This window comes from Acidovorax sp. sif1233 (assembly GCF_019218755.1).
Classification (GTDB): Bacteria; Pseudomonadota; Gammaproteobacteria; order Burkholderiales; family Burkholderiaceae_C; genus Acidovorax.
This window is the reverse complement of the sequence record NZ_JAHUWZ010000007.1, coordinates 1-55,822: the sequence shown is the minus strand read 5'-3', so window position 1 is coordinate 55,822 and position 55,822 is coordinate 1. Positions and strand designations below refer to the sequence as shown.

Annotated in this window: 50 protein-coding genes, 1 pseudogene and 1 riboswitch (1 of these 52 cut by a window edge); of the genes and pseudogenes, 16 read left to right on the top strand and 35 right to left on the bottom strand. The window is 69.8% G+C overall.

The genetic code is table 11. The features are described 5' to 3' along the window. Both KW843_RS20775 and KW843_RS20770 read right to left on the bottom strand, forming a co-directional pair. Positions 1-494 carry the start of a peptidylprolyl isomerase gene (locus KW843_RS20775; RefSeq protein ID WP_218297056.1) on the bottom strand. Its footprint begins 925 nt before the window's first position, so only the first 494 of its 1,419 coding nucleotides appear in the window; it begins with the start codon at positions 492-494; its stop codon lies beyond the left edge, outside the window. A gap of 11 nt (positions 495-505) precedes the next feature. Next, entirely contained in the window at positions 506-2,941 is a 2,436-nt protein-coding gene (locus KW843_RS20770) for an LPS-assembly protein LptD (RefSeq protein ID WP_370627751.1), read from the bottom strand. Positions 2,942-3,047: 106 nt separating this feature from the next. On the opposite strand from KW843_RS20770, the gene KW843_RS20765 reads away from it, so the two are divergent. From KW843_RS20765 to KW843_RS20755, 3 genes are all read left to right on the top strand, one after another. Further along, positions 3,048-4,190, top strand: coding sequence for an aminoglycoside phosphotransferase family protein (locus tag KW843_RS20765; protein ID WP_370628522.1), 1,143 nt, complete (start codon positions 3,048-3,050; stop codon positions 4,188-4,190). Between the two features lie 92 nt (positions 4,191-4,282). After that, positions 4,283-5,044, top strand: coding sequence for a 16S rRNA (uracil(1498)-N(3))-methyltransferase (locus KW843_RS20760; RefSeq protein ID WP_218297055.1), 762 nt, complete (start codon positions 4,283-4,285; stop codon positions 5,042-5,044). A 131-nt stretch (positions 5,045-5,175) separates the two neighbouring features. Beyond that, positions 5,176-6,330 (top strand): diguanylate cyclase, encoded by a 1,155-nt coding sequence (locus KW843_RS20755; protein WP_255590965.1) that lies wholly within the window; start codon positions 5,176-5,178, stop codon positions 6,328-6,330. A gap of 83 nt (positions 6,331-6,413) precedes the next feature. Here the strand turns inward: KW843_RS20755 and KW843_RS20750 are convergent, their stop codons facing one another. Continuing rightward, entirely contained in the window at positions 6,414-7,715 is a 1,302-nt protein-coding gene (locus tag KW843_RS20750; protein WP_218297054.1) for an acyl-CoA dehydrogenase family protein, read from the bottom strand. A gap of 196 nt (positions 7,716-7,911) precedes the next feature. Between KW843_RS20750 and KW843_RS20745 the strand changes: the two genes are divergently transcribed. Then, positions 7,912-8,652 carry an SOS response-associated peptidase gene (locus KW843_RS20745; protein WP_218297053.1) on the top strand — a complete coding sequence of 247 codons (741 nt, stop codon included), beginning with the start codon at positions 7,912-7,914 and terminating at the stop codon, positions 8,650-8,652. 206 nt (positions 8,653-8,858) lie between these two features. Here the strand turns inward: KW843_RS20745 and KW843_RS20740 are convergent, their stop codons facing one another. The 8 genes from KW843_RS20740 to KW843_RS20705 form a co-directional block, all read right to left on the bottom strand. Further along, the gene (locus tag KW843_RS20740) at positions 8,859-9,632 is read right to left on the bottom strand and encodes a hypothetical protein (protein ID WP_218297052.1); all 774 of its coding nucleotides are present in this window, start codon (positions 9,630-9,632) and stop codon (positions 8,859-8,861) included. A 300-nt stretch (positions 9,633-9,932) separates the two neighbouring features. Further along, positions 9,933-10,544, bottom strand: coding sequence for an alkylhydroperoxidase domain protein (locus KW843_RS20735; protein WP_218297051.1), 612 nt, complete (start codon positions 10,542-10,544; stop codon positions 9,933-9,935). Further along, positions 10,541-11,239, bottom strand: a complete 699-nt coding sequence (locus KW843_RS20730; protein ID WP_218297050.1) for a CMD domain protein — start codon at positions 11,237-11,239, stop codon at positions 10,541-10,543. The genes KW843_RS20735 and KW843_RS20730 overlap by 4 nt, the downstream gene beginning before the upstream one ends. Continuing rightward, entirely contained in the window at positions 11,236-12,369 is a 1,134-nt protein-coding gene (locus tag KW843_RS20725) for a putative FMN-dependent luciferase-like monooxygenase (protein WP_255594847.1), read from the bottom strand. Before KW843_RS20725 ends, KW843_RS20730 begins: the two co-directional genes overlap by 4 nt. After that, positions 12,311-14,020 carry an ABC transporter ATP-binding protein gene (locus KW843_RS20720; RefSeq protein ID WP_218297049.1) on the bottom strand — a complete coding sequence of 570 codons (1,710 nt, stop codon included), beginning with the start codon at positions 14,018-14,020 and terminating at the stop codon, positions 12,311-12,313. Before KW843_RS20720 ends, KW843_RS20725 begins: the two co-directional genes overlap by 59 nt. Further along, positions 14,017-14,997 (bottom strand): ABC transporter permease, encoded by a 981-nt coding sequence (locus KW843_RS20715; RefSeq protein ID WP_218297048.1) that lies wholly within the window; start codon positions 14,995-14,997, stop codon positions 14,017-14,019. Before KW843_RS20715 ends, KW843_RS20720 begins: the two co-directional genes overlap by 4 nt. Before the next feature lie 11 nt (positions 14,998-15,008). Next, entirely contained in the window at positions 15,009-15,947 is a 939-nt protein-coding gene (locus tag KW843_RS20710) for an ABC transporter permease (protein WP_218297047.1), read from the bottom strand. 164 nt (positions 15,948-16,111) lie between these two features. Continuing rightward, entirely contained in the window at positions 16,112-17,821 is a 1,710-nt protein-coding gene (locus tag KW843_RS20705) for a TIGR04028 family ABC transporter substrate-binding protein (protein WP_255594846.1), read from the bottom strand. A 300-nt stretch (positions 17,822-18,121) separates the two neighbouring features. Here KW843_RS20705 and KW843_RS20700 point away from each other — a divergent pair, with 300 nt between their 5' ends. Further along, on the top strand, positions 18,122-18,721 hold the full coding sequence (locus tag KW843_RS20700) for an OsmC family protein (RefSeq protein WP_218297045.1): 600 nt from the start codon (positions 18,122-18,124) through the stop codon (positions 18,719-18,721). Positions 18,722-18,755: 34 nt separating this feature from the next. Next, complete coding sequence (locus tag KW843_RS20695; protein WP_218297044.1) at positions 18,756-19,562, top strand: VOC family protein; 807 nt, start codon at positions 18,756-18,758, stop codon at positions 19,560-19,562. Positions 19,563-19,595: 33 nt separating this feature from the next. Here KW843_RS20695 and ubiD read toward each other — a convergent pair whose 3' ends face one another. The 7 genes from ubiD to KW843_RS20660 form a co-directional block, all read right to left on the bottom strand. Further along, a complete protein-coding gene (gene ubiD / locus KW843_RS20690) occupies positions 19,596-21,083 on the bottom strand; it encodes a 4-hydroxy-3-polyprenylbenzoate decarboxylase (RefSeq protein WP_218297043.1) in 1,488 nt (495 codons plus the stop codon). 54 nt (positions 21,084-21,137) lie between these two features. Further along, a complete protein-coding gene (locus KW843_RS20685; RefSeq protein WP_218297042.1) occupies positions 21,138-21,734 on the bottom strand; it encodes a UbiX family flavin prenyltransferase in 597 nt (198 codons plus the stop codon). Next, complete coding sequence (locus tag KW843_RS20680; protein ID WP_218297041.1) at positions 21,727-22,137, bottom strand: putative zinc-binding protein; 411 nt, start codon at positions 22,135-22,137, stop codon at positions 21,727-21,729. The genes KW843_RS20685 and KW843_RS20680 overlap by 8 nt, the downstream gene beginning before the upstream one ends. A 3-nt stretch (positions 22,138-22,140) precedes the next feature. After that, on the bottom strand, positions 22,141-22,668 hold the full coding sequence (locus tag KW843_RS20675) for an SCP2 domain-containing protein (protein WP_218297040.1): 528 nt from the start codon (positions 22,666-22,668) through the stop codon (positions 22,141-22,143). Positions 22,669-22,686: 18 nt separating this feature from the next. Beyond that, on the bottom strand, positions 22,687-23,307 hold the full coding sequence (locus tag KW843_RS20670; protein WP_218297039.1) for a hemolysin III family protein: 621 nt from the start codon (positions 23,305-23,307) through the stop codon (positions 22,687-22,689). A gap of 18 nt (positions 23,308-23,325) precedes the next feature. Next, positions 23,326-24,255: a U32 family peptidase gene (locus KW843_RS20665; RefSeq protein ID WP_218297038.1), complete on the bottom strand. Its 930-nt coding sequence runs from the start codon at positions 24,253-24,255 to the stop codon at positions 23,326-23,328. 193 nt (positions 24,256-24,448) lie between these two features. Further along, positions 24,449-25,483, bottom strand: coding sequence for a peptidase U32 family protein (locus KW843_RS20660; protein ID WP_218297037.1), 1,035 nt, complete (start codon positions 25,481-25,483; stop codon positions 24,449-24,451). Positions 25,484-25,679: 196 nt separating this feature from the next. On the opposite strand from KW843_RS20660, the gene KW843_RS20655 reads away from it, so the two are divergent. Beyond that, positions 25,680-26,855: an MFS transporter gene (locus KW843_RS20655; protein WP_218297036.1), complete on the top strand. Its 1,176-nt coding sequence runs from the start codon at positions 25,680-25,682 to the stop codon at positions 26,853-26,855. Here KW843_RS20655 and KW843_RS20650 read toward each other — a convergent pair. Continuing rightward, on the bottom strand, positions 26,852-27,775 hold the full coding sequence (locus KW843_RS20650) for a LysR family transcriptional regulator (RefSeq protein WP_218297035.1): 924 nt from the start codon (positions 27,773-27,775) through the stop codon (positions 26,852-26,854). The genes KW843_RS20655 and KW843_RS20650 overlap by 4 nt on opposite strands. A gap of 168 nt (positions 27,776-27,943) precedes the next feature. On the opposite strand from KW843_RS20650, the gene KW843_RS20645 reads away from it, so the two are divergent. After that, positions 27,944-29,302 (top strand): M20/M25/M40 family metallo-hydrolase, encoded by a 1,359-nt coding sequence (locus KW843_RS20645; RefSeq protein WP_218297034.1) that lies wholly within the window; start codon positions 27,944-27,946, stop codon positions 29,300-29,302. Positions 29,303-29,526: 224 nt separating this feature from the next. Continuing rightward, positions 29,527-30,012 (top strand): YidB family protein, encoded by a 486-nt coding sequence (locus KW843_RS20640; RefSeq protein WP_218297033.1) that lies wholly within the window; start codon positions 29,527-29,529, stop codon positions 30,010-30,012. Positions 30,013-30,077: 65 nt separating this feature from the next. On the opposite strand, the gene KW843_RS20635 is transcribed toward KW843_RS20640, so the two are convergent. The 5 genes from KW843_RS20635 to otnI all read right to left on the bottom strand — a co-directional run bounded on the left by KW843_RS20635 (position 30,078) and on the right by otnI (position 37,187). Beyond that, positions 30,078-30,959 (bottom strand): alpha/beta hydrolase, encoded by an 882-nt coding sequence (locus KW843_RS20635; protein ID WP_218297032.1) that lies wholly within the window; start codon positions 30,957-30,959, stop codon positions 30,078-30,080. Positions 30,960-31,112: 153 nt separating this feature from the next. After that, a complete protein-coding gene (locus KW843_RS20630; protein ID WP_218297031.1) occupies positions 31,113-32,600 on the bottom strand; it encodes a M20 family metallopeptidase in 1,488 nt (495 codons plus the stop codon). 174 nt (positions 32,601-32,774) lie between these two features. Next, on the bottom strand, positions 32,775-34,019 hold the full coding sequence (locus tag KW843_RS20625) for a diguanylate cyclase (RefSeq protein ID WP_218297205.1): 1,245 nt from the start codon (positions 34,017-34,019) through the stop codon (positions 32,775-32,777). A gap of 118 nt (positions 34,020-34,137) precedes the next feature. Next, positions 34,138-36,156 (bottom strand): methyl-accepting chemotaxis protein, encoded by a 2,019-nt coding sequence (locus tag KW843_RS20620; protein WP_218297030.1) that lies wholly within the window; start codon positions 36,154-36,156, stop codon positions 34,138-34,140. 218 nt (positions 36,157-36,374) lie between these two features. After that, complete coding sequence (gene otnI, locus KW843_RS20615; protein ID WP_218297029.1) at positions 36,375-37,187, bottom strand: 2-oxo-tetronate isomerase; 813 nt, start codon at positions 37,185-37,187, stop codon at positions 36,375-36,377. Between the two features lie 165 nt (positions 37,188-37,352). On the opposite strand from otnI, the gene KW843_RS20610 reads away from it, so the two are divergent. Next, a complete protein-coding gene (locus KW843_RS20610) occupies positions 37,353-37,817 on the top strand; it encodes a MerR family transcriptional regulator (protein WP_218297028.1) in 465 nt (154 codons plus the stop codon). 76 nt (positions 37,818-37,893) lie between these two features. Then, positions 37,894-38,529 carry an NAD(P)H-dependent oxidoreductase gene (locus KW843_RS20605; RefSeq protein ID WP_218297027.1) on the top strand — a complete coding sequence of 212 codons (636 nt, stop codon included), beginning with the start codon at positions 37,894-37,896 and terminating at the stop codon, positions 38,527-38,529. Positions 38,530-38,544: 15 nt separating this feature from the next. On the opposite strand, the gene KW843_RS20600 is transcribed toward KW843_RS20605, so the two are convergent. Beyond that, positions 38,545-39,150, bottom strand: coding sequence for a DJ-1/PfpI family protein (locus KW843_RS20600; RefSeq protein WP_218297026.1), 606 nt, complete (start codon positions 39,148-39,150; stop codon positions 38,545-38,547). 117 nt (positions 39,151-39,267) lie between these two features. Here KW843_RS20600 and KW843_RS20595 point away from each other — a divergent pair, with 117 nt between their 5' ends. Beyond that, positions 39,268-40,602, top strand: coding sequence for a PLP-dependent aminotransferase family protein (locus tag KW843_RS20595; RefSeq protein WP_218297025.1), 1,335 nt, complete (start codon positions 39,268-39,270; stop codon positions 40,600-40,602). Positions 40,603-40,654: 52 nt separating this feature from the next. Here the strand turns inward: KW843_RS20595 and KW843_RS20590 are convergent, their stop codons facing one another. The 4 genes from KW843_RS20590 to KW843_RS20575 form a co-directional block, all read right to left on the bottom strand. Beyond that, on the bottom strand, positions 40,655-41,785 hold the full coding sequence (locus tag KW843_RS20590) for a glycerophosphodiester phosphodiesterase (RefSeq protein WP_218297024.1): 1,131 nt from the start codon (positions 41,783-41,785) through the stop codon (positions 40,655-40,657). Positions 41,786-41,868: 83 nt separating this feature from the next. Further along, positions 41,869-42,453 carry a methionine biosynthesis protein MetW gene (metW, locus tag KW843_RS20585; RefSeq protein ID WP_010464865.1) on the bottom strand — a complete coding sequence of 195 codons (585 nt, stop codon included), beginning with the start codon at positions 42,451-42,453 and terminating at the stop codon, positions 41,869-41,871. After that, positions 42,450-43,580, bottom strand: a complete 1,131-nt coding sequence (locus tag KW843_RS20580; RefSeq protein ID WP_218297023.1) for a homoserine O-acetyltransferase — start codon at positions 43,578-43,580, stop codon at positions 42,450-42,452. Before KW843_RS20580 ends, metW begins: the two co-directional genes overlap by 4 nt. A 250-nt stretch (positions 43,581-43,830) precedes the next feature. Continuing rightward, positions 43,831-44,397, bottom strand: a complete 567-nt coding sequence (locus KW843_RS20575; RefSeq protein ID WP_218297022.1) for a TMEM165/GDT1 family protein — start codon at positions 44,395-44,397, stop codon at positions 43,831-43,833. A gap of 20 nt (positions 44,398-44,417) precedes the next feature. Then, positions 44,418-44,594: riboswitch (yybP-ykoY riboswitch) on the bottom strand. Positions 44,595-44,890: 296 nt separating this feature from the next. Between KW843_RS20575 and KW843_RS20570 the strand changes: the two genes are divergently transcribed. Then, positions 44,891-45,283 (top strand): RNA-binding protein, encoded by a 393-nt coding sequence (locus KW843_RS20570; protein ID WP_218297021.1) that lies wholly within the window; start codon positions 44,891-44,893, stop codon positions 45,281-45,283. A gap of 271 nt (positions 45,284-45,554) precedes the next feature. Further along, on the top strand, positions 45,555-46,085 hold the full coding sequence (locus tag KW843_RS20565; protein WP_218297020.1) for an RNA-binding protein: 531 nt from the start codon (positions 45,555-45,557) through the stop codon (positions 46,083-46,085). Positions 46,086-46,186: 101 nt separating this feature from the next. On the opposite strand, the gene KW843_RS20560 is transcribed toward KW843_RS20565, so the two are convergent. From KW843_RS20560 to KW843_RS20545, 4 genes are all read right to left on the bottom strand, one after another. Further along, positions 46,187-46,969: an SDR family oxidoreductase gene (locus KW843_RS20560; RefSeq protein ID WP_218297019.1), complete on the bottom strand. Its 783-nt coding sequence runs from the start codon at positions 46,967-46,969 to the stop codon at positions 46,187-46,189. A gap of 37 nt (positions 46,970-47,006) precedes the next feature. Further along, positions 47,007-47,633, bottom strand: a complete 627-nt coding sequence (gene lptC / locus KW843_RS20555; RefSeq protein WP_218297018.1) for an LPS export ABC transporter periplasmic protein LptC — start codon at positions 47,631-47,633, stop codon at positions 47,007-47,009. Positions 47,634-47,697: 64 nt separating this feature from the next. Next, positions 47,698-48,285, bottom strand: a complete 588-nt coding sequence (locus KW843_RS20550) for an HAD family hydrolase (protein ID WP_255590959.1) — start codon at positions 48,283-48,285, stop codon at positions 47,698-47,700. Further along, entirely contained in the window at positions 48,285-49,286 is a 1,002-nt protein-coding gene (locus tag KW843_RS20545) for an SIS domain-containing protein (RefSeq protein WP_218297017.1), read from the bottom strand. The genes KW843_RS20550 and KW843_RS20545 overlap by 1 nt, the downstream gene beginning before the upstream one ends. Before the next feature lie 124 nt (positions 49,287-49,410). On the opposite strand from KW843_RS20545, the gene KW843_RS20540 reads away from it, so the two are divergent. Further along, complete coding sequence (locus tag KW843_RS20540) at positions 49,411-51,396, top strand: monovalent cation:proton antiporter family protein (protein ID WP_218297016.1); 1,986 nt, start codon at positions 49,411-49,413, stop codon at positions 51,394-51,396. A gap of 252 nt (positions 51,397-51,648) precedes the next feature. Here the strand turns inward: KW843_RS20540 and KW843_RS20535 are convergent, their stop codons facing one another. Beyond that, positions 51,649-54,702 carry an EAL domain-containing protein gene (locus KW843_RS20535; RefSeq protein WP_218297015.1) on the bottom strand — a complete coding sequence of 1,018 codons (3,054 nt, stop codon included), beginning with the start codon at positions 54,700-54,702 and terminating at the stop codon, positions 51,649-51,651. A 177-nt stretch (positions 54,703-54,879) separates the two neighbouring features. On the opposite strand from KW843_RS20535, the gene KW843_RS20530 reads away from it, so the two are divergent. Continuing rightward, complete coding sequence (locus KW843_RS20530; protein WP_218297014.1) at positions 54,880-55,434, top strand: adenine phosphoribosyltransferase; 555 nt, start codon at positions 54,880-54,882, stop codon at positions 55,432-55,434. 97 nt (positions 55,435-55,531) lie between these two features. On the opposite strand, the pseudogene KW843_RS20525 reads toward KW843_RS20530, so the two are convergent. Beyond that, positions 55,532-55,822 (bottom strand): annotated as a pseudogene (locus KW843_RS20525) (hypothetical protein); the annotation flags it as partial.

The window sequence follows — 55,822 nt, the reverse complement described above, 5'->3', positions numbered from 1 at the left end:
CCCATGCCGTCCCGCGCGAGGCGGCGGTAGAGGTCGTCCACCGTCATGTTGTTCTGCCGGGCCACGCCCTGCTCGGCCTGCGACACGGCGAAGTCATCCACCTTGACGCCGGACTCCTTCGCCTGCTGCAGCTGCACGCGCTCCAGGATGATCCGTTCGAGCACTTCACGGGCGAGCAGGTCCCGCGGCGGCATGGCGCCCCCCTGCTGCGCCAGCTGTGCCTCGGCGCGCGCGAGCCGCGAGCGCACCTCGTTGTTGGTCACGGGTTCGGAATTGACCACGGCCACGATGAAATCCGCCTGACGGGGCGCCGAACTGCTGCCGCTGCCCGCCGCCGTCTCCGCGGGCAGCGTGATCGAAGGTGCGGCCGCCGGGCGCGCCGTCAGCCCCTTGCCTGCAGGCGCGCCGGAAGGGCGCAGGCCCTGGGCCAGGGTGCCCTGGGACATCAGGGAAGCCAAGGTGGCAATGGCCAGTGCGATGACACGGTGATTCATGGCGTTAAGCGTTAGTCATAGTTGCTGAAACGGCTGGGCGTTGTCACCTGCTCGCGCAGGTTCTGGTAGCGCGGCACATTTTGCTTGAAGGTATCCAGGGGGCTGGAGCCCAGGCTCAGGCGGGAGAAGCCCACGAATTCGATCTGGAACAGCAGGCGGGTGTTGGACGTGGTGACACTGCTTTGCAGGCGCTCGAGGACCACGCGGCCGATCCAGCAGCAGCTGTCGTACTCAAAGCCCACCACGGTGTCCACGAGTTTGCGGTCCTGCAGGCTGTAGTTCAGTCGCCCGACGCTGTACCAGCGCCCGCCGCCCTGGCCACGGCCGGCGGCGCCGGATGGCTTGTTGTTGTGGGTCTCGCTGCTGCCCCACAGCGCGTCCAGCGGCCATTGCCAGCCAATGTCGATCTGCTCGCTGGTGCCGCGCTGCAGGCGGTAGGCGGCGCTCACGGTGCGGTAGTTGCCCGGGCTGTAGCGCGCACCGATGGTCGAGCGGATGGAACGGCCGGTCTTGGGGTTGTACTGCACGGTGGAGTCAAAGCCCCACTGCGGCGTCCAGGTGATGCCCGCGCCCAGCAGCAGGTCCGACAGGCGCTCGCTCACGGGCGCGCCGCCCGGCAGCGTCACCTGCTGGTCGGAGAAACGAACGCGTTGCGCAACGCCGAAGCGCGCGGCCTCGGCGCCCGTGTTCGGGTCCAGCAGCCGTGTGCTGAGGCCCAGGGTAAGCAGGTTGTTGTCGGCCAGCCGGTCGTTGCCCCCGAAGGCGTTCTCGGTGTAGATGGTGGCGAAATTGAAGTCGTTGGCCGCCGTGTCGTACACGGGCAGGCGGCTCTGGTCACGGTACGGCGTGTACGTGTAGAAAGCACGCGGTTCCAGCGTCTGCAGGAAGGCGCGGCCGAAGTATGCGGCGTCGCGCTCGAAGACCAGGCCGCTGTCCAGGCTGAAGGTGGGCAGCGCGCGGCTGGCCGAACGCTCGCCATTGGACAGCGGGGTATCGAACTGGTACTGCGTGGCGTGCAGCTGCAGGCGCGGCGTGACGAAGCCCCCGGGCGACAGGAACGGCCGGCTGATCTGCGCCATCGCATAGCTGCGGTGGGCATTGGGCTGGCCCGTCAGCTCGCGGGCCGCCTGGAAGCGCGTGGTGTCCAGCTCCACGCTGGCATCCACCCCGCCACCGAGCTGCGAGGGGGCATAGCGCCATTGCAGCTGGGGCATGCGGTCGTAAGGCGGCACGATGGGAGAAGTCACGTCCTGCAGCGTCTGCCACTTGAGGGTGCGCACGCTCGCGGACATGTCATTGCGCGCCCAGGACAGCGTGGCATCGCCGGGCAGCAGGCGCTGGCGCAGAAGCTCGGAGGCACGGCCGAAGTCGCGCCAGTAGTTGTCATCGCTGACGCGATTGAGGTTGAGGTTGAGCCCCACCCCGCCGATGCCGGTGTTGAAAGCACCCTGGTGCTGTCCCGAAAAGCTCCACCGCATGCGGTCGCGCAGGCGGTCGGTGGGCATGACGTCGGCGCTGACCTGGCCGGAATAGCTCGGCTCCAGGTAGCGGAACTCGCCCCCCAGGTTGGCGCCGCGCTTGGTCATGAGGGCGGCGCGCAGCGTGGCATCGCGGTTGGGCGCGATGTTCCAGTAGTACGGCTGCATGTAGGCCACCCCGTCGCGGCTGTCCAGGCCGATGGTCGGGGGCAGCAGGCCGGACTTGCGCTTGTCCGACAGCGGGAAGGTGATGTACGGAATCGGCAGCAGCGACACGCCCTTGAACTCCAGCACCGCGTCTTCCGCCGTACCCACCTCTTCCTCGTTGTCGATGCGGATGGTGGCGGCGCGCAGCACCCAGTCGGGCCGCCAGCTTTCTTCATTGCCGCGCTCGCACGTGGTGTACGTGGCGTTGTGCACCACGGCCCGGTCGCGGTCGATGAAATCCACGCGCGTGGCATCGCCGTGCGCCTGGGTGGCCAGAAACTTGTACCGCGCGTCGCTGAAGAAGCCCTCGAACGCATCCACCCGCAGCTCCAGCGCCGTGCCTTCGTACACATTGCCCGCGCGGTTGATGCGCACCTGCCCGCTGGCCTTGGCCAGGTCTTCGGGCACGTTGTAGTCCAGGCGGTCGGCGCGGATCACGGTGTCGCCCCGGCGCAATTCGGCATTGCCTTCGATGACGGCGTTCAGGTCGGTCTGGCCGCTGATGTGGTCACCCTTCACGAACACCGGCAGCTGGGGGCGCACGGCGTCCGGAATCTTTTCCTGCAGCAGCGGCGAGGTGCGCAGCGCGGGCGGTGCATCCCAGGCGCTGGGCGGGGGGGCCTCCGCCGCCTGCGCCAGCGCGGAGAGCGGCAGCCCGCACCAGGCCAGCGCCACGCCATAGGCCAGGGCCCGGGGCACGGGCGCGCGCAGCCGCACGGCCTTCGCCGTGGCGGGCCGGGTCCGGGGGGAAGGGGTCTGCACGGTAGGGGGCTTGCGGCGTGGCACGTGGGGCGATGGGCAGGGGCGGATGAAAGAAGGACCCGCTCACCACGGAGGCGGGGAGCGGGTTTGTAAAATCGGATTATCCATGAGCCACCCATCCTCCCCTTCTCCCGCCTGCCCGCCCCCGGGCATGGCCGTGGCAACCCCCGCAACTTGCACCGTGGCCTGGCCCGACGCGGCCCGCCAGACAGCCTTCGAAGCCTGGCTCGCCCCCCTGGTGGGCCCGCACCAGCTGCTGCCCGCCACGCTGCGCCCGGCGTCGGCCGATGCGAGCTTCCGCCGCTACCTGCGCATCGACAGCGCCACGGGCAGCAGCCGCATCGTGATGGATGCCCCGCCCCACCAGGAGAACTGTCGCCCCTTCGTGCAGGTGCAGGGCCTGATGGCGTCCGCGGGCCTGAACGTGCCGCAGATCCTGGCCTGGGACGAGCCCGGCGGATTCATGCTGCTGTCCGACCTGGGGCACCGGACGGTGATCGAGCTGCTGGACCCCGGGCAGCCCCAGGCCGCCTACGCCTGGTACCAGCAGGCCACCGATGTGCTGCTGGACTGGCAGAAGGCCTCCCAGCCCGGCGTGCTGCCGGCCTACGACGAGGCGCTGCTGCGCCGCGAGCTGGCGCTGTACCCCGACTGGTACCTGGGCCGACACCGCGGCGTCACGCTGGACGACCAGCAGCAGGCCACCCTGGGCAGCGCCTTCGATGCCATCGTGGCGCACAACCTCGCCGCGCCCCAGGTCTACGTGCACCGCGACTTCATGACGCGCAACCTGATGGCCCCCGTCGAAGAAGGCGCGCCCCTGGGCGTGCTGGACTTCCAAGACGCCGTCTACGGTCCCATCACCTATGACATCGCCAGCCTGCTGCGCGACGCGTTCATCAGCTGGGAAGAGGAGTTTGTCATCGACATTACCGTGCGTTACTGGGAAAAGGCGCGCAAGGCCGGGCTGCTGGGCGCCCGCAGCGCCAGCGGCTGGGGCGATGACTTCGGCGAGTTCTACCGCTCGGTGGAATGGATGGGCCTGCAGCGCCACCTCAAGGTCGCGGGCATCTTCGCGCGCCTGACCCTGCGCGACGGCAAGCCCAGGTACCTGGCCGACGCGCCGCGCTTCATGGCCTACATCCGCGCCACGGCCAACCGCTACCGCCAGCTGGGGCCCCTGCTCAAGATGCTCGACCAGATCGAGGGCACCGAGCCGGTCACGGGATTTGCCTACGGCCGGATGTAGGGGCGCCACCGGGCGCATGCCAGGAAAAATCGAGTCCAATCAGGCTGTAGCGCTTGTCCTTCAAGCGCAAACAGCTATAAATTAGGTAGCAAATGCCCCGTTTCCACTGCCCGGCCCTTCTGTCCACCGGCGCCGAGCTGGACCTGCCCCCGGGCGCCGCGCGCCATGTGCAGGTGCTGCGCCTGCAGCCGGGTGACGCCATCACGCTGTTCCACGGCGGCCAGGACGGGGGCGACCCGGGCGGCGAGTTCGACGCCACCGTGCTGCGCATGGGCCGCAGCGACGTGCGCGTGCTGGTGGGCGCGCACCATGCCACCGAACGCGAAGCCGCGCGCACGGTGCACCTGCTGGCGGGCATCACCGCCAACGAGCGCATGGACTGGCTCGTCGAGAAAGCCACCGAGCTGGGCGTGGCCAGCATCACGCCCCTGGTGGCCGAGCGCAGCGTGCTCAAGCTCAAGGGCGAGCGGGCCGAGAAAAAAATTGCCCACTGGCAGGCCGTGGCCGTGGCCGCCTGCGAGCAGTGCGGCCGCAACCGCGTGCCCGTGGTGCACGGCGCCGTGGACCTGGCCAGCTGGGTGCGTGCGCGGCAGGCGGGTGGCGCCGGGGCCGAAGCGGCGGCACAGCGCCTGCTGCTGTCGCTGCGCGCGGGCACCGCGCCACTGCATGCGGCGGCGGCCCCCGCCGGGCCCGTGGTGTTTCTTTCCGGCCCGGAAGGCGGCCTCTCCGGCGTCGAGGAAGATCTGGCGCTGCTCCACGGCTTCGCCCCGGTCACGCTGGGGCCGCGCGTGCTGCGCGCCGAGACGGCGCCGCTCGCGGCCCTGGCGGCGCTCACGCTTCTCGCGGGCCCGTGAGGGGTTCACCCAGGCTGTACGCAGGGCGGCCCCCGCCCTAGAATGAACCGCAGAGCACCGGCAGCCGCCCGCCCGCGCGCCGCTGGCCCCGCGTTCCGCGCGATCCCACCACACTGGCAGGAGTTTCCATCTTGCGCACATCTTCCCGCCGGCGCCGCCTCAGGGATGTGGTTCTGTCGACCGATCCCCGGCGGCGCACGCTGGTGAGCATGGCGCTGCTCGCGCTGGCGCTCATGTCCAGCAGCGCGGGCGTGATGCTGCTGGTGTCGATGGCGAGCAGCGCGGTGAACGCCGCCGCCGTGCAGTGGTGGGCCGCCATTTCGGTGGGCGGGCTCGTGGTGATGACGGCGTTCATCCGCTCGGGCGAGACCGCCCGGCTCAACGACCCCTCGCTCACCGTGCCCCAGATGGTCTGGACCATCACCAGCGGCGCCGTGGCCTACGTGCTGGCGGGCGATGCGCGCGGCGTGGTGCCCAGCGTGCTGGCCATGATCCTGTTCTTCGGCACCTTCGGGCTGACCGTGGCCGAGGTCATCGGCATCGGCGTATATGCGCTGCTGGCCTTTGCCTGCGCCGTGGCCGCCACCACCCGTTTCAGCGCCAGCCCATTCGGCTACCTGGACACCGCCTATGCGCTCATGGTGCTCATCGTGCTGGGCGGCAGCATCGCGCTGAACCTGCGCATCCAGCGCATCCGCGCGCGGCTGCGCGAGCAGCGCGAGGCCTTGGCCCACGCCCTCGCCGTCAACCGCGAGCTGGCCACGCGCGACGAGCTCACGGGCCTGCCCAACCGCCGCGCGATGCTCGACCTGATGGACCTGGAGCATCGGCGCAGCCTGCGCAGCGGCCGCCCCATGCTGCTGGCGGAACTTGACATCGATCACTTCAAGCGTGTCAACGACAGCCACGGCCATGCCACCGGCGACCGCGCGCTGCAGGCCTTTGCCGGCGTGGTGCGCGCGAGCGTGCGCGACACCGACGTGCTGGCCCGCTGGGGCGGCGAAGAGTTCGTGCTGATGCTGTCGGACACCCATCTGGACGATGCGCGCGACCTGCTCGAGCGCGTGCGCCTGGCCGTGGCCGCGATGGAGATCCCGCACTCCACCGGCGTGCTGCGCCTGTCCGTGTCGGCCGGCCTGGCGCTGCACCTGCCGGGCGACACGGTGGAGCTCACGCTGGAGCGCGCGGACCAGGCGCTCTACACCGCCAAGTCGCTGGGCCGCAACCGCGTCGTGGTGGCGCCGTCCGGCCCACGGGGCGCGGTCTCGCTCGGCGCCCGGGCTTGACATGGGGCGGCACGCCGCGCGTGCCCACGACCGCGACCTGCGCCGCGAAGGACGCCGGCAAAGCCACCACCCGGCGGGCGCTTTCAGGCCTGCAGGCGGGGCGGGGCGCGCATCTGCTCCGGCGTGGTGAAGTAGGCGGTCGACGCGCCCAGCTGGCCGCGCACCTGGGCCAGCTCGTGGCGCGCCACGCTGCGCAGGTGCACCTCGTCGGGCCCGTCCATCAGGCGCAGCGCGCGGCCCCAGGTCCAGAACGCTGCCAGCGGCGTGTCGGGCGACAGGCCCATGGCGCCAAAGATCTGCATGGCGCGGTCCACCACGCGCTGCTGCAGGCGCGCGGCCACCACCTTGATGGCCGCGACCTGGGCACGCACCTGGCGGACATCGGCGGCATCGCCCTGGTCCAGCAACCAGGCCGCATGCAGCACCAGCAGCCGCGCCTGGTCGATCTCGATGCGCGACTCGGCAATCCACTCCTGCACGTTGGCCTGCTCGGCCAGCGCCTTGCCGAAGGCCGTGCGTTCGAGCGCGCGCTCGGTGGCCAGGCGCAGCGCCAGCTCGCACTGCCCGATGGTGCGCATGCAATGGTGCACACGCCCCGGCCCCAGGCGCGCCTGTGCCATCGCAAACCCCGCGCCCCAGTCGCCCAGGAGGTGGTCGGCCGGCACCCGGACATCCTGCAGCAGGACCTCGCAATGCCCCTCGGGGGCGTGGTGGTGCAGCACGCTGATGTTGCGCACCACCCGCAGGCCCGGCGTGGCGGCGGGCACCAGCACCATGCTGTGGCGCGCGTGGCTCGGGGCCTCGCCGCCGCCACCGTCTGCGCCGGCATTGCGGCACAGCACGATGAACAGCCGGCACTGAGGATGCGCCGCCCCCGTGATGAACCACTTGCGGCCGCTGAGCACCAGCACATCCCCTTCGCGCCGTACCGTGGTCTGCAGGTTGGTGGGGTCGGACGAGGCCACATCCGGCTCGCTCATGGCGAAGGCCGAGCGCATCTGGCCACGCAGCAGCGGCTGCAGCCAGCATGCACGCTGCGCGGGCGTGGCAAAGCGGTGCAGCAGCTCGATGTTGCCGGTGTCCGGCGCCTGGCAGTTGAACACCTCGGCGGCCCAGGGCAGGCGGCCCATCGCCTCGGCCAGCGGCGCGTAGTCGAGGTTGGACAGGCGGGTGCCGGGCTCGTCGGGCCCCAGCGTGGGCAGGAACAGGTTCCACAACCCCTCCTCGCGGGCCAGGGCCTTGAGGTCTTCCACGAAGGGCGGCGGGTAGTCGCCCGCCAGCGCGGCCGCATGCCAGGCGGCGTTGTAGGGCAGCAGATAGCGGTCCATGAACGCCACGAGGCGGTCATGCAGTTCACGGGCCAGGGGCGAAGGTGCGAAGTCCATGCGGCCATTGTGAAAACCGCACGGGCACGCGTCATAACGCAGGCGACACCGGGCTTGACACAGGTCACGCACACCGCGGCCCCAGCCCGCTGCCTGCTCTGGAACGCTCTTCATTTCATAGCTGCCAGCGCTTGCCAATCCGGCGATAGCGGACATTTTTTCCATGGGTCGCGCGGCAGGCCGGTACCATCGCACGATGAGCACGCACTACGAAACCCTGCACCCCGCCGACGTCTACCGCGAGGCATTCGCGGTGGAGCCTCCGCCGGCACCCGGCGAGCGCCACCTGTGGCCGCGCAAGCCGGGCGGCTTCATCGTGCATGCAGCCGCCGCGGCGGCCATGGCCACCCCGCCGGGCGAACAGGCCCCAGCACCGGCTGTGGACGACAAGGCAGCCGCCGCCCGCGTGCTGGTGCCCGCGCAGTGGGGGCTGGTGCCGCACTGGGTCAAGTCGGCGTCCGACGCGAAGCTGCGCGCTCCCAAGCTGGTCAACGCCAAGTCCGACCTGGCCTCCACCGGCACGGCATTCCGCGATGCCTGGCTGAACGGCCAGCGCTGCATCGTGCCGATGATGGCGTTCTATGAAGACGACTTCCGCTCCGGCAAGGCCGTGCCCACGCGCATCTCCCGCGTGGACGGCAAGCCCATGGGCGTGGCCGGGCTGTGGGCACGCTGGCAAGGAGCCGGTGGCGAGGTGATCGTGAGCTACTGCCTGCTCACAGTGAACGCCAACAACCATGCGCTGCTGCACCGCTACCAGCAACCGGGCAGCGAAAAGAGCATGCCCGCCATCCTGAACGAAGGCGCCTACGACGCCTGGCTCACGGCCCGCCCCGACAAGGCCAAGGAGTTCATGCGCCAGTACGCGGCCACCGCGCTCACGGCCAACCCGGCGGAGAAGAAAGCCGACAAGGTGCCCAGGGGCTGGCTGGACTGACGGCCATCTTGCCCGCGACCATTGCAAGGCCGCCGGCTCCGCTGACTCACTTACCTGTGAGCAAAGCTGCACAACGAAGGGCTGCTGACCTCGTTATGCACTTTCGTGCTGGCCGAATGGAACTCCATGGATCGGGACAAGAAAATTCAACCATCCGGGATGAAAATGAAAATTAATGCCTCGAATAATATTCGACCAATGCGCTCTTAAAAATGCGGAATGGTTCCCGAGGGCGCACCGTCAAATACATTACCATTTACCATATTGTCACCAAAAGACGAAAGGCTGCCACCCAAGTTGTTATAACCTGTGTCGTTGGCCACGATCGTGGATCCTCGAAGGTAAGTCATGCCGCCACGGGTGGTGATGCCGTATGTGTATCCTCGGACGGATACATTGCTGATGGTTGATATGGAATTGGCTGCACCAATGTGGATGCCGTAGGTGCTGGTAGCGGTCGTCGCATTCGTCATTTGGACGTTGCGAATATCCATGCGCCCATTGACAACGCTGACGGCCATATTGATGCCGTAGGCATAGCCTTCGATGGTACTGTCTTCCACGACAACATACCTGGCCGCAAGGTACCTTACAGCACTCGCCGCCCCAGACACGCCAGTAAATGTAAGCCCACGCAATACCACGACGTCGGTCGGCGCCGCATTAATCACAACACCATTCACCCCAGAACCCGCCGTCAAAATCCCTGCAATATGTCCCTTTCCATTAATGGTAATGGATTTTGTAATGGTGACGCCCCCGAAACCTCCATCATCCAATGCATTGATCTCGCCGCCAGCTGCTGTTTTGCTGATCGCCCCAGCAAATGTCTTGCAGGGGGCTGTCCGGCTGCAGGGGTTTACGTCATCTCCGACTCCTGATACCCAGGTTCGTGTCGCTTGCGCGTACACCGAGGAACTGAGTCCCAGCATGAGCGTGGCCCAGAACAATACGCCCCATTTTGAGAAAGACTTTTTCATGTTGATCTCTTTCGTTAGTCTGACCATGAGCCAACCGCTGGTAGATCGTGTTGACTACTGGCACCACGTTCCCGCGCGGGAGGTTGGCAAACCCGCACACAAACAAGTGTATTGATTTGTATCACTTCATACAACGAAATACCAACAGCCTCGCAGACGCATGCTGAGCATGCAATTCATGCAGCGTCGGTACAGGAAAAGAGTCGACAAGATGGCCAAGTGCTTTCTGGAGCGAACCGGCACCTCAGCTGCCGGGCCCTCAACCGAGTCTCCCAGCACAAACGTTCGCGCGATGAATCCCTATCCGCCCAACGGAAGCTGAGGCTCCCCCAGCGACAGCATCAGCCGGTTCGCCCAGTTGAAGAACGCCGCGCCATGCAGCGCGTCGGAGATCGCGAAGTCGTCGAGCCCTGCAGCGCGCAGGCTTTCGATGTGGGTGCCGTCCAGCGCCGTCGGCGTGGCGGTGAGGGCCACCGAGGCCCCGACGATGGCGTTCCAGCGCGGGCCGAGATCGGCCCCGACACCCTTGTCCAGCAGGCGCTGCACTTCGGCCCCGCGGTGCGAGAAGTGCGCGGCGAAGCGCGCATGCACCGACGCGCAGTAGATGCAGCCGTTGGCGCGCGAGGTGGCCGTGGCCGACAGCTCGCGCTCCGCCCGGGGCAGGCCGGCATCCGGGTTGTAGAAGATGTCCTTGTCGGTGCGGGTGCGTGCGCCCAGCGTGTCCGGGTCGCGCGCCAGCAGGCGAAAGTAGGGCGACTTGGCGCGTGCCGCGTCCACCAGGCCGGCGTAGTGGCGCTCGGTCAACTCGTCCTCGGGCAGCGGCGGCAGCCAGGGCAGCCATTCGAGCTGCGCCTGCGTGAAGGCCGTGGGCTCATGGTTGCCGGGGTGGGTGATGACGGCGGTATCGCTCATGGCTGGACCTCCGCGGTGTGGGGGGTGGACGACGACGTGGCAGGTGCCGGATGCGCTGCGAGCAGGCGCAGGCCCACGACCACGCGGATCTGGAACGACAGGAAAGCCACCAGCTGCGACAGGATCACGATGTCGGTGGCCGACCAGCCTGCGTCCACCAGCGCCTGCAAGGCCTCGGGGCTCGCGTCGCGCGGGTGCAAGGTCAGCAGGTGCGCATGCGCCAGGCCCGCCGACAGCCGCAGGCCCAGCACGGCGCGCTGCGCATCGCCCACGGTGTAGGCCGGGCCGGTGGTGTTTTCGCGGCTCAGCGGACCGGCGGGGTAGTGGCCGTACGGGCCCTGCGCCGCGCCCCGGCTGACCTCGGCTGCGATGGCGGAGGCCAGTCCCCCACCCGCGTCCTGCGCCACCAGCGCCGCGGCATAGAACGCCGCGGCGTCCGGCTGCTTGTGCAGGCCTGCGACGAAGGCCGCAACCGCCAGGCGCTCGGCCAGCGTGACGGTGCCCGGCGCCGGGGCGGTGGGCGCGAACAACGCGCGGTAGCTCTCCTGCGCATGGGTGCGCGCCTCCAGGCGGTGGCGGCGGATGGTGTCCAGGTGGTCGCCGGGCTCGATGCCGGCGAGCAGGTCGATCACGTCGGGCAATGCTGCAGCGTGCGGCGTAGCGCCGGGGGAGGGAATGGGGGCAGGGGTGCTCATGCAATGGCCTCGGTGCAGGTGGAGGATGCTGTTGGTGTGTGTGTCGTGGTGGCTGCGGCTGCAGTGATGGGAGTGGTGGTGGCAGCGCCGGTGTGCTTGCGCACCCAGCCCAGCGCCGGCGCGACGCGCGTGGCCGTGAGTTCGATGGAGCGCAGGATGTGCGCATGCGGCGGGTCCACCGAATGCACCTGGAACACGATGTCGGTGGCGCGTGCCAGCGCCGTGTCGGCCTGCAGGGAGGCGATCACGTCGTCGGGCGTGCCCACATGCACGTCGTACGCGGCGATCAATGCCTCCAGGGACGCGTCGGGCCCGGGGCGCGGCGCCTGGCCGGGTTGCAGCGCGGCCGCGGCAAAACGCGCGGCGGCACGGCGCAGGCCGGTGTCTGCCAGGCGCAAAGCCTCCTTGCGGTCGTCGGCCACGAACAGGCTGCGCGAGCCGACGATGCGCGGCGTGGCGCCGCCGGGCAGTGCGGCCAGGTAGGCGTCGATGATGGGGTGCTGCAGGTCGTGCAGCGCGGCGCCCGGCGCCTCGGCCGTGCGCGGCTGGGTGCGCGACAGCATCAGCCCGTCGCCCGCCTGCCCCGCGCGCTCGCCGCCCGCCACCGAGAACGTCGCCTGCCAGATGCGGCCCAGCAGCTGTTCGGCCGCCGGGTACAGCCGGTCGCCACCCGGCAGGGGTCGGCCGGCCCAGGCCTCGCGCACCAGGGCCAGGTGGCGCGCATAGACCGCGCTGCGGTCATCGCTGGTGATGCCGAAGGCCGCGAACGATTCGGGCGTGCCGCCCGTGCCCACGCCCAGCTCCAGCCGCCCGCCCGAGAGCAGGTCGAGCACGATGGCGTCCTCGGCCACGCGCACCGCGTTTTCCATGGGCAGGGTCACGATGCCGGTGCCCAGGCGGATGCGCCGCGTGCGCGCCGCCACGTGGGCCAGGAAGACGAAAGGCGAGGGCAGGCCGCCTTCGTGTTCGTGAAAGTGGTGCTGCGCCACCCAGGCGGAGTCGAAGCCGAAGGCCTCGGCATGGGCGATCTGCTCGGTCACCAGCCGGTAGCGTTCGCCGGCCGGGGCATCGTCAAGCAGCCTGCTGAAGAACCCGAGGCGTTTCGTTGGGGAGGTCAGGGAGAGGGTCATGGTGCTGGTTTTTCTTTCCGGGAATGGCGTCGATGAGTTCACGCGTGTAGTCGCTGCCGGGGCGCAGGAACACGTCTTCCACGCGGCCCGCATCCACCTGGCGGCCGCCCTGCAGCACCGAGACGGTGTCCGCGATCTGGCGCACCACGGCAAGGTCGTGCGAGATGAAGAGGTAGGTCAGGCCCAGGTCGCGCTGCAGCGTCTCCAGCAGCGCCAGGATCTGCGCCTGCACCGTCACGTCCAGGGCCGACACCGCCTCGTCGAGCACCAGCACGCGCGGCTGCAGCACCAGGGCGCGCGCAATGGCCACGCGCTGGCGCTGGCCGCCCGACAGGGCGCGCGGGCGGCGCTCCAGCACGGCCGGCGGCAGGCCCACGCGCGCCAGGATGTCGTGCACGCGGCGCGCGCGCTCGGCGGCGGGCGGCGGCTCGAAGTTGAGCAGGGGCTCTTCGATGATCTGGAAGATGGTCTGGCGCGGGTCCAGCGAGCTGAACGGGTTCTGGTAGACCAGCTGCACCGTGCGGCGGAACTGCCGCAGCGCCTCGCCGCGCAGGGTGGTGAGGTCCGTGCCTTCGATGACGATGCGGCCCGCCGTGGGCTGGCGAAAGCCCACCACGTCGCGGATGGTGGTGGTCTTGCCCGAGCCCGACTCGCCCACGATGGCGTGTGTGGTGCCGCGCCGCACGCGGAACGACACGCCGTCCACCGCGCGGAAAGGCTCCTTGCGCCCGGCCACGTCGAAGTCGTGCACCAGGCCGTCCACCACGATGGCGAAGTCCTCGGGCCGCTCTGGCGCGTCGTTGGCGGCGGCGGCACGGGCAGGGCGAAAAGCGCCCTGCGCAAGCGACGGCGCGTCGGCCAGCAGCTTGCGCGTGTAGGCGCTGTGCGGATTGCGCAGCACGCTGGCCGTGTCGCCCTGCTCCTGGATGCGTCCGCCCTGCAGCACCACCAGCCGGTGGGCGCGGTCGGCCGCAACGCCCAGGTCATGCGTCACCAGCAGCACGGCAGTGCCGAACTCATGGCGCAGTTCGTCGATGAGGTCGAGGATGCGCCGCTGCACCGTCACGTCGAGCGCGCTGGTGGGCTCGTCCGCAATGATGAGCGCAGGCTGCAGCGCAATCGCGATGGCGATCAGCACGCGCTGCTTCATCCCGCCCGACAGCTCGTGCGGGTACTGCCGCGCACGCAGCTCGGGCTGCGACAGGCCCACCTTGGCCAGCAGGTCAACCACGCGCCGCGCGATGACCTGGCGATCGCCGTAGCGGTGGATCTTCAAAATCTCGCCCACCTGCTCGCCCACCGTGCGCACGGGGTTGAGCGAACTGGTCGGGTCCTGCGGGATGAGGCTCACCACGCGGCCGCGCACGCTGTCGAAGCGGTCGGGCGACCAGCCAGCGACGTCCGTACCGTTCAGGCGAATCGCGCCATGCTCCACCCGGCCGTTGTCGGCCAGCAGCCCGATGAGGGCTTGCGCGGTGGTGGTCTTGCCCGAGCCGGACTCGCCCACCAGCGCCACGACCTCGCCGGGCGCGATGGCGAACGACACGCCGTGCACCACACGCTGTTCATGGTCCTTGTCGCGGTAGGCGATGGAGAGGTTCTCCACCTCCAGCACCGGCGGCTGCGCCACGGCCTGGTCGATGGTGGTCATGCGCGCCCCTTCGTCAACGCCGCGCTGATGCGGTTGGCCGCCAGCACCACGGCCACCACCACCAGCCCGGGCACGGTGGTGAGCCACCAGGCCGTCGAGATGTAGTTGCGCCCCTCGGCGATGAGCAGGCCCCATTCGGGCGTGGGCGGCGGCGCGCCGTAGCCCAGGAAGCCCAGCGTCGAGATCGACAGGATGGCCGAGCCGAATTGCAGCGCCGCCATCGCGATCACCGAGGTCAGCGAGTTGGGCAGCACATGGCGCCACAGCACGGCACCAAAGCGCCCGCCGCTGCCAAAGGCCGCCTCCACGTAGTCGGAGCGGCGCACGCGCACCACCTCGGACCGGGTAAGCCGCGCAAAGCTGGCCACCGACGCCACGCCCACGGCCACCGCCGCATTCAGCGTGCCAAAACCCAGGATGATGATGATCGACAGCGACAGCAGCAGCGAGGGCACCGACAGCAGTACGTCGACGGTGCGCATGATCACGTCCTCCACCCAGCCGCCGATGGAGCCGGCCAGCACGCCCAGCAGCGTGCCCAGCACCAGCCCCACCGCCACCGCCAGGAACGCGCCTGACAGCGAATGCACCGCACCGAACACCAGCCGCGCATAGCCGTCGCGGCCCAGCGCATCGGTGCCCAGCCAGTGCGCGGCCGACGGCGTCTGCAGCTGCTGGCCGGCCACGCCCACGGTGGCGCTGTAGCTGGTGAAGACACCGGGCGCGACCGCCCAGAGCGCCACCAGCGCGATCACGCCCCAGGCCAGCCACAGGCTGAGGGGTGCGCTGCGCGCGCGCTGCAGGATGCGGCCGCCCCAGGTGCCGCCCTGCGCGCGCGATGGCGGGGCGGCCAGGATGGGCGCCGTGGGCACCACGACGGCGGCGGGCGCCGCCACGGCGCGCTCGAAGCGGTGCGGGGCCGGGTGTGCGGCACCCGTGAAAGCGCCCAGGTCGGCGGTCGAAGACGTGGTGGTCATGCGGGATCTCCTCAGGTGCCCAGGCGCGAACGCAGGCGGGGGTCGAACACGGGGTAGAGCAGGTCCACCACCAGGTTGATGAACACGAAGGCCGTGGCCGAGACCACCACCACCGCCTGCAGCACGGCGGTGTCCTGATTTCCCACCGCCTGCTGCGTGAGGCTGCCCAGACCGTTGAGGCCGAACACCGCCTCGGTCACCACGGCGCCCGCCAGCAGTTCGCCGAACAGCACGCCCGCGATGGTCAGCGTGGGCAGCACGGCGTTGCGCGCAACGTGCTTCCACAGCACCCACTGGCGCGTCGCGCCCTTGGCCCGCGCCACGGCCACGAAGGGCTGCGTGAGCACCTCGTCGATGTTGCGGATCAAGATCTGCGCCAGCGGCGCGGCAATGGGAATGGCGAGCGTGAGCGTGGGCAGCACCAGGCCCTGCCACTTGCCCGGGTTGATCACCGGAATCCACCCCAGGCGGAACGACACCACCTGGATCAGCATGATCCCCAGCCAGAACACCGGCACCGAGATGAACAGCGAAGGCAGCGACTGCAGCGCCGAACGCAGCCAGCCCCAGCGCGTGAGCTGCGAGGCAAAGGCCAGCACCACCGCCAGCAGCAGCGCCGCCGCAAAACCCAGCCCCGCCAGTCGCAGCGTGGGCGGCAGGTTGGTGGCCAGCCCCTGACTCACCGCCACCCCCGCCTGCACCGAGTACCCGAAGTTGCCGCTGAGAAAGCCCAGCAGCGTGTGTTGGTACTGCTGCCACACCGACGTGTCGGCGCCGTAGGCCGCACGGATGTCCGCGATCTCCTGCGGGCCCAGGCCGAACTCGGGGTTTAGGAACTTGATCAAAATCGCATCGCCCGGCAGCAGCTGCAGCAGCACGAACGACGCGGTGAACGCCGCCCACAGCACCAGCAGGGCCTGGCCCGTGCGATGGGCAAGGTACTTGAACATGGAAGTCACTCCTTCAGCAAAAGCAACAGCAGCAGCCAGTAGCCAGTAGCCGCACAGCGTTAGAAACTGGCGCGTCCCAAGCCAGTGCCACCGTGGAGCCGGCTTCGCCGGTCCACCGGTGGCGTCCCCCCCCAGGGGGAAGGCGCGCAGCGACTCAGGGGGAGTCAATGTCTTGCGGCGATCCACGTGCCGTAAAAGCTGGGTCGGCCGACGGCCTCGAAGCCCACGCCCTTCACCGACGGCGATCCTGCAAACGCCTGCGGCTCTTCGAACACCGGGATCACGTACGCCTGATCGATCAGGTAGTTCTGCACATCGGCCGTGAGCGCCAGGCGCTTGGCCGCGTCGGTCTCGGCAGCTATGGCGTCGAGCAGGCCGTTGAGCTGGGTGTCCTCGAACGCCTTGACCTTGCTGCTCACTCCGCCCTTTTGCAGCAGCACGTTGCGGTTGGTCGGGTAGTAGTTGCTCTTGATCACGTCGGGGTCGGCGCGGCCCACCATTCCGGGGGACACAGGGGTCTTCTCGGGGTCGAGGTTGTCCACCACGCGGCTGCCCGAGTCGCCCGCCAGCACGTTGAGCTTGACGCCCACCTTGGCCCACTGCTGCGCCACGAGCTGCAGGGTTTCCTTGTTCTGCGGCTGCGGCGGCGACTCGTACGCAGCCAGCACCAGCTCCTTGCCATCCTTCTCGCGCAGGCCGTTCGCATTGAGCTTCCAGCCGGCGTCGTCCAGCAGCTGTTTGGCCTTGGCCTCGTCGTAGCCCAGCTTGGCCGACAGGTTCACGTAGCCCAAGGCCGTGGACGCGATGACCGAGGTGGCCTGCGGGTAGTTGGCCGAGAACAGGGTCTGCACGATCTCCTTGGTGTTGGTGGCGTGCAGCAGCGCCTGGCGCACCTTCACATCGGCCACCAGCGTGTTGTCGGGGCGAAAGACCACGCTGTTGTTCACGCCGCGCGTGGAGGGCGCGTAGATGGCGAACTTCTGGTCCAACACGCGCTTTTCGTCATAGGCCTGCACCTGGCGGATGAAGCCCGCCTGGCCCGACAGCAGCGCGCCGATGCGCACGCTGTCTTCGGGCGTGACGACGAGCTTGATCTCGTCGAGCCGCGCCCGGCCCTGGTGGGCGTGCTGGGCCGGGCCCCAGGCGTAGTCCTTGCGGGCGGTGAGCGTGAGCTCCTTGCCCAGCGTCTCGGCCGTCACCACGAAGGGGCCCGAGCCGATGATCTTGGTCGCGTCGCCCAGCTCTTCGAAAGGCCGCGCCAGCGTGGCCAGCGACACCAGGCCCGAGCCGATGACGGACGTGCCCTGCAGAAAGCCCGGCGAGGGCTTCTTGAAGTAGAACTTGACGGTGAGCGGGTCCACGACCTCGCTCTTGTCGTAGTTGTTGATGACCTCGGACACCGGCAGCTTGAGCTCTTTGTTACCCAGGCCGTAGGTGTCGTAGTTCCTGGCCACGGCGGCGGCATCGAGCGGTGTGCCGTCCGAGAAGGTCACGCCTTTTTTCAGCTTGAAGGTGTACTCGGTGGCCGTGTCGTTCACGGTCCAGGACTCGGCGATCCAGGGCTGGATCTGCAGCGTCTTCGGGTCCTGGTAGGTGAGCTTGTCGGTGATCTGGTTGAGGATGCCGCCGTTCGGGTAGAAGCCCCCCGCCGGCGGGTACAGGTTGGTGTGCGCCTGCTGCTCCAGGTACACCAGCGTGCCGCCCTGCACGGGCTGGTCTGCGGCTGCACTGGTGGAGGCGGCTGGCTCGCTGGCCTGCTTGGAGCAGCCCGCCACCAGCACGCCCAGGGCCACGGCCGATACGCCCACTGCCCACCATCCCGCTGATTTTTTCTTTGCAAGAAACACGTTTTGACCTCGTCGCCGCACAGGCATTGAAATGACACATCCGGCCCCCTTCGTCGCAGGCATCGGCACGGTGTGCACACTGCGGCGGAGCCAGTTCATGTGTATTCATGCTATCGGTGCGCAGGCCCGGGCATGCATGTATTAAGTAGCATCGATATGCGGAAAACGATGCAGCAAACCGCCCGCCGCGCTTATCTGGAACCTGCATATGCGAGCACGGTTTTCTTTGTTGGCTTCACGGGTGCGGCTTCCAACAATCTCCCCACGACGCTGCTTGTTCCGTGCCCGATGTCCGAGGCCGCAAGCGGTTGGAAAGAACACCGCCACATGTCCCACTCCCCCGCCCCCCTCAACGACTACCTGGCCGAGAAGCGCGCCGCCGTGCTCGCGCGCGACGCGGCCATCGAGCGCGGCACGGCGCAGCCCGCGGCCCTGAAAGCCCGCGTGAGCGCCGAAGGCCGCAGCGGCGTGCGCCGCATCCGCATCCGCGACCACCAGGTGATCAGCGACAGCCCGCCCGATTTCGCGGGCTACAACCTGGGCCCCAGTTCGCCCGAGCTGCAGCTCGGTGTGCTGGGCAGCTGCGTGACGCACATCTTCCTGATCCAGGCCGCCTCGCGCCAGGTGCCGCTGACCAGCCTGGAGGTGGAAGTGAGCGGCGTGATCGACCCGCGCGGCGGCAAGCCCGGGCACGAACAGACGCCCATCTGGCCGCACGACATCGCCTACACGGTGCACATCGACTCGCCCGCGAGCCGGGCCGACATCGACGCACTGTTCGAGGCGGTGGAACGCACCTGCCCCATCCTGAACCTGCTGCGCAACCCGCAGCAGGTGCGCGCCAGCGTGGCGCTGACCAACTCCGGCGCCGCCGCGCCGCTGCCTGCCGCACAGCCCTCCGCAGCCGCCGAAGCCGTGCCCGCCTGACCCGCCGATTGACCACGCAAGGAGCCCAGCCACCATGGCATTGACACTCGACCACATCGTGATCGCGGTGAAGGATCTGGACCAGACCATCGCCGACTACCGCGCCCTCGGATTCAACGTGCTGCAAGGCGGCGACCACCCCGGCCGGCCCACCTACAACGCGCTGGTCGTCTTCTCGGACGGCGCTTACTTCGAGCTGATCGCCTGGCGCTCGCCATCGCCCGGCGAGCGCTGGTGGGAGCTCTTGAACGCGCACGGCGACGGCATCGTGGACTTCGCGCTGCTGCCGCCCGACACCGCCACCACGGTGGCCGTCGCCAAGGACCGGGGCCTGGCCTACAGCGGCCCGCACGACGGCGGCCGCGTGCGGCCCGATGGCGAGCGCCTGCGGTGGCAGACGGCGCGCCCCCCGTCGCACGACCTGCCCTTCCTGTGCGGCGACCAGACCCCGCGCGCGCTGCGCGTGCCCGAAGGCAACGCCCGCGTGCACCCCAACGGCGCCCGCGGCGTGGCCAGCCTGGCCCTGGCCGTGAAGGACCTGGATGCGAGCCTGGCCCACTACCGCGCCCTGCTGGGCGAGGCCCAGGCCGCCAACGTGAGCGCGCCTTTCCTGCAGCCCGGCACGGGCGCGCGGGTGGGCACGGTCACCCTCGGACGCAGCACCCTGGTGCTGACGCAGGCAGGGCCGCTGCCGGGCACGGCAGGCCATGCGGCCAGCACACAGCTGGGCACGCGGGGCGAAGGCCCATACGCACTGGTACTGGCCACCGACGGTGCCACGCCGGCGCCTCCCCCGGCAGACCGCACTCATGGCGCGGCCATCGAATTCGCGGCGGCGTAAGAGTCCTCCCGAGTGGCTGCGCGGCTGGCGGTCCTAGAGCCCCAGCGCCGCGAACAACTGCTCCGCACGGGCCGTGGCCGCGTCGGCCATGCGCATGGGCCGACCCCACTCGCGCTGGGTTTCGCCGGGCCATTTGTTCGTGGCGTCCATCCCCATCTTGCTGCCCAGGCCGCTCACGGGGGAGGCGAAGTCCAGGTAGTCGATGGGCGTGTGTTCCACCAGCAGCGTGTCGCGCGCCGGGTCCATGCGGGTGGTGATGGCCCAGACCACATCTTTCCATTCGCGCACGTCCACATCGTCGTCCACCACCACGATGAATTTGGTGTACATGAACTGGCGCAGGTGGCTCCACACGCCCATCATCACGCGCCGCGCGTGGCCCGCGTAGGCCTTGCGGATGCTCACCACGGCCATGCGGTAGCTGCAGCCCTCGGGCGGCAGGTAGAAGTCCACGATCTCGGGGAACTGCTTTTGCAGGAGCGGGATGAACAGCTCGTTCATCGCCAGGCCCAGCACGGCGGGCTCGTCGGGCGGCTTGCCGGTGTAGGTGCTGTGGTAGATCGCGTCCTTGCGCATCGTGATGCGGTCCACGGTGAGCACGGGGAACTCGGCGCATTCGTTGTAGTAGCCGGTGTGGTCGCCGTAGGGCCCCTCCAGCGCATGCTGCCAGCCGCTCGTGTGGCTCGCGTCCGGCGCTATGTGGCCTTCGAGCACGATCTCGGCGGTGGCGGGCACCGAGAGCGGCACGCCCAGCGCGGGCGTGACCTCGGTGCGTGCGCCGCGCAGCAGGCCGGCGAACTGGTATTCGCTCAAGGAGTCGGGCACGGGCGTGACCGCGCCGAGCAGCGTGGCCGGGTCCGCGCCCAGCGCCACGGCCACGGGGTAGGGCTGGCCGGGGTACGCGGCGCAGTGGTCGGCGAAGTCGAGCGCGCCGCCCCGGTGGGCGAGCCAGCGCACGATGACCTGGTTGCGCGAGAGCACCTGCTGGCGGTAGATGCCCAGGTTCTGCCGCGCCTTGCGCGGCCCGCGCGTGATGGTCAGGCCCCAGGTGATGAGCGGGGCCACGTCGCCCGGCCAGCAGTGCTGCACGGGCAGGCGGGCCAGGTCCACGTCCGGCCCTTCCCACACCACCTGCTGGCAGGGCGCGCCCCGGGCCACGGTGTGCGGCGCCATGTGCCACAGCGTCTTGAGGAAGGGGCCCATGGCCAGCATGTCCTTGACGCTGCGGGGTGCCTCGGGCTCCTTGAGGGTGGCCAGCAGTTCGCCCAGGGCGCGCACGCCGTGCAGGTCGGCCACGCCCATGGCGCGGGCCACGCGGCCGGGCGTGCCGAACAGGTTGGTGAGCACGGGCAGCGCGTGGCCCGTGGGCTGCGTGAACAGCAGCGCGGGGCCGCCCGCGCGCAGCACGCGGTCGCTCAGCGCCGTCATCTCCAGGCGCGGCGACACGGGCTCGCGCACGCGGCGCAGGTCGCCCGTGGCTTCGAGCTGGGCCATGAAGTCGCGCAGGTCGCGGTAGGCCATATCAGTACCAGATTTTGATTTTGAATTTGAATGAAATCAGCCAGTAGCTATCAATTAATGAGCATCCAGTTCCAGCCCCGACCAGCGCGGCGCCAGGTCGTGGGGCACGTCGATGAGGTCGAGCGCGCGCGCCACGCTGTAGTCCACCACCTCGCCCACGGTCTGCGGGCGCAGGTAGAAGGCCGGCAGCGGCGGGCAGACGATGCCGCCCATCTCGGTCACGGCGACCATGTTGCGCAGGTGCGTGAGGTGCAGCGGCGATTCGCGCACCATCAGCACCAGGCGGCGGCGTTCCTTGAGCGCCACGTCGGCCGCGCGCGTGAGCAGGTTGTCGGCCAGCCCATGCGCGATGGCGGCCAGCGTGCGCATGGAACAGGGTGCGACCACCATCGCATGGCACTGGAACGAGCCACTGGCAATGGCCGCGCCCACGTTGTGCACGTCGTGCACGCGGTGCGCCAGGGCCTCGACGGCGGGGCGGTCCAGGTCCAGCTCGTGCTGCAGGTTGCGCCAGCCCGCGTCGGAGACGACCAGGTGCGTCTCGATGCCGCCCTGGCCCTGCAGCACCTGCAGGAGGCGCGCGCCGTACACGGCGCCGCTGGCGCCCGAGATGGCGACGATGATGCGGCGGGTGGGCACGGGCTCAGCCATGGGGCTCGCCCTCGGCCGCCCGGGCGCGCAGGGGTTGCGCCTGCTGGTCGGCCTCGACCTGCTCCAGCACGAGCGCCGCCTGCACGGGGTCGAAGTCTTCGTGCGCGCGCTTCTTCACGCCGTAGTGCTGCAGCTGGTAGTGCCGGTCGGCGGTGATGCCGTGGCGCGCGAGCGTGCTTTTCACGCAGACCAGCGGGCAGCCGTCGAGCGCGATGATGGGCCGGCCCGAGCGCACGGTTTTCAGCAGGTGCGGCACATCGCCGCCCACGCCGGCGATGCACGACATCTCGGCGACGCCGTGCCGGTCCAGACGCAGCGCCACGTGGTTGGCCAGCTGCGCGGCGCTGGAGCAGCCCGAGCAGGAGTAGACGAGGGGATGATTCAGGGCCTGGTGGGGGGTCATCGCTCACCCTCCGTGGCGTGGCGCAGGGCCCCGGCGGCGCCGCAGGTGGTCCAGCACCTGGCGCGGTGCCAGCTTCTGCGCCCACTGGCGCGGGTCCAGCACCGGCAGCTCGATGGCGTCGAGCGCGTTCTTCACCACCAGGCCCAGTTCGGTGTCGCCCTCCATCGACAGGCGGCGGCTGAAGAACAGCGTGTCGGGGTCCTGCTGGCGCTGGGCGAGCAGCAGGAAGTCGTGGGCCGTGGCGCTGAGCGTCAGGTCCGCCACGGCGGGCGCCGCGAGCGGGGCATGGGGCGCGAAACGCTGACCGGTCCAGGCAAAGTCGAACGCCAGGCGCGCATCGCGCACCTGCACCCGCATCTTCTTGTCGAACAGCAGGCGGCCCACGTCGGGGGGCAGGTGCCGGGCCAACGCGAGGTTGAGCGCCGTCACCAACAGCACCGAGCCCGGGTAGGCGGGCAGGCGCGACAGCACGGCCCCCACGGGAGGGGGAACCACCCGCGGGTTCGAAGGCGAAGAGGAGAAAGCAGCCATAGGGTAGGAATCGGGCGCTCAGGCCACGTAGAAGAACACGGTGAAGAAATGGCAGGCACTGCCGCCCAGCACGAACAGGTGCCACAGCCCGTGGCCATGGCGCACGCGGTGGTCCAGCGCGTAAAAGACGATGCCCAGCGTGTAGCAGGCCCCGCCCGCCAGCAGCCAGCCAAAGCCCCCGGGCGTGAGCGCCCGCCACAGCGGCACCACGGCCACCAGCGCCAGCCAGCCCATGAGCACGTAGATGGCCAGCGACAGCGCCCGCGCGCCGCGCGCCCACCAGATCTCCTGCGCGATGCCCAGCAGCGCCAGGCCCCACACCACGCCCAGCAGCGACCAGCCCCAGGGGCCGCGCAGCGACACGAGCGCGAACGGGGTGTAGCTGCCGGCGATCAGCAGGTAGATGCTGCAGTGGTCGAGCTTTTGCAGCACGGCCTTGATGGCGCGCCGGCGCACGCTGTGGTACGCGGTGGACGCGGCGTACAGCGCCACCAGCATGGCGCCGTAGATGCTGAAGGCGACCACCTTCCACGGGTCGCCCAGGCGCGCCGCGAGCGTGATGAGCACGGCCGCGCCCGCCGTGGCGAGCACGGCCCCGGCCAGGTGGCTGATGCTGTTGAAGCGTTCTCCGGCGTACATGCGATGGGGGCCCGCGGGTCAGGACTGCGCCACGGCGGTCCGCACGCGCCCCTGCTCCAGGCCCGGGCGGCCGAACCAGTAGCCGTCGCAGGGGAGGTCGGGCATCAGCGGCTGCATGCGCTCCACCAGGTCGCAGGCCGCCTCGGGGGGGCGCGCGTGGCGGGCTTCGTCAAACGCGGCCACCACCTGCGGCATGTGCTGCGCCTGCGGGCTCAGGCGCAGCACGTCCACGCCGCAGGCGCGCAGGCCCGCCAGTTCGTTGGCCAGGTTGTAGACGCGGGCCGATTGCGTCTGCGTGCCGTTGAGCACGAGAAAGCCCTCGTTCTCGCGCGTGCGCAGCGGCAGCCCGTCGGCATGCTGCAGGCAGCTGAACTGGCAGTCGTCCTTGGGCAGGTTGCGGTGGCGCGCGGTGAAGCAGCGCGCCGAGTACGCCAGCGGCATGCGCCCGTAGGCGAAGACCTCGGTCTCCAGGCCCTGCGGGCGCTGCGCCAGCACGGCCGACAGCGCGTCCCGCGACATCTCCACCGGCATCACCCAGCGGGTGGCGCCGAACTGCGCCATCCACTGCAGCGAGTGCGCGTTGTACAGGTTCAGGTGCGGCCCGGCCACGAAGGCCCGCGGCCCGGTGGGTGGCCGCGAGAGGCAGTGCACGGCGCCCATGTCGTTGGCCTCCACGGTGAACTCGCCGTTGGCCGTGATCTTGTGCAGCAGGCCCACGTCCGCACTGGATTCGATGAGCACCTGGGTGGACAGCACGGCCTCCTTGCCCGCGTCCCGCAGCATGCGCGCCAGCGCCAGCCAGTCGGCCAGGCGCAGCTCATGGCGGCGCGAGCACACTGTCTCGCCCAGGTACACCACGTCGACGGGCGTGGCGGCCATGGCTTCGTAAAACGCGAACACGGTGTCGCGCGGCCAGTAGTACAGCAGGGGGCCGAGAGAGAGTTTCATGGGGCGGGCTTCAGGGGTTTGATCGTGGGATCCAGATGCTGGGAGCGGCGCATGGAGTTCGAATCTGGCGCGGCCCAAGCCAGCGACCGCCGCGCAAGGGCCGCCCCGCCGCGCTGGCGGTGTCCCCCTTCCCGCATCGCGCAAGCGAGGCGAGAGAAGGGGGAAGGCGCGAAGCGCATCAGGGGGTTGTTCTTCATTTCCAGGGACGGTGGTAGGCGCCCAGCGTGTGCTGCTGCCCTTCGGCCACCTGGTCCAGGCTGGCCATCCAGCGCGTCTTGGGCGCGTAGCGGTGGGGGTGGGCCAGGCACTGGTCGATGGCCTCGCGCCAGACCTGCGTGACCTGGGCCACGTAGGCCGGGCTGCGCTGGCGCCCTTCGATCTTGATGGCGCGCACGCCCATCTTCACGAGCTGGGGCAACAGCTCCAGGGTGTTGAGGCTGGTGGGCTCCTCGATGGCGTAGTAGTTCTCGTCGCCGCCCACGTCGAAGCGGCCCTTGCACAGCGTGGGGTAGCCGGCGCTCTCGCCGGGCGCATAGCGGTCGATCAGCACGCCGTTCAGGCGCGACTCGCGGCCCTGCGGCGTTTCCACCCAGCGCACGGCCTTCGGGGGCGAGCACACGCCGTGCGTGTTGGGCGATTCGCCCGTCGCATACGACGACAGCGCGCAGCGCCCCTCGACCATCACGCACAGGCTGCCAAAGCCGAACACCTCGATCTCCACGGGCGTGCGGTCGATGACCTGGCGCACCTGCTCCATCGACAGCACGCGCGGCAGCACCGCGCGCACGACGCCGAACTGCTCGCGGTAGAAGTTGATGGCCTCGTAGTTGGTGGCCGAGCCCTGCACCGACAGGTGCAGGCGCAGCCGGGGGTGGCGCCGCACCGCGTACGACATGAGGCCGGGGTCGGCCAGGATGACCGCGTCCACGCCCAGGTCCACCGCCTTGTCCAGGGCGCTGCGCCACGGCGCGGGGTTGGCGGCCTGCGGGTAGGTGTTGAGCGCCATGAAGACCTTGCAGCCACGCGCATGCGCATGGGCGATGCCGCTGGCGATGGCCGCCTCGTCAAAGTTCAGGCCCGCGAAGTTGCGCGCGTTGGTCGCGTCGCGCAGGCCCAGGTAGACGCAGCTGGCGCCATGGTCCACCGCCGCCTTGAGCGCGGGCAGGCTGCCGGCGGGGCAGACGAGTTCGAGGGCGGGCGCGGCCTCTGCAGGGTTGTGGGGTTCCATGGCTCTGGTTCAAACGCAGGCCCCCGGTGGGAGCCCAAGCACTGGGTGGCACCATACCGAGGCCGCTGCGCGCGCCGGCTGATCTTCATCAACCGGAGTGCACAATGCCAGAGCAATGCAGTCGGACTTTGACGCGGCCCGGCCGCCCATGCCCGCCTCGACCCTTTCCTTCCCCATTCCAACAACACCCTTCGCCGTGAACAAGAACCTGTGGCTGCTGGCCCTGTGCCAGGGCCTTTTCCTGACCAACAACGTGGTTTTCATCGCCATCAACGGCCTGGTAGGCCTGCAGCTCGCCCCCTTTGGCTGGATGGCCACGCTGCCCGTGATGGGCTATGTGGTGGGCGGGGCCCTGTCCACCGCGCTCGTGGCCCGCAGCCAGGCCCGGTGGGGCCGCAAGGTGTCGTTCCAGATCGGGCTGGCCGTGGCGATCGCGTCGTGCGGCCTGTGCGCGTGGGCGGCCTTCAGCGCCAGTTTCTGGCTGCTGTGCGCCGCCACCGTGGTGGCGGGCTACTACAGCGCCAATGGCCAGCTCTACCGCTTTGCCGCCGCCGAGCTGGCCCCCGCGGCCTACCGCGAAAAGGCCGTGTCGCTGGTGCTGGCGGGCGGCCTGCTGGGCGCCGTGGCCGGGCCGAACCTGGCCAGCGCCACGCGCACGCTGTTTCCGGTGCCTTTCGCGGGCGCCTACGTGGTGCTCATGGGCGTGGCCCTGCTGTCCATGCTGTGCATGGCGGCGATCCGCTTCGAGGCGCAGCCCGCGCGGCGCGACGCCGCGGGGCAGCCCGTCGCGGGCCGCCCCCTGTCCGAGCTGATGCGCCAGCCCGCGTTCGTGGTGGCCATCCTGGGCGCCGCGCTGGGCTATGGCGTGATGAACCTGCTGATGGCCGCCACGCCGCTGGCGATGCAGGTGTGCGGCTTCAACTTCGATGCGGCCGCGCTGGTGCTGGAGTGGCACGTGATCGGCATGTTCGCGCCCGGCTTCGTCACCGGCCACCTCATCAAGCGCTTTGGCGTGCTGTCCATCATGGGCGCCGGCGTGCTGCTGAACCTGGCCTGCGTGGCCGTGGCGCTCATGGGCGTGGAGCTGCACCACTTCGGCATCGCGCTGTTCATGCTCGGCGTGGGCTGGAACTTCCTGTTCACGGGGGCCACCACGCTGTCCATGACCGCCTACCGCCCCGAGGAAAAGGACCGCGCCCAGGCCGCCATCAACTTCTGCGTGTTCGCCACGCTGGCGCTAAGCTCGTTCTCGTCCGGCGTGCTGGTCACCACGCAGGGCTGGACGCTGCTCAATGCCGGGTCCCTGGTGCCCATCGTGGTCACGGGCCTGGCGCTCGCCTGGCTCGCGGCCCGGCGGCGGCGCGCCGTCTAGGCCCGCGTGGCTCCGGTGCCGGCACCGCCCGGCACCGCGACCGCGTGGGCGAGCCACCGGGCAAACGCGGCCACGGCGGGGTCTTCCTGCCGCCCCTGCGCCACGAAGAGACTGTAGCCACGCAGGCCGCTGTCATGGTGGGGATGTGCCAGCGCCAGTTCGCCGGACAGCAGCTCGCGCTCCACGAAGTAGTGCGGCACCAGGCCGATGCCCAGGTCCGCGCGCACCGCCTCGACCAGCATGGAAAACAGGTCGAACCGGTGGCCGCCCAGGCTGTGCGCCGGCACGCGCGTGATGCCCGCGCGGGTGAACCACGCATCCCACGCGCCCAGCCGCGAGCTCAGCTGCAGCAGCGGCACCGCGCGGAAGTCGCCGCGCTCCATCGCACGCCGGTGGCGCGAGCCGGGAGCGCACACGGCCACGCACACTTCGCTCATCAGCGGCACGGGCTGCACCCCGGGCCAGGCGGCGTCGTTGTACTGCACGGCCACGTCGAAAGGGATCTCCTGCATGTAGGTGTGCGTGGGGTACACCTGCAGGTGCAGGCTGCAGCCCTTGTGCGTGGCCAGGAAGGCGGGCAGGCGCGGCAGCAGCCAGCGCTCGGCGAACACGGGCACGCAGCCCACCAGCAGCCGCGCGCCGTCGGGCCGCTGGGCCATGGCTTCGAGCGTGTGGTTCTGCAGGCGCAGCAGGTCGCCCACCACCTGCGCGTGGTAGCGGCGGCCCGCCTCGGTGAGCGTGGAGCCGCGCGCGCCGCGCTGCACGAGCTGCAGGCCCAGCTGGCCTTCGAGCAGGCGCAGCTGCTGGCTCACGGCGCTGTGCGTGAGGCACAGCTCTTCGGCGGCCTTGCTCACGCCGTGGTGGCGCGCCACGGCATCGAAAACGAGCAGGGCGCGGGTGCTGGGAATGTGCTGGCGCATGTAAGAAAAACTGTCGGCCCGGCAGATTAAAGCAGAACCGCGCCCCGCCAATCGGTCCAACAATTGCAGGGCGCTTGCGTGCCAGGCGCCGCGCGCACCGGATGCCGCGGCCCGCGTCTGGCCGGGCCCCCCTTCCTTCGCAACTCCGCCCTCTCCATCATCCCGACCATGAAGAACCCTGCCTCCATCTTCCGCTTCACTCCCGGCGCCGTGGCGCTGGCCGCCGCGCTGCTGGGCCCTGCCGCCCACGCGCAAGGCGCCGTCGCCGCCACGCCCACCACGCTGCGCCCGGCCGTGGACCAGGCCTACACGCAGCTCATGGCGGCGCCCCAGATCCTGAAGCTGCTCGACGCGGTGAAGGCCGACCACGACCGCGCGGCGCAAGACCTCCGCATGCTCACCGAGATCGAGGCGCCACCGTTCAAGGAGCAAAGGCGCGCCGAGGCCTTCCTCGCACGCCTGAAGGCCCTGGGCCTGGCCAGCGCCGCCATCGACGCCGAAGGCAACGTGGTCGGCATCCGCAAGGGCACGGGCAGCGGGCCCAAGCTCGTGATCTCGGCCCACCTGGACACCGTCTTCCCCGCCGGCACCGACGTGAAGGTGAAGGAGCGCGACGGCAAGCTCTACGCGCCCGGCATCTCGGACAACACGCGCGGCCTGGCCGTGCTGCTGTCGTGGCTCAAGGTGCTCAACGACCAGCAGATCGCCACGGTGGGCGACCTGGTGTTCGTGGGCAATGTGGGCGAGGAAGAGCTGGGCAACCTGCGCGGCATGAAGCACCTGTTCAAGGAGCACCTGGACATTGACGGCCTGGTGGCGCTGGAGCCCGCGCCCGACGGCACGGTGCTGGTGCTGGGCACGGGCAGCCACCGCCACGAGGTGACCTTCAAGGGCCCGGGCGGCCACAGCTACGCGGCCTTCGGCCAGGTGCCCAGCGCGATCCACGGCATGGGCCGCGCGATCGCCAGGATCGCCGAGATCCGCACGCCCGCCACCCCCAAGACCACCTTCACCGTGGGCACGGTGGGCGGCGGCACCTCGGTGAACACCATCGCGCCCGATGCGCGCATGGCGGTGGACATCCGCTCCGACGAGATGGCCCCGCTGCTGGCCACCGAAAAGCAGGTGCTCTCGGCCATCGATACCGCCGTGGCCGAGGAGAACGCACGCTGGAATGTGAACACGCTCTCCGCCTCCACCAGGCTCATCGGCGACCGCCCCGGCGGCCGCACGGCGGCGGACTCGCTGATCGTGGAAGCCGCCGTGCGCGCCAACACCGCGTTCGGCCGCAAGACGGTGCTGGGTGGCGCGAGCACCGATGCCAACGTGCCCATGTCGCTGGGCATCCCGGCCATCGTGATCGGGGGCGGGGGCAAGACCGGTGGTTTCCATGCGCTGTCGGAGTGGATCGACCTGACCGATGCCTGGCAGGGGGCGCAGACCTCGCTGGTCACGGTGCTGGGCCTGGTGGGGGTGCAGGGCGTGAGCGAACCCCTGCTGGAGAAACGCCCGGCGCGCAGCCAGTGAACGGCGGGCGGCGGGCCCTCCCGCCACGCCCTGGCCGGCGGCCCGGCACCTGCCAGCCTTGCCGGCCCAGCCCGTCGCCCACGCACGGGCGGTAGGGGAATTCACGATTGTTGACACTGGGGCCAGGGCGCGGATGCGTACCATCGCTGGTACCGGGCCCAGGGCCGTGAGCGGCCCCGGGCCGGCGCTCGGCCGTTTTTTACCCCCTTCTGCAGGAGATCACCATGGGTTTGCTCGATTCCGTATTGGGTGCCGTCATCAATAGCGCATCACAGGGCGGCCCCCAGGGCTCCGCCGGCGGCGGCGGTGCCGCAGGCGGGCTGGGTGGCCTGCTGAGCCTGGCCGCGCAGAACCCCCAGCTGGTGCAGGCCGTGATGTCCCTCATCAGCAACGACGGCCCGGTGGGCGGGCTGCCGGGCCTGATGGCCCGGTTCCAGCAGGCCGGGCTGGGCAACGTGATCGCCTCCTGGCTCAGCGCGGGGCCCAACCAGGCCATCTCGGGCGAGCAGCTTTCGGACGTGCTGGGCAGCGGCCCGCTGTCGCAGATCGCCGCGCAGCTGGGCGTGGGCTCCGGCGCGGCGGCAGGCCAGCTGGCCCAGGTGCTGCCGGGCCTGATCGACCAGCTCAGCCCGCGCGGCGAGGCGCCGCAGGGCGGGTTTGGAACGTCCAGCGACCTGTTTGGAATGCTGGGCGGTTTGCTACAAAAATAGTAGCTTTCAGCGCTTGATGGACAAGCGCTACCGGCCATTCTGGCCCGAAACCGCTGCGGCGGCGCTCACCCCGCCGCCGGGCAGCGCCGCTCCAGCCACTGCCGCAGCATGTCGAACACCGGCGCGGCCAGTTCGGGGCTTTCATTGAACAACTCGTGGAACAAGGGCTCGAAGCCGTGCGACTGCACCAGCGCCCGGGGCGCGGCGGCCGCGAAGGCACGGCTGCCGGCGGGATTGACCAGCTTGTCGCTGCCCGCCCACAGGAGCAGCGTGGGCACGCTCCAGTGCGCGGCGCGGGCCACCGTGGCGGGGCCGCCCGTGGCGATGAAGCGCGCCAGGCGCGCGCTGATGCGGTCGTGGCACAGCGGGTCGGCCAGGTAGGCCGCGGGCACGGCCGGGTCGTGGGAGAGGTACTGCGCATCCAGCCCGTTGCCCACGCGCAGGTTCGGTGCGATGCGCGGCAGCGTGGCCAGCAGCAGTTTTTGCACGGCGCCCAGGCCCGCGTCGAGCGCGGGGGATGACAGCACCAGCGCATCCACCGGCCGCAGGTTCAGGGACACAAAACGCGAGGCGACCAGCCCGCCCATGCTGTGGCCCAGCAGCACCAGGGGCTGGCCGGCCGGCATGCGGGCACGGGTGGCGTCCACCATGTCGGCCAGGTCGTCCAGCAGCCGCATGTCCGAGGTGAGGCCGCCGCGCGGGCCGCTCGACTCGCCGTGGCCGTACTGGTCGTAGCCGCGCGCGGCGAATCCCCAGGCATTCAGGCGCCGCGCCAGGGCGTCGTAGCGGCCCACGTGTTCGCCCAGGCCGTGCACCAGCAGCACGGTGCCCCGTGCCGGCACGCCGCGCCCCACCAGGGGCCAGTCCTGCACCGCCAGGTTTTCCCCATCCCCCGCGGTGAAGGTGGTCAAGGTGCTCAGGGTGGACGCAATGGAGTCAGAGGACATGGTGGAACGGGCTCAAGGCAACGCGGCCGGCCGGGCCAGCGCCCTGGCGGCGCGCGTTGCGGTGCGGGGGAAGGGCGGCGGCTGCATCCACACACCGGGGGAGGAGGCAGCGCCAGGGCACATGCGCGGGGGCGGCGATGCGCGCGGTGGGGTTCAGGCCGCCACGGCGGTGGCCTGCTGCGCCGCCATGGCCGCGATCACCTGCGCCACGGCGGCGGTGAGCTTCTTGGCGTAGGGCACGTGCAGGAACTCGTTGGGGCCGTGCGCGTTGCTCTTGGGGCCCAGCACGCCGCAGACCATCATCTGCGCGGTGGGAAAGCCTTCGCTGAGCATGTTCATGAGCGGGATGGTGCCGCCCTGTCCGATATGGCCGCACGGCGCGCCGAAGTGGGCCTGCGAGGCCTCGTTCAGCGCCTGCTCGAACCAGGGCGTGGCGCTGGGCGCGTTCCAGCCCGTGGCGCCGCTCGTGCCCTGGAAGGTGACCTTGGCCTGGTAGGGCGCGTTGTCTTCGAGCAGGGCCTTGAGCTCCTGCACGGCCTGGCCGGCATCCACCAGGGGCGGCAGGCGCAGGCTGAGCTTAAACGCGGTGTAGGGGCGCAGCACGTTGCCGGCGTCCTGCAGCGCCGGGAAGCCCTCGGCGCCGGTGACGCTGAGCGTGGGCTCCCAGGTGCGCTTGAGCAGGGCCTGCACCGGGTCGGTGGTGGTGGGCAGGGCGAAGGTGGTGGCGCCGCCGCAGTCGTAGTGGGCCCAGGGGAAGCGCTTGTACACCTCTTCGCCCAGGATGGCGGCCGTGGCGCGGGCCTGGGCCAGGCGGTCGGGGGGCACCTCGCAGTGGAAGCTCTGGGGCAGCAGGCGGCCGGTGGCACTGTCTTCCAGCCGGTCGAGCACCTGGCGCATGATGCGGAACGACGAGGGCACCAGGCCCGAGGCGTCGCCCGAGTGGATGCCTTCGGTCAGGATCTCGACCTTGAGCGTGCCGGTGGCCATGCCGCGCAGGCTGGTGGTGAGCCACAGCTGGTCGTAGTTGCCCGCGCCCGAATCCAGGCACACCACCAGCGCCACGTTGCCCATGCGGGGCTTCAGGGCATCGATGTAGGGCAGCAGGTCGCGCGAGCCGCTTTCCTCGCAGGTCTCGATCAGGCCCACGATGCGCGGGTGGGGCACGTTCTGGCGCTTCAATTCCTGCACGGCCGCGATGCTGGCATAGACCGCGTAGCCGTCGTCGGCGCCGCCCCGGCCATAGAGCTTGCCGTCCTCGTACTTGGGCGTCCAGGGGCCCAGGTCGCCGCGCCAGCCCGAGAACTCGGGCTGCTTGTCGAGGTGGCCGTACATGAGCACGGTGTCCGTCGCGCCGGGCTGCGTGGATGCGATCTCGAAGAACAGCACGGGGGTGCGGCCTTCCAGGCGCACGACGTCGAGCGTGAGGCCTTCGACTTTCTGCGATTCGACCCACGCGGCGGCGTTGCGCACCACGGTGTCGAGCAGGCCCTGCTCGGCCCAGTCGGGCGAGAACATGGGCGACTTGGCGGGGATGGCGATGTAGTCGGTCAACTGGCGAACAATGTCGTCGTCCCACGCCTGGCTCACCCGCTCGAGCGCGAGTGCAGGTTGCAGGATCTGGTGGGGGACACGGGCATTCATGGGGGCTCTCCTGAAAAAGTCTCTGGGGGACCGAAAACAGCATTCCAACACAACCCCCGGGCGGACGCCACGGTGGGCGCGCAGAGACCTTCACGGCGGGCGCGGACGCCGCACGCGCCCCAGCCCCCGCGCAGCGGGCGCCGCCCCCTGAGGGAGGGCGCGCGGGGAGGCATTTCAATACCTGGAAGCCGGGTGGGTCTCGGGGTTGTCCCGCGCCGCCATCTGGGAGGCGGGGCGCCGCAGGGCCGTGGCCACCTCCACGCGGTTGCGCCCGTTCTCCTTGGCCTGGTAGAGCGCGCGGTCGGCGGCGGCGATCAGCATGTCCCAGCTGTCGCCGGGTTCCAGCCGGCCGCCGAAGACGCCGATGCTCGCGGTGACGGCGATGCCCACGCCCGCATCGGCATCGGCGGCGCCGGCGGGGCGAACGCGGCAGCGCGATTCCTCCACCGCCTTGCACAGCTCGCGCGCCAGCTGCTCGGCCCCCAGCAGGGTGGTGTCGGGCAGCACCACCATGAATTCCTCGCCGCCGTAGCGGCCCACGAGGTCCTGCGCCCGCACGCGCTCCTTCAGCACGCTGACCACGCTGCACAGCACCTGGTCGCCCGCGGGATGGCCGTGGCGGTCATTCACGCGCTTGAAATGGTCGATGTCCACCATCATCAGCGCGATGGACTCGCGCGTGCGCACGGCGCGCGCCACGTCGCGGTCCAGCGCGGCGATCAGCGCGCGGCGGTTGGCCACGCCCGTGAGCGGATCGAGCGCCGCCATGATGCGGTTGTTTTCGTCCGCGCGGTCGCGCGACATGAACACGAAGCCCATGGAGCTGATGAGCACCACCGACACGGTGCCCATGAAGGTCAGGGTCTGCAGGGCGCTGCCCTGCAGGATGCCGGTGGCCGCCTCGCTGGCGCTGAGGGCCAGCAGCGCGCGGCCGCCCAGGACCAGCGCCTCCAGCCCGAGCCCCGCCACCAGCAGCCATTGGCCGCGCCCCACGGTGGCATGGCGGCGCTCCAGCGCCGCGGCCAGGGCCCACACGGCCTGCAGGCCGATGGCCAGGCCCACGAAGCTCACGCGCGCCGGAAAGTTGTCGATGAATGCGATGACGAACCCCGTGACCAGCGCGGACGGCGTGAGCAAGAGCAGCCACCGCACCGGACGGCCCTGGAACTGGTAGATCGCCGCGATCATCCCCACGAAGACGCAGGACAGCAGCAGGTTGCCCACCACCACGGACAGCGCGTCCGGCACCTGCCCGCGCAGCATGATCAGCAGGTGCCCCATGGCATTGACCAGCAGGGCGGCGGCCCACCGCCCCAGGCCGTCGCGCCGGCGCCCCCAGCCCACCACGGCCATGGAGGCCGCCATCATCAGCGAACTGACAATGATCATTGCCAGCATGGTGGGAACATGGGCGGCCATGGCGGGCAGGTGGGGTTGTGCGGACAAGGAAGTTCAGCCCAGCATAAACCATGGAATCGGGCGCGAGAACCGATCAATTGCCAAGCCACCCGCGCCGGCCCCCGCAGGCCCGCGCCCGTCAGCGCAGCCGGGCGGGGGCGGGGGCGGGGGCGGGGGCGGGGGACGCTGCCAAGGCCGGCCGGTCCGCGGGCGCAGGCTCGCCGCCGGGGCCGCGCGAGAGCTTGAAGACCTGCACCGCCCCGGCCAGCCGCTGCGCCTGGTCGCGCAGGCTCTGGGCGGCGGCGGCGGACTGCTCCACCAGCGCGGCGTTCTGCTGGGTCATCTGGTCGAGCTGGTTCACCGCCGTGTTCACCTGGCCGATGCCGTCGGACTGCTCGCCCGAGGCCGCCGTGATCTCGCCAATGATGTCGCCCACGCGTTGGACAGAGCCCACGATCTCGTCCATGGTGCTGCCCGCGTTCTGCACCAGGCGCGCGCCCGACTCCACGCGCTCCACCGAGGCGCCGATGAGCGCCTTGATCTCGCGCGCCGCCTCGGCGCTGCGCCCCGCCAGCGACCGCACCTCGCTGGCCACCACCGCGAAGCCCCGGCCCTGTTCGCCCGCGCGCGCCGCCTCCACCGCCGCGTTGAGCGCGAGGATGTTGGTCTGGAAGGCGATGGAGTCGATCACGCTGATGATGTCGGCGATCTTGCGCGAGCTCTGGTTGATGTCGCCCATGGTGGTGACGACCTCGCCCACCACCTGGCCGCCGCGCGCGGCCACGGCGGCGGCGGTGCTGGCCAGCTGGTTGGCCTGGCGCGCGGCATCGGCCGACTGGCGCACCGTGGACGTGAGCTGCTCCATGCTCTGTGCCGTCTGGGCCAGGCTGCTGGCCGTGGCCTCGGTGCGGGCCGACAGGTCCTGGTTGCCGCTGGCGATCTCGGCGCTGGCGGTGGTGATGCTGTCCACCGCCGTGCGCACCTGCTGCAGCATCTGCGTGTAGCGCTGGCGCATGCCTTCGACCTCCTGCACCAGCGCGCCGATCTCGTCGCGCCGCGTGGTGCGGAATTCCTCGGTGAGGTCGCCCTGCGCCACCAGCGTGATGGCCTGCGTGAGGTCCTGCAGCGGGCGGCTCACGCCCCGGCGCAGCATGAGGAACAGGCCGATGGCCAGCAGCACCACGGCCAGGGCCATCAGGCCCCACACCGCCAGCGTGACGCGGCGCTGGCTGGCCATGGCTTCGCCGTCGGCCACCTCGGCCACCACCCACCAGCCCCCGCCCGTCTTGCGCACCAGCGCCCAGGGGTCGGTGGCGCCCGCGCCCAGCACGGGCGCGGCCTCGCGCACGAAGCCGTCGCCGGAGGCGGCCAGCGCCTCGAAGAAGGGGCGCGCCTCGGGGTAGGCCTCCAGCACGCGCTTGCCGCGCGCCGTGGGGTGGTACACGAACACGGCCTTGTCGAGCGAGGCGCCGGGGTTGACCACGTAGGTGCCGCCGTGCTCGAAGAATTTTGTCTGCGCCACCTGCTTTTGCAGCATGGCATGGAACACGCTGATGTCGTTGCCTATAAAGAGCAGCGCGATCACCTTGCCCGAGGCGTCCTTGGACGGCAGGTAGTGGCCCATGTAGGGCTTGCCCCCCACCACGGTGACGCCGGTGTAGGGCTCGCCCCTGGCCACCGTGGCGTAGGCCGGGTCGTCGCGGGACAGGGGCGTGCCCTGCTGGCGCTCGCCCTTGTCGTTCTTGACCGACGTGGTCACGCGCATGAAGTCCTCGCCCTTGCGCGCGAACACCGTGGCGATGCCGCCCGTCTCGCTGGCGAACTTGTCGACCGAGCCGTAGTCCTCGTTGACCAGCGCGCCGTAGCTGCGCAGCTCGCCCGTGGCCTCGTCCAGGTGCATCACGCCCTCGAAGTAGCGCTGAAAGCCCCGCATGGTGAGCTGCACCAGTTCGCGGTTGGTGTTGTCGGCCGCGTCCAGCGACTGGGCCACGCTCTGCGCCGTGTCGCCCACGCTGGCCACCACCTGGGCGCGCGTGCTGCGCTCGGTCAGCACGGCGATGGCCAGCCCCACGAACACGAGCACCAGGGCCACCAGCGCAATGGCCGCCAGCGTGACCTGCCGGGCGACGGAACGGTTGTTGGCAAGGGAAGCGGCCATGCGGTATGTCTCCTGGAGATTGAAAGCCCAAAGCCGGCTGGGCCGGTCTCAGAAAGGGTTCTCAAACGCCTGAGAACACGCTGCTTCACTCTAAGTCCGGAGGCTTGTTACATTTATTCACGCATTCCCTTACGCAAAGCTGCGTACCTCGACGCGGCCCGTGCATGGACCATAGCGTGCGAAACGGGGCGCCCCCCGGGGGGATGGCCCAACGCGGATCAGGGGGTCTTCCCCTTCATCCAGCCCAGGCCTTGCGAGGTGCCGGCCGCCGGCCGGTATTCGCAGCCGACCCAGCCGCGGTAGCCCAGGGCATCGATGGTGTCGAAGAGGTAGGGGTAATTCAGCTCGCCGGTGTCGGGCTCGTGGCGGCCGGGCACGCCGGCGATCTGGATGTGCGAGACGCGGCCCGTGGGCAGGTAGCGCCGCAGCTTGGCGGCCAGGTCCCCTTCCACGATCTGGCAGTGGTACAGGTCCATCTGCACCTTGAGGTTGTCGGCCTGCACCGCATCCAGCAGCTCGTGGGCATGGTCCTGCCGGTTCAGGAAGTAGCGCGGCATGTCGCGCAGGTTGATGGGCTCGATGAGGATCTCGCGCCCGGCCCGCGCGGCCTGCGCTGCCGCCCAGCGCAGGTTGCCCGCGCACAGGTCCTTGAGCGATTCGCGCTCGACGCCCGGCGGCACGGTGCCCGAGAGCACATGGATGCGCGGGCAGCCCAGCACCTCGGCATGACGCAGGGCTTCCTCGACTCCCGCGCGGAACTCTGCCTCGCGCCCCGGCAGCGCGGCCGTGCCGCGTGCGCCGTGTTCCCAGGCGGCGGCCATGCCGGCGCGGTCGGTACCGCCCGCCGGGGCGTTGAACAGCACTAGCTGCAGGCCGCTGTCCTGCAGCCGCGCGGCCACCTCGGCGGGCGCGAACGCGTACGGAAACTGGAACTCCACGGCGGTGAACCGGTCGCGCGCGGCGGCCTCGAAGCGCTGCAGGAACGGCAGCTCGGTGTACATCAGGCTCAGGTTGGCGGCAAACTGTGGCATGGCAGGCGGTGGAGGGCGTCGGGACCCGGCAGCTTATCGCGCGGCATGGGGGCCTGGGCGCACCGCTGCGAAGCAATAGGCTCAAAACAGCCCCTGGCGCTACATGGACAAGCGCGAACAGCTATATATTCAATAGCAGCCTGACGGTACACCAAGGACACACGCATGCGCATTGGAGAACTCGCCCGACGCACCGGCACCACCCCCAAGGCCATCCGCCTGTACGAGGGGCGAGGCCTGCTGGGCACCGTGGCGCGCAACGGCAGCTACCGCCAGTACGGCGAGGCCGATGTGGCCCAGGTGCGGCTGATCCGCCAGGCCCAGGCCCTGGGTTTTCGGCTGTCGGAACTCGACGGCCTGGACCAGATGCACACCGCCGAGGGCGGGGACCGCATGGCGCAGCGGGTGGCGGCCCGGCGGGTGGCGGTGGCGCAGGAGCTGCTGCGGCTGCAGGCGCTCGATGCCGAACTGGCGCAGCTGCAGGCGCAACTGCATGCCTGCGACGGCATGGCCGTGCCCGCCACGGCGCAGGCCTGCGCCGTGGCCGCGCCGGTTCCGCCCGCGGCCCGCGACGCCCGGCAATTCACCGCCCCGGTGGCGCGGGGCGCGCCGCATCGCGCGCCGGCTTGATCCAGCTGCTTGACTCTGCCCCGTGGGGCAAGGTGACCATGGCGCCATCGACAACAACGTGTGTGATGGAGGTTCTGTGGCACAACAACGCATTCTGGTCATCCTGGGCCACCCGGCGCCCGCCAGCCTGTGCGCGGGCATGGCCCGCGCCTATGCCGAAGGGGCGCTGGACGCGGGCGCCGAGGTGCGGTTCCTGGACGTGGGGCAGCTGGCGTTCGATCCGCTGTTCCTGGGCTACGGCGCCGCGCAGCCCCTGGAGCCCGATCTGGCCGCCGCACAGGCCGACATCCGCTGGGCCGGACACCTCGTGTGGGTCTACCCCATCTGGTGGGGCGCGATGCCCGCGCTGCTCAAGGGTTTCATCGACCGCACCTTCCTGCCCGGCTACGCGTTCAAGTACCGCGCCGGCTCGCCGCTGTGGGACAGGCTGCTGGCAGGGCGCTCGGGCGAACTGCTGGTGACCATGGATTCACCGCCCTGGTACTTCCGCTGGGTCACGCGCATGCCGGGGCATCACCAGATGAAGAAGGCCATCCTGGAGTATTGCGGCATCCGGCCCGTGCGGGTGCACAGCTTCGGGCCGGTGCGCACCGCCAGCAAGGAGCGGTTGGCGGGCTGGGTGGCGCACGCGCGGGACCTGGGGCGGCGCAGGGGCGCGAAACCCGGCACCGCGAGCGCCAGCCCCGCGCCGCAGGCCCCCGCATCGCCCTGACGCCGCGGCGCCCGTTCAGGCCAGGGCCAGGTACTTTTCAAGGTGGCCCATGGCGCGGGCCACGTACGCCTCCTTCTCGCCAACCGGGGCCACGTAGTGAAGCGCGCTTTCCGCGGCCTCCACGCCTTCCAGCCGGGCGATCACCCACGCGGCCAGGTACGGCGCGGCCAGGCAGCCACCGGCCGTGGCGATGTTGCCGTGCGCGACCAGGGGCTGGTTCAGCACCGTGACCCCGGCCTCTTGCACCCAGGGCCTCGTGGTCAGGTCGGTGCAGGCGGGCACGCCGCCGAGCAGGCCCAGGCGGGCCAGCACCAGCGTGCCCGAACACTGGGCGCCCAGCAACTGGCGGGCGGGGTCGAAGTCCATCTGCGCCATCAGGGATGCGTCGTTCACCACCTCGCGCGTCTGCATGCCGCTGCCCACCAGCACGGCATCGGCCGTGCGGGCCCAGGACAGCGGCGCCTGCGCCTCCACCACCACGCCGTTCATGGACCGCACCCGGGGCGCGGGGCAGGCCAGGCACACCTGCCAGCCCGGCTTCTTCACCCGGTTGAGAACACCCAGGGCGATGAGCGAGTCCAGCTCGTTAAAACCTTCGAACGTCAGTATGGCAATGCGCATGGCGCTTCTCCTGGCGGGAAAACGGCCCCCGCCGGCGGTGGATGAACAGTGGAACCCATGGTATCGGCGGTGTTCAATACAATCAAAAAATTGTCATGAATACACTGCGGAGGCGCCATGGGCCAGGTCCGGTACAAGCAGGTGGTGGATGCGCTGGCCACCGACATCCGCGCGGGCCGGCTGCGGCCCGGCACCCGCCTGCCCACGCACCGCGCCCTGGCGCAGCGCCACGGCCTGGCGCTGGCCACCGCCAGCCGCGTGTACGCCGAGCTGGAGGCCATTGGCCTGGTGGTGGGCGAAACCGGGCGCGGCACCTTCGTGCGCGATGGCTCCTGCCCGCGCGGCCTGGGCGCCGACCTGGCCACGCCCGCACCCGGCTCGGCGGACTTGTCGTTCAACAGCCCCGGCGTGCCGGGGCAGGCGGACCTGCTGCGCGACGCGCTGCGCAGGCTGGCGGCATCGGGCGACCTGGAATCCCTGCTGCACTACCACCCCTACGGCGGGCGGCCGCACGAGCGCGCCATCGTCGCCCGGCACCTGGCCACCCGCCAGCTGTGGGTGACCGGCGAGCAGGTGCTCATCGTCAACGGCGCGCAGCACGGCATGGCGGTGGCGGCGCTGGGGCTGCTCAGCCCCGGCGACGTGGTGGCGGTGGATGCCCTCACCTACCCCGGTTTTCGCGTGCTGGCCGAGCGCATGCGGCTGGACCTGGCGCCCGTGCCCGTCGGGCCGGGCGGCACGGACCTGGACGCCCTGCAGCGCCTGTGCCAGGCCCGGCCCGTGCGCGCCATCTACACCATGCCCACGCTGCACAACCCGCTGGGCTGCGTGATGGATGCGGGGGCCCGCAAGCGCCTGGTGGCGTTGGCGCGCGCCCACGACCTGCTGGTGCTGGAGGACGCCCCCTACGCCTACCTGGCGGCCGACGCGCCGCCGCCCGTGGCCGCGCTGGCGCCCGAGCGCACGGTCTACCTGTCGAGCCTGTCGAAGAACGTGGCCACGGGCCTGCGCTTTGGTTTTGTCGCGGCCGCGCCGGCGCTGATCGCCCCCATCGAGCGCGCCGTGCGTGCCACCTCCTGGAACACGGCGGGCGTGATCACTGCCATCGCCTGCGGCTGGATCGAGGACGGCACCGTGGCGCGCCTGGAGGCCGAAAAGCGCACCGACGCGGCCCGCCGCCAGGCCATCGCCAGCGAGGCCCTGGCCGGGCTGCCGCTGGTGCGGCACCCGCATTCGTACTTTGCCTGGCTGCCGCTGGGCGACGACCAGCGTGCGGACCGCGTGGCCGGGGCGCTCGCGCGGCGCGGCGTTGCGGTGTCCACCGCCGAAGGGTTTGCCACCACGGCACACGTGCCGCATGCGCTGCGCCTGGCGCTGGGCTCCATCCCCTGCGAGGACCTGCCACGGGCCCTGGCCGCCGTGAAGGCGGTCGTGGAAAGCGACTCTTCCTGAGCGGCATGGCCGCGCCGCGACACGCCGCGCCTTCCGGGGCAGCCGCCCGGCTTCACTGCTTGCCGGCGAACGCCCGCACCGCGGCGCGGCCCACGGCGGGGTCATCGGTAAAGAAGCCGTCGATGCCCGCGCGCAGATACGCCGTGATCTCGGCCGCGCTGTCGCCGCGCGCCGTGCCATCCGCCGCCGGAGCCTTCTTCAGGCCGGCGGGCAGGAAGGCGTTCTCGGGCCGCAGCGTCCAGATGTGCACGGCCAGGCCTTCGGCGCGGGCACGCGCGACCAGCGGCGTGGGTTCGCCGGGCAGGCCGTCCTTCACCGGCACGACCAGGGTCTTGAAAGGGCCGATGGCATTGGCATACGTGGCCACCTGCTTCAGGCCTTCGGGCGTGATCAGGTCGGCATAACCGCGCGCATTGGCCGCGCCCTGGGCCACAAAGTCATACGGCCGGCCCGAGGGAGCCACCAGCTGCACCAGGCGCACGCTGCTGAGCCTGCGGATCGCCTGCAGGTTGGCCACCTCGAACGACTGCACGAACACGGGGGCGTCCTTGTGGTTCCAGCCGTTCTTCTCCAGCACGGCGAGCAGCGGCGCCTCCAGCGGCTGGCCAATGGACTGGAAATAGGTGGGGTGCTTGGTCTCGGGGTAGATGCCGACCACGCGGCCGGTTTTGGCGCTCGCCGCCTTGGCCAGGTCGATCACCTCCTGCAGCGTGGGCACCTCGAACTGGCCGTTGTAGGCCACGTTGGCGGGGCGTTGCGCGGGGATGCGCTCGCGGGCGCGCAGGGTTTTCAGCTCGGCCAGCGTGAAGTCCTCGGTGAACCAGCCGGTGATGGACTGGCCGTCGATGGTCTTGGTGGCCTTGCGGCCCGCGAACTCGGGGCGGTCCACCACGTCGGTGGTGGCTTCCTTCACCGAGCCATCGGCGCCCAGGATGGCAATGGCGTTCTCGTGCCGGGCCACCAGCACGCCGTCCTTGGTGATGACCAGGTCGGGCTCGATGATGTCCGCGCCATCGTCAATGGCCTGCTGGTACGCCGCCAGCGTGTGCTCGGGCCGCAGCGCCGAAGCGCCCCGGTGGGCGATCACGGTGGGAGTGGGCGGCCAGGCCTGGGCCATGGCGCCCAGCGCCCAGGTGGCGAGCAACGCGGCAGCAGTCGTGGCGCGCAGTGCAATGCGTTTCATGCGGGTCTCCTACAAACAGAGCCCGCACCTTAGCCGATGCGCTTGACAGCGGCGTGTCGCCGGGGCGCACACACCCACAAGCGCTACGCGTGTTCGAAGTGGAAGACCGCCGTGCCCGCGCGCGCATTCGGCAGCCAGCGCACCTCCTGCCCATCCTGCAGGCCGAAGGCATCCAGGATGCGCAGGCTGTTCTTGGTGGCCAGCACCTCGAAGTCCTTGTAGGTGCCCACGCGGATGTTGGGCGTGTCGTACCACTGGTAGGGCAGGCGCCGCGTGACGGGCATGCGACCGCGCAGGATGGACAGGCGGTTGGGCCAGTGCGCAAAGTTGGGGAAGGCCACCACGCCCGTGCGGCCCACGCGCGCCGTCTCGCGCAGCATGGTTTCGGCATTGCGCAGGTGCTGCAGCGTATCGAGCTGCAGCACCACGTCGAACGAGTTGTCGCCGAACATGGCCAGGCCCTCGTCGAGGTTGAGCTGGATCACATCGACGCCGCGCTGCACGCAGGCGAGCACGTTGGCATCGTCGATCTCCACGCCGTAGCCGCTGCAGCCGCGCTCGCGCTGCAGGTAGTCGAGCATGGCACCGTTGCCGCAGCCCAGGTCGAGCACGCGCGAGCCGGGGGGCACCAGGCGTGCCAGGGCTTGCATCGCCGCTTTTTCGGTCATGGCTGCAGCTCCTTTGCAATGCTATCGAAGTAAGAGCGCATCACGCCCATGTAGCGGGCGTCATCGAGCAAAAAGGCATCATGCCCGTGGGGCGCGTCGATCTCGGCGTAGCTCACGCTGCGGCGGTTGTCGAGCAGCGCCTTGACGATCTCGCGGCTGCGCTTGGGTGAAAAGCGCCAGTCGGTGGTGAAGCTCACCAGCAGGAAGCGCGCCGTGGCCCGCGCCAGCGCCCGCGTGAGGTTGCCGCCCTGGGTGCGCGCGGGGTCGAAGTAGTCCAGCGCGCGCGTGATCAGCAGGTAGGTGTTGGCATCGAAGTAGTCGCTGAACTTGTCGCCCTGGTAGCGCAGGTAGCTCTCGATCTGGAATTCGATGTCCTGCGTGCTGTACTTGAGTTCCAGGCCCTCGCGCAGCTGCCGCCCGAACTTCTCGTTCATCACGTCGTCGCTCAGGTACGTGATGTGGCCGATCATGCGGGCGATGCGCAGGCCGCGTTTCGGAATCACGCCGTGCCGGTAGAAGTGGCCGCCGTGAAAGTCCGGGTCGGTCACGATGGCGCGGCGGGCCACCTCGTTGAAGGCGATGTTCTCGGCCGTGAGGTTGGGCGCGCTGGCCACCACCACCGCGTGGCGCATGCGCTCGGGGTACTGCAGTGTCCAGGAGAGCGCCTGCATGCCGCCCAGGCTGCCGCCCAGCACGGCGGCGAGCTGCTGGATGCCCAGGCGGTCGAGCAGGCGGGCCTGGGCGTTGACCCAGTCCTCCACCGTGACCACCGGGAAATCCGCGCCGTAGACCTCGCCCGTGTCGGGGTGGTTGTGCATGGGGCCGGTGGAGCCGAAGCACGAGCCCAGGTTGTTCACGCCGATGACGAAGAAGCGGTCGGTGTCCACGGGCTTGCCCGGGCCGATCATGTTGTCCCACCAGCCTTCGCTCTTGTCCTGCCCCGCGTAGACGCCGGCCACGTGGTGCGAGGCGTTGAGCGCGTGGCACACGAGCACGGCATTGGAGCGGTCGGCGTTGAGCGTGCCGTAGGTCTCGTAGGCCAGGTGGTAGTCGCGGATGGACGCACCGCTTTGCAGCGGCAGCACCTCCGCAAAGTGCATGGTCTGAGGTGTTGCGATGAACGACATAGTTGGAACTGGTGAGCCCTCATGTTCCACCGCTTGCGCGCGCCGCTGCTCCACAAACAAGGAAGCCGCCCTGGCCTGGAGCGCCGCCCCAGGACAAAAAAACCCGGCGTCGCTAAAAACGAGGCCGGGTACATAGGTCGGACGGGTCTTTAGCAGGATTTATAAAGCGCCCGCAAGCTGTGGCAAATCGGCGCGTCTGGCAAATATACCAAAAGCGCCTGCGGATGGCTCCTGCTTTTCGCAGCCTCCCTCAGCCGACCGGCGTGAAGATGGCCAGCAGCCCCAGCACCAGGAAGATCACGGCAGACACGATGTGCACCGCGCGGATCGGCACCCGGCGGGTGATGCGCTCGCCCAGCCACACCACGGGCGCGTTGGCGATCATCATGCCCAGCGTGGTGCCGGCCACCACCCACAGGTAGGCGTTGTACTGCGCGGCCAGCATGACGGTGGCGATCTGCGTCTTGTCGCCCATCTCGGCCAGGAAGAACGCGATCAGCGTGGTGCCGAACACCCCCCAGCGCGGCGAGCCGTCGGCCTCGCCTTCGTCAAGCTTGTCGGGGATCAGCATCCAGATGGCCATCGCGATGAACGATGCCCCCAGGATCCAGCGCAGGATCTGCGGCCCCACGAACGTCGTCACCCACGAGCCCACTGCGCCGGCCAGGCCATGGTTGACCAGCGTGGCCACCAGGATACCGAGGACGATGGGCCAGGGTTTGCGAAAGCGTGCGGCGAGCACGAGCGCCAGAAGCTGCGTCTTGTCGCCCATTTCGGCGAGCGCGACGATGGCGGTGGAGATGAAAAACGGTTCCATGTGGGGGTCCTGTCCGGCCGGATGTTGTTCGAAACGCATTGACTGCACCCCGACTCCGGCCATTTGGATCGGCATGCAGTCAATGGTCTCGCCCAGCTAGAAAACCGCATACGCCATAGGTCCACCGGACCCAAGTTTGTTGACGCATGCCCCCGGCGCATTGCGCACCGGGCGGGCTACTCCCCAAAGACCCGCGTATTTTACCCTGCGCCAGCCTGGCGGGGGTGCCCCGGCCATGACCGCCTGTCTTTTTTCCTCGGGAAAACCCTTCCACGCACGCGTGAAAACCCCTGATTTGTGCACGACGGGCGGCTTTCCCCAGAAATAAAACCCCACGCGCCACATAAAGTGATTAATAATGGGTTCGCTTTTCTGCTTGCAGGAGAGCAGTTAGCTTAGCGGTGAATGGTCAGTTTCGCGTCTTTGAAGTCGTCACAGGTTTGTTGATTGCGTCGGGCTCCATCGCGTTTTCATGTTTTTTCAGGAGTCCTTCATGGGCAACAAACTTTACGTGGGCAACCTGCCCTACTCTTTCCGCGACGAAGATCTGCAGCAGACCTTCAGCCAGTACGGCTCGGTTGGCAGCGCCAAGGTCATGATGGAGCGCGACACCGGCCGCTCCAAGGGTTTCGGCTTTGTCGAAATGGGCAGCGATGCAGAAGCCCAAGCCGCCATCCAAGGCGTGCATGGCCAAAACTTCGGCGGCCGTGACCTCGTGGTCAATGAAGCCCGCCCCATGGAGCCCCGTGCTCCCCGTAGCGGCGGCTTCGGCGGCGGCAACGGTGGTGGCGGCGGCTACGGCGGTGGTGGCGGCGGCGGTTACGGCGGTGGCCGTAGCGGCGGCGGCGGTGGTGGTGGTTACGGCGGTGGCCGTAGCAGCTACTAAAAAGACCTCATCGGCAGACCTCGCGGCCTGCCGAAGGCAAGACAAAGGAGCCCCAGGGCTCCTTTTTTCATGGCCGCGCGGTATCGCCACCACAGTCGGCATCACCGCTTGCTTTTTCGGCAAAAGTGTGGCGCATAATGGGTTGGCGGGTGCAACCCGTTTCCAAGTTTGCGGTGATCCGTCAGTTTCGCGCTGAGAGCGTCATTGAGATTAGCTGGCTGCGTTTTCGGGACTCCATCGCTTTATCCATGTGTTTTTGAGGAGTCCCTCGATGGGCAACAAACTGTACGTCGGCAACCTGCCGTACTCGGTGCGCGACAGCGATCTGGAACAGGCCTTCGGCCAATTCGGCGCAGTGACCAGCGCCAAGGTCATGATGGAGCGCGACACGGGTCGATCCAAGGGCTTTGGCTTCGTGGAAATGGGCAGCGACGCAGAAGCCCAGGCCGCGATCAACGGCATGAATGGCCAGCCCCTGGGCGGCCGCAGCATCGTCGTGAATGAAGCGCGCCCCATGGAGCCCCGCCCACCCCGCAGCGGTGGATTTGGCGGCGGTGGCGGCGGCTACGGCGGCGGTGGTGGCCGCAGCGGTGGTGGTGGCGGCTACGGCGGTGGCCGTGAAGGCGGCGGTGGTGGCTATGGCGGCGGCCGCGAGGGTGGCGGCGGCGGCGGTTACGGCGGTGGCGGCCGCAGCGAAGGTGGATTCCGCAGCCCCTACGGCTCCGGTTCCCGCAACGGCGGCGGTGGTGGCCGCAACGGCGGCGGTGGCGGCTATGGCGGTGGCGGCGGCAGCAGCTACTGAAGAAGCACCCTGCCGTGGAGTTGTCCTGGCAAGGCCAAAGCCCCTTCGGGGGCTTTTTTCATGGGCGGGCGGCGGCGGCGCCCCGGGGCGGGGCCGGCGCGCTATGTCTGCTCGTCCTGGCGCCGCTTGCGGGGGCGGCCTGACAGCAGCTTGTCGAAAAGCACGTTCGGCAGGAGCCGCAGCACCTTGGCGACCACCCCCATCTGCCACGGGATGACCCGGTAGCTCACGCCCTGGGTGATGGCCCGGTAGGCATGGTCCGCGAAATCACCGGCCTGCATCAGAAACGGCATGCTGTAGCGGTTCTGGCGCGTGAGCGGCGTGTCGATGTAGCCCGGCGAAATGGTGACCACGCGCACGCCGTGCGGGCGCATTTCCCCGCGCAGGCTTTCGCAATAGCTGATGACGGCGGCCTTGCTGGCGCAGTAGGCGCCGTGACCGGGCAGGCCCCGGATGCCCGCCACGCTGCCAATGCCCACCAGGGTGCCGCTGCCCCGCTGCGCCATGGCGTCAACAAAGGGGTGGAAGGTGGCCGCCACGCCGATGTTGTTGGTGGCAAAGGTGCGCGCCATCACTTCGAGGTCATCACGCACGGCCGTGTCCATGCCCACGCTGATGCCGGCATTGGCGATGACCACGTCCGGCACTCCCTGGCGCGCGACACAGTCGCGGCCCGCCGCAACGATGCTGTCGGTGACCGCCACGTCTGCGCTATAAATTTCGTAGCCATCCGCGCTTATCCCTTGTGCGTCAGCCCATGTTTTCACCTCGGATGTCCGGCGCGCCGCCAGCGCCAGGCGGTAGCCCGAGCGATGGAAACGCAGGGCCAGCGCCTGCCCAATGCCGCTGGACGCTCCGGTGATGAAGACAAGGGGAGTGGTCATGGGGGGCTCCGGGCAGGGACAGGGGTGGGCTCGGCGGCTAGGGCTTGGCCGTGCCGGGCTGGAGCACGCCGCGCACGCGCCCGCGCAGTTGCAGCACCTGGTCGAGGTTGTCGTAGTCCATGCCGTCGGCGGTGAAGCGATCGTTGCCGCGCGTGAGGGTGACGGGCTTGTCCGAGCGCACACGCTCCGTGCTGGTGTAGGCGTGCAGGAATTCGCTGCGGAACTCGAGCCGCGGCTGCGCCGGCGTCCCCGGCCTGGCGGCCAGGGGCTCGCGCGTGACGATGGCGTTGCCGAACAGCTGGACCTCCGAACCATCGGCGTTGGTCAGGGCGCGGTCCGCCGTGGCCACGGTGAGGCGCCCGGCGGGCGTGACCGAGCGCATGCGCGCCTTGTCGATCTCCAGCGTGTCGGTGTCGGGGTAGTGCCGCGCCTCCGCGCCCTGCACTTCGCTCTGCAGCCGCCCCGCGGCGTCAAAGCTCTTCACCGAGAAGGATTTCATGAAGTAGTCTGGCTGGTGCCCCTGCTGGCGTTCGGCGGCGGGCAGCAGGGGCATGGGCGCGTTGCGCACCAGCCACCAGGTGCCCAGCGCCAGCAGGCCCATGAGCACGACGGGCAGGTACAGCGAGAACTGGTCCCAGCCCTGGCGGATCACGTTGCGCGTCATGGGGCCGCCTCCGGGCCGGGGGCGCCAGCCTGGCCCGTGGTCCATGGGTACGGGGCGGGCCGGGTCATGCGGTGTATTCCGCCAGCAGCGCGGCGTAGCGGCCCGTGGCCACCAGCAGCAGGTCGCACAGCTCCCGCGCGGCGCCGTCGCCTCCCCGGGCCTGGGTCACGAAATGGGCCGCCTGGCGCACTTCGGCCTGGGCATTGGCCGGCGCGCACGCAAAGGCGCTGCGGCGCATGACGGGCAGGTCGGGCCAGTCGTCCCCCATCGCGGCGGCGTCGGACCAGCCCAGCCCCAGGGTGGCCAGGATCTGCTCGGCGGCCGGGCGTTTGTCCTCGGTGCCGAAGACGGCGTGCTCCACGCCCAGGGCCTTCAGGCGCACGCGCAGGGGCAGGGAGTCGCGCCCCGTGATCACCACGGGGGTGATGCCCGCCTTTTGCAGCAGCTTGAGCCCGTGCCCATCCAGGGTGTTGAAGCGCTTGAGGGTCTCGCCCGATTCGCTGATGTACAGGCCGCCGTCGGTCAGCACGCCGTCGACATCGAAGAAGGCGACGCGCACGCCCTGGGCCCGCAGCAGCAGCTCGGGATCGATCTGCAGCGCGGGCGCGGCATCGGGCAGGAAGGAGGAGGAGGAAGAGGGGCCCGCCACCATCAGATCACCTTGGCGCGCATGAGGTCGCCGATGTGCACGACCCCGGTGAGCACGCCCGCGGCATCCACCACCAGCACGCTGGTGATGGCATGGGCCTCCATCATTTCCGCGGCATCCACCGCCAGCGCATCCGGCGCGATGCGGCGCGGGCTGGGGTGCATCACCTGCTCGGCCGTGGCGGTGCGCAGATCGGCCCCCGCCTCGATGCGGCGGCGCAGGTCGCCGTCGGTGAAGATGCCCAGCACCTGCCCGGCCGCGTCCACGATGGCCGAGGCGCCCAGCCCCTTGGCGCTCATCTCGCGCATGAGGTCGCTGAAGGCGGCGCCGGGCGCCACTTTCGGGATTTCCGCCCCTGTCCGCATGACGTCGCTCACATGGGTGAGCAGCTTGCGCCCCAGCGCACCGCCAGGGTGCGAACGGGCAAAGTCTTCGGGGCGGAAGCCCCGGGCATCGAGCAGCGCCACGGCCAGGGCGTCGCCCATGGCCAGCTGGGCGGTGGTGCTGGCGGTGGGGGCGAGCTGCAACGGGCAGGCTTCTCGTTCCACGCCGCTGTCGAGCACGATGTCCGCATGTTTGGCCAGGGTGGATTGTGGCCGCCCTGTCATCGCAATCAACATGGCTCCCAGGCGTTTGATCACGGGCAGCAGGGTGGTGACTTCATCCACCTCCCCGCTATTGGAGAGCGCCAGCACGATGTCGATGGACTTGATCATGCCAAGGTCGCCGTGACTGGCTTCGGCCGGGTGCACGAACATGGCGGGTGTCCCGGTGGAGGCGAGCGTGGCGGCAATCTTGCGCCCGACATGCCCACTCTTGCCGATGCCCATCACCACCACCCGCCCGCGCACAGTGAGGATCGCCTGCACGGCCTGCGTGAACGACGCGCCAACACGGGTCTTCAGCCCCAGGACGGCCGCAGCCTCGATGTCAAAAGTCTCACGTGCCAGACGCAGGGCCTGATCAGCATCAAAGGGGGGCAGTGCGGCAGGTGCGGGAGTCATCCCGGGATTCTATCGACCGGGCAGGCCCTGGGCGGGCCCTGGATTTATTGTCCCCCTCTGGCACGCCCCGTGCTTCGGACAAGAAGATCGTGAACAGGCTGCTGGCCTCGGATAGCATCGAACCATGTCCTCTCTCGCCCTCACCTTGCTCTACCTGCTGGCCGCGGTGCTGGGCGTGGTGGCCTGCCGCAGCCTCAAGCTGCCCCCCATGCTGGGCTACCTGGCGGCGGGCGTGCTGATCGGGCCGCATGCACTGGCGCTGGCGCAGAACTCGGAAGGGGTGCGCCACCTGGGCGAATTCGGCGTGGTGTTCCTGATGTTCGCCATCGGGCTGGAGTTCAGCCTGCCCAAGCTGCGCGCCATGCGCCGCCAGGTGTTCGGCCTGGGCCTGATGCAGGTGGTGCTGACGATGGCCGTGGTGTCGGGCGCGGCGCTGCTGCTGGCGCGCGTGGCGGGCGGCGTCTGGGAGATGGGCTGGCAGACCGCGCTGGCGCTCTCGGGCGTGATGGCCATGAGCAGCACGGCCATCGTGGTCAAGCTCATGGCCGAACGGGCGGAGCTGGAAAGCGAGCACGGCCGCAGGGTGATGGGCATCCTGCTCTTCCAGGACCTGGCCGTGGTGCCGCTGCTGGTGCTGATTCCCGCGCTGAGCTCGTCCCCGGACCAGCTCCTGACCGCGCTGGCGTGGGCCCTGGTCAAGGCCACGGTGCTGGTGGGCATCCTGCTCACGGGCGGGCAGCGGCTGATGCGCTGGTGGCTGACCCTGGTGGCGCGGCGCAAGAGCGACGAGCTGTTCATGCTCAACCTGCTGCTGATCACCCTGGGCCTGGCCTGGCTCACGGAGCTGGCGGGGCTGAGCCTGGCCCTCGGGGCCTTCATCGCGGGCGTGCTGGTGTCGGAAACCGAGTACCGCCACCAGGTGGGCACGGACATCCGGCCTTTCCACGACGTGCTGCTCGGCCTGTTCTTCATCACCATCGGCATGATGCTGGACTGGCACATCCTGGTGGACCGCTGGGCCCTGGTGCTGGCGCTGCTCACGGTGCCCCTGCTCCTCAAGCTGGTGATCATCCTGGTGCTCGCGCGGGGCATGGGCGCCACGACCGGCGTGGCCCTGCGCACCGGGCTGTACCTGGCCCAGGCGGGCGAATTCGGCTTCGTGCTGCTGTCGCTCACGCAGGCCAACGGGCTGGTGCAGCCGGCGCTGATGAACCCCATCCTGGCGGCCATGGTGCTGTCGATGCTGGCCACGCCGTTCCTCATCATGTATAGCAACCGCATCGTGATGAAGCTGGTGGCCAGCGACTGGCTGCAGCAGTCGCTGCAGATGACGTCCATCGCGCGCAAGTCCATCAACAGCAGCAAGCACGTGATCATCTGCGGCTACGGCCGCTGCGGACAGAACCTGGCGCGCATGCTGGAGCATGAGGGCATCCCCTACATGGCGCTCGACCTGGACCCGGACCGCGTGCGGCAAGCCGCCGCCGCCGGTGATTCGGTGGTGTACGGCGACGCCACCCGCCTGCAGGCGCTGATGGCGGCGGGCCTGGTGCGCGCGAGTGCCGTGGCCATCACCTACATCGACGTGCCCGCCGCGCTGAAGGTGCTGGCCAACGCGCGCTCCCACGCGCCGCAGGTGCCGGTGGTGGTGCGCACGCAGGACGATCTCTACCTGGACAAGCTGCAGGCCGCCGGCGCCACCGAGGTGGTGCCCGAGGCCATCGAGGGCTCGCTGATGCTGGCCAGCCATGCGCTGGCGCTGGTGGGCGTGCCCATGCGCCGCGTGCTGCGCCTGGTGCAGGACCAGCGCGACGCGCGCTACAACCTGCTGCGCGGCTACTTCCACGGCGCGGACGACGACACCGTCAATGAGCGCGACCAGGAACGCCTGTCCACCGTGAACCTGCCCCCCGGCTCCACCGCGCTGGGCAAGAGCCTGGGCCAGCTCGCGCTGTCGGCCATGGGGGTGCGGGTGGTGAACCTGCGCCGCGGCAGCGGCCACATGAGCTCGGCGGTGGACGATGCGCTGCTGGCGGCGGGCGACACGCTGGTGCTCTCGGGTCACCCGGCGGCGCTGATGCTGGCCGAGGACAAGCTGCTGCGCGGGTAGCAGGGTACATCCCCCTGAGGCACTGCGTGCCTTCCCCCTTCTCTCTACGCGCTACGCGCTCCGGGAAGGGGGACAATGCCCTCGCTGCGGGGCGGCCCTTGCCTGGCATCTCTCGCCCGATGCGTGCCAGTGGCTGAGGCTGAGGCTGAGGCTGAGGCTGAGGCTGAGGCTGAGGCTGACGCCAAAATTTGAATTAAATATGGCCCTGGCGCTTATCCATCAAGCGCCAATAGCTATATATTTAATAGCAAACTACAAAAGTTCGGCGGGCCCGGGCCGCCCGAACAGGTAGCCCTGGAAGCGCTTGCAGCCGTTGCGCAGCAGGAAGTCGCGCTGCCCCTCGGTCTCCACCCCTTCGGCCACCACGTCCAGCCCGAGGCTGTGGGCCAGCGCGATGATGGTGCAGGCGATGGTGGCATCGTTGGGGTCGGTGAGCACGTCGCGCACAAAGCTCTGGTCGATCTTGAGCTGGTCCAGCGGCAGGCGCTTGAGGTAAGAGAGCGACGAGTAGCCCGTGCCGAAATCGTCCAGCGAGAACCCCACGCCCTGGGTGCGCAGCGCCTGCATCTTGTGGATGCTCTCCTCCACGTCCTGCAGCAGCAGGCTTTCCGTGAGCTCCAGCTTGAGGCGCGCGGGGTCGGCCCCGCAGTCGCGCAGCACGCTGAGGACTTCCTCCGCGAAGTCGGGCTGCCGGAACTCCTGCGCGCTCACATTCACGGCCACGCTCCAGCCCGCGGTCCCGGGCGCCGCGGTCCACCGCGCCAGCTGGCGGCACGCCATGGCCAGCACCTGGCGCCCCAGGGGCAGGATGAGGCCGGTCTGCTCCGCCAGGGGGATGAAGTCCCCGGGCGGCACCATGCCGCGCAGCGGATGGTTCCAGCGCACCAGCGCCTCGGCGCCCAGCACCCGGCCCGTCTCGTCCACCACCGGCTGGTAGTGCAGCAGGAACTCGTTGCGCGCGAGCCCCTGCCGCAGATCCCCCTCCAGCGCCGACCGCGCGGAGGCCGCCGCCTGCATGGCCGGATCAAAAAAACACAGCGTGTTGCGGCCCTGCGCCTTGGCCTGGTACATGGCCAGATCGGCGCGCTTGAGCAGCTCCTGCACGGGCAGCTGCACATCGCGGAACAGGGCAATGCCAATGCTGGGCGTGCTGTGCACTTCGCTGCCGTGCACCACATAGGGCTGGTTCAGCGCGGCCAGCACCTTCTGGGCCACGGCTTCCGCTTCGGCCGCGGCCGCCTGCGTCTCGGCATCCAGGCCCTGGACCACCACCACGAACTCGTCGCCCCCCAGGCGCGCCACGGTGTCCGTGGCCCGCACGCTGGCGCTGACGCGGCCGCCCACCTGCACCAGCAGCCGGTCGCCCCACTCGTGGCCCATGGTGTCGTTGACGCCCTTGAAGTTGTCCAGATCCAGGAACAGCAAGGCCCCATGGCTGCCCTCGCGGGCGCACATGTTCACCGCGCGCTCCAGCCGGTCCATCAGCAGCCGCCGGTTGGGCAGGCCCGTGAGCTCGTCGTAGAACGCCAGGCGCTGGATCTCCGCCTCGGCCAGCTTGCGCTCGGTGATGTCGCGGGCCACGCCGCGGTAGCCCGTGAACTGGCCCTCTTCATCGAAGATGGGCTCGCCGCTGATCGATACCCAGACGGGTTTTCCGTCTTCGGTCAGGCGCTGCATCTCGAAGTCGTGAAAGACCTCGTGCGCCTCCAGCTGCCTGCGGTGCTCGCGCCACTGGCCATCGCCCACGAAGGTGTTGGGCAGCTCCCAGCGCGTGAGGCCGTAGTGCATCTCGTTGGGCACGCCGGCCTCGTGGTAAGGGTTGCCGTCCAGCCGCACGAAGCGGAACTGCGCGTCCTGCTCCCAGTACCAGTCGGAGGACAGGTGCGTGAGGCTGCGCCAGCGGGACTCGCTCAGGCGCAGGGCTTCCAGGGTGCTCAGGTAGTCGGTGACGTCCGTGAACGTGCGCACGCGGCCGCCCTGCTCCAGGGCGCGCGTGCGCACCTCGATGTAGCGGCCGCCGCGGGTGCGCCGCACGTAGGCGTCGGGCATGGTGAGCCGGCCACCGTGGGAGGAATACTCGGACGCCACGTAGTTGCGCGCCGCGGGCTCTATGAGCTGGAATTCCGCGCCGAAATCCCCCCGCTCGGTCTGGAAACGCACCACTTCCTCGACCTTGGGCTGCGTGGCCAACAGTGCTTCCGGCAGATCCAGCAGCTCCAGATAGCGCCGGTTGTAGACGCGGATCCGCCCTTCGGCATCCACGTTGGTGATGCCCTGCGACACGCTGGCGAGCGTGCCTTCCAGGGCTCGTGTCTTGTCGGCCAGGAGGGCGCTGGTGCGTTCGAGCTCCGCCTCGACCGCGCTGCGCGCCAGCTCGGCGCGGCGGGCCATCTCCAGCTGGCCCACCGTGTTCAGCAGGGGCTGGAGGAACTGCACGTCCGACGCCGAATAGCCCTCGGGCCGGTTTGCCAGGCCGACCATGGCCACCAGTTCCCCCGCCGCGTGGATGGGAAGCCCCAGGTAGGTGCGCAGCGGCGGGTGGCCCCGGGGCGTGCCCACGCCGCGCGTGTCGTGGCTGGCGTCGTTGGAGAGCACCGGCTCGCCGGACACCAGCGCCGCCCCGACCAGGGAGTGCAGGTTGTCGAACACCATGCCTTCCTCGGAATGCTGGGCATAGCGGGCCCTGGAGGCCTCGTCCCAGCTGATGTCGGTCATGGCGTGCACGCGCAGGTAGGGGTGCCCATCCTCGGCGCGCTGCACCTGGCCCACGAGGCCGAAGGCGCTCTGCGTGAGCGACATCAGCTCCTTGAGCAGCGCCTCGAAGGCGGCCCGGGGTCCCGAACTGGCGATGAACATCGCCTGGGCGAGGGAGATGGCCTGCAGCAAGCGGTGCTGGCGGGCCAGCATGGCCTCGGCCGCCAGCCGCGCGCGGGCGCTGGAATTGCGCTCGAGCACCGAGTCGATCTGCGCGGGCAGCGTCAGCAGATAGTCCAGCGCGGGGTCCTGCACCGCGAAGTCGTCGAAGCCATGGCGCATGGCCTGGGCCGCATGGGTTTCCGCCCCCATGCGCACGACGATCATGGCCGGCACGCCGTCGAGCAGCCGCAGCAGGTCGAAGGCCGAGCCATCGACCGTGCGCTGCGCCGCCAATACGATGTCCGGCCTGCTGTGCCCCAGATGTTCCCGCGCATCCGCCAGCGACGCGGCCACGTCCACCCGCCAGCCGGACCACGGGTCCGCGAGCGCGTCGACCACCGCCTGTGCATGGTGGTGATCGCTTTCGATCAGCAGGATGGAGATGGGCATGGCCGATCTGCGGTGTGAAGGGGTGTTCCAGCGTGGCGGTACAGCGGATGTAACAGCGCTGAAACATTATGAGGGTTCGCGGCGCAGGGCGCGGTCCCGATCAACCCTGCTGGATACACTTGCCACGCCTTTCGCCTTCGGGCGCCCCGCGCAATCCTTCATTTCCCCCCCGCAGCCATGCAGCCACTCAGCGTCAACGAATACCTCCGCCAACACATCCGCACCGTGCCCGACTGGCCGGCGCCCGGTGTGCAGTTCCGGGACATCACCCCGCTGCTGCAGGACCCCAAGGTGTTCCGGGTGCTGATCGATGCCTTCGTGCACCGCTACATGGACAAGGCGCTGCGCCCGGATGTGGTCGCCGGGCTGGATGCGCGCGGATTCATCCTGGGCGCCGTGGTGGCCTATGAACTGAACGTGGGCTTCGTGCCCATCCGCAAGAAGGGCAAGCTGCCCTTCACCACGGTCGAGGAAACCTACGAGCTCGAATACGGCAGCGCCACCGTGGAGCTGCACACCGACGCCGTGAAGGCCGGGGACCGCGTGCTGCTCATCGATGACCTCATCGCCACGGGCGGCACGATGATGGCGGGCAGGAAACTGCTGGAGAAGCTGGGCGCCACGGTGACCGAGGGCGCCGCCATCGTGGACCTGCCGGAACTGGGCGGTTCACGGCGCCTGCGCGAGTCCGGGCTGCCGCTGTACACGCTGGTGGACTTCGAGGGCCATTGAGGCGGAGGCGGCAAGGCGGCGGCGCGGCACCACCTTCGGCCCCCCCTTTCGACGACCCGGGGGAATGCAGGACCTTCGGGTCCTGCCCCGGGGGTGTTCAGTTCAGCTCGCCGTACTGGGTGCTGCTCAGGTCGGGTGCGGGGCTGTCGGCACCCGGCATTTCCGTGTCTTCAAAGCCCGTGGGCTGGGCAGGGGGCAGCAGCGGCCCCGAGCGCACCGGCACGCCGGGCTTGGCGGCCGCGGCGGGCACGGCCACGGCGGAAGCCCCGGCCGCCGTGGCCAGGGCGCGTTTGAACGCCGCCACTTCGTCCGCCTCGATGGGCTCGTAGCGCGGGGCGGGGCGGGGCGCCGCGGCCGCCGCAACGACCGGTGGCGGCACCTGCGGAGC

What these genes read in the sequence shown, in the direction of transcription:
- KW843_RS20765 (WP_370628522.1), top strand. Translation starts at nt 3,048, where the DNA reads ATGAGCCACCCATCCTCCCCTTCTCCCGCCTGCCCGCCCCCGGGCATG.
- KW843_RS20760 (WP_218297055.1), top strand. Translation starts at nt 4,283, where the DNA reads ATGCCCCGTTTCCACTGCCCGGCCCTTCTGTCCACCGGCGCCGAGCTG.
- KW843_RS20750 (WP_218297054.1), bottom strand. Translation starts at nt 7,715, where the DNA reads ATGGACTTCGCACCTTCGCCCCTGGCCCGTGAACTGCATGACCGCCTC.
- KW843_RS20745 (WP_218297053.1), top strand. Translation starts at nt 7,912, where the DNA reads ATGAGCACGCACTACGAAACCCTGCACCCCGCCGACGTCTACCGCGAG.
- KW843_RS20740 (WP_218297052.1), bottom strand. Translation starts at nt 9,632, where the DNA reads ATGAAAAAGTCTTTCTCAAAATGGGGCGTATTGTTCTGGGCCACGCTC.
- KW843_RS20735 (WP_218297051.1), bottom strand. Translation starts at nt 10,544, where the DNA reads ATGAGCGATACCGCCGTCATCACCCACCCCGGCAACCATGAGCCCACG.
- KW843_RS20730 (WP_218297050.1), bottom strand. Translation starts at nt 11,239, where the DNA reads ATGAGCACCCCTGCCCCCATTCCCTCCCCCGGCGCTACGCCGCACGCT.
- KW843_RS20725 (WP_255594847.1), bottom strand. Translation starts at nt 12,369, where the DNA reads ATGACCCTCTCCCTGACCTCCCCAACGAAACGCCTCGGGTTCTTCAGC.
- KW843_RS20720 (WP_218297049.1), bottom strand. Translation starts at nt 14,020, where the DNA reads ATGACCACCATCGACCAGGCCGTGGCGCAGCCGCCGGTGCTGGAGGTG.
- KW843_RS20715 (WP_218297048.1), bottom strand. Translation starts at nt 14,997, where the DNA reads ATGACCACCACGTCTTCGACCGCCGACCTGGGCGCTTTCACGGGTGCC.
- KW843_RS20710 (WP_218297047.1), bottom strand. Translation starts at nt 15,947, where the DNA reads ATGTTCAAGTACCTTGCCCATCGCACGGGCCAGGCCCTGCTGGTGCTG.
- KW843_RS20705 (WP_255594846.1), bottom strand. Translation starts at nt 17,821, where the DNA reads ATGCCTGTGCGGCGACGAGGTCAAAACGTGTTTCTTGCAAAGAAAAAA.
- KW843_RS20700 (WP_218297045.1), top strand. Translation starts at nt 18,122, where the DNA reads ATGTCCCACTCCCCCGCCCCCCTCAACGACTACCTGGCCGAGAAGCGC.
- KW843_RS20695 (WP_218297044.1), top strand. Translation starts at nt 18,756, where the DNA reads ATGGCATTGACACTCGACCACATCGTGATCGCGGTGAAGGATCTGGAC.
- ubiD (WP_218297043.1), bottom strand. Translation starts at nt 21,083, where the DNA reads ATGGCCTACCGCGACCTGCGCGACTTCATGGCCCAGCTCGAAGCCACG.
- KW843_RS20685 (WP_218297042.1), bottom strand. Translation starts at nt 21,734, where the DNA reads ATGGCTGAGCCCGTGCCCACCCGCCGCATCATCGTCGCCATCTCGGGC.
- KW843_RS20680 (WP_218297041.1), bottom strand. Translation starts at nt 22,137, where the DNA reads ATGACCCCCCACCAGGCCCTGAATCATCCCCTCGTCTACTCCTGCTCG.
- KW843_RS20675 (WP_218297040.1), bottom strand. Translation starts at nt 22,668, where the DNA reads ATGGCTGCTTTCTCCTCTTCGCCTTCGAACCCGCGGGTGGTTCCCCCT.
- KW843_RS20670 (WP_218297039.1), bottom strand. Translation starts at nt 23,307, where the DNA reads ATGTACGCCGGAGAACGCTTCAACAGCATCAGCCACCTGGCCGGGGCC.
- KW843_RS20665 (WP_218297038.1), bottom strand. Translation starts at nt 24,255, where the DNA reads ATGAAACTCTCTCTCGGCCCCCTGCTGTACTACTGGCCGCGCGACACC.
- KW843_RS20660 (WP_218297037.1), bottom strand. Translation starts at nt 25,483, where the DNA reads ATGGAACCCCACAACCCTGCAGAGGCCGCGCCCGCCCTCGAACTCGTC.
- KW843_RS20650 (WP_218297035.1), bottom strand. Translation starts at nt 27,775, where the DNA reads ATGCGCCAGCACATTCCCAGCACCCGCGCCCTGCTCGTTTTCGATGCC.
- KW843_RS20645 (WP_218297034.1), top strand. Translation starts at nt 27,944, where the DNA reads ATGAAGAACCCTGCCTCCATCTTCCGCTTCACTCCCGGCGCCGTGGCG.
- KW843_RS20640 (WP_218297033.1), top strand. Translation starts at nt 29,527, where the DNA reads ATGGGTTTGCTCGATTCCGTATTGGGTGCCGTCATCAATAGCGCATCA.
- KW843_RS20635 (WP_218297032.1), bottom strand. Translation starts at nt 30,959, where the DNA reads ATGTCCTCTGACTCCATTGCGTCCACCCTGAGCACCTTGACCACCTTC.
- KW843_RS20630 (WP_218297031.1), bottom strand. Translation starts at nt 32,600, where the DNA reads ATGAATGCCCGTGTCCCCCACCAGATCCTGCAACCTGCACTCGCGCTC.
- KW843_RS20625 (WP_218297205.1), bottom strand. Translation starts at nt 34,019, where the DNA reads ATGGCCGCCCATGTTCCCACCATGCTGGCAATGATCATTGTCAGTTCG.
- KW843_RS20620 (WP_218297030.1), bottom strand. Translation starts at nt 36,156, where the DNA reads ATGGCCGCTTCCCTTGCCAACAACCGTTCCGTCGCCCGGCAGGTCACG.
- otnI (WP_218297029.1), bottom strand. Translation starts at nt 37,187, where the DNA reads ATGCCACAGTTTGCCGCCAACCTGAGCCTGATGTACACCGAGCTGCCG.
- KW843_RS20610 (WP_218297028.1), top strand. Translation starts at nt 37,353, where the DNA reads ATGCGCATTGGAGAACTCGCCCGACGCACCGGCACCACCCCCAAGGCC.
- KW843_RS20600 (WP_218297026.1), bottom strand. Translation starts at nt 39,150, where the DNA reads ATGCGCATTGCCATACTGACGTTCGAAGGTTTTAACGAGCTGGACTCG.
- KW843_RS20595 (WP_218297025.1), top strand. Translation starts at nt 39,268, where the DNA reads ATGGGCCAGGTCCGGTACAAGCAGGTGGTGGATGCGCTGGCCACCGAC.
- KW843_RS20590 (WP_218297024.1), bottom strand. Translation starts at nt 41,785, where the DNA reads ATGAAACGCATTGCACTGCGCGCCACGACTGCTGCCGCGTTGCTCGCC.
- metW (WP_010464865.1), bottom strand. Translation starts at nt 42,453, where the DNA reads ATGACCGAAAAAGCGGCGATGCAAGCCCTGGCACGCCTGGTGCCCCCC.
- KW843_RS20580 (WP_218297023.1), bottom strand. Translation starts at nt 43,580, where the DNA reads ATGTCGTTCATCGCAACACCTCAGACCATGCACTTTGCGGAGGTGCTG.
- KW843_RS20575 (WP_218297022.1), bottom strand. Translation starts at nt 44,397, where the DNA reads ATGGAACCGTTTTTCATCTCCACCGCCATCGTCGCGCTCGCCGAAATG.
- KW843_RS20570 (WP_218297021.1), top strand. Translation starts at nt 44,891, where the DNA reads ATGGGCAACAAACTTTACGTGGGCAACCTGCCCTACTCTTTCCGCGAC.
- KW843_RS20565 (WP_218297020.1), top strand. Translation starts at nt 45,555, where the DNA reads ATGGGCAACAAACTGTACGTCGGCAACCTGCCGTACTCGGTGCGCGAC.
- KW843_RS20560 (WP_218297019.1), bottom strand. Translation starts at nt 46,969, where the DNA reads ATGACCACTCCCCTTGTCTTCATCACCGGAGCGTCCAGCGGCATTGGG.
- lptC (WP_218297018.1), bottom strand. Translation starts at nt 47,633, where the DNA reads ATGACGCGCAACGTGATCCGCCAGGGCTGGGACCAGTTCTCGCTGTAC.
- KW843_RS20550 (WP_255590959.1), bottom strand. Translation starts at nt 48,285, where the DNA reads ATGGTGGCGGGCCCCTCTTCCTCCTCCTCCTTCCTGCCCGATGCCGCG.
- KW843_RS20545 (WP_218297017.1), bottom strand. Translation starts at nt 49,286, where the DNA reads ATGACTCCCGCACCTGCCGCACTGCCCCCCTTTGATGCTGATCAGGCC.
- KW843_RS20540 (WP_218297016.1), top strand. Translation starts at nt 49,411, where the DNA reads ATGTCCTCTCTCGCCCTCACCTTGCTCTACCTGCTGGCCGCGGTGCTG.
- KW843_RS20535 (WP_218297015.1), bottom strand. Translation starts at nt 54,702, where the DNA reads ATGCCCATCTCCATCCTGCTGATCGAAAGCGATCACCACCATGCACAG.
- KW843_RS20530 (WP_218297014.1), top strand. Translation starts at nt 54,880, where the DNA reads ATGCAGCCACTCAGCGTCAACGAATACCTCCGCCAACACATCCGCACC.